The organism is Shimia sp. R11_0, from assembly GCF_017744035.1.
GTDB classification, from domain to species: domain Bacteria; phylum Pseudomonadota; class Alphaproteobacteria; order Rhodobacterales; family Rhodobacteraceae; genus Shimia; species Shimia marina.
Genome location: NZ_JAGHQY010000002.1, coordinates 454,506 through 507,127 on the forward strand (window position 1 = coordinate 454,506; position 52,622 = coordinate 507,127).

Annotated in this window: 46 protein-coding genes and 1 tRNA gene (1 of these 47 only partly in view); 27 read left to right on the top strand and 20 right to left on the bottom strand. The window is 53.2% G+C overall.

The features are described 5' to 3' along the window. From J7382_RS06715 to J7382_RS06725, 3 genes are all read right to left on the bottom strand, one after another. Positions 1 to 4,330, bottom strand: partial view of an FG-GAP-like repeat-containing protein gene (locus J7382_RS06715; protein WP_209068186.1) — the 5' portion only. 863 nt of this gene lie to the left of the window's left edge; the window shows 4,330 of its 5,193 coding nt (coding positions 1-4,330); its start codon is at positions 4,328 to 4,330; its stop codon lies off the left edge, out of view. Positions 4,331 to 4,336: 6 nt separating this feature from the next. Next, complete coding sequence (locus tag J7382_RS06720) at positions 4,337 to 4,741, bottom strand: toxin-activating lysine-acyltransferase (RefSeq protein ID WP_348540012.1); 405 nt, start codon at positions 4,739 to 4,741, stop codon at positions 4,337 to 4,339. Positions 4,742 to 4,918: 177 nt separating this feature from the next. Next, the gene (locus tag J7382_RS06725) at positions 4,919 to 6,667 is read right to left on the bottom strand and encodes a hypothetical protein (protein WP_209068188.1); all 1,749 of its coding nucleotides are present in this window, start codon (positions 6,665 to 6,667) and stop codon (positions 4,919 to 4,921) included. 1,783 nt (positions 6,668 to 8,450) lie between these two features. Here J7382_RS06725 and J7382_RS06730 point away from each other — a divergent pair. Continuing rightward, positions 8,451 to 9,428, top strand: a complete 978-nt coding sequence (locus tag J7382_RS06730; protein ID WP_209068189.1) for an IS110 family transposase — start codon at positions 8,451 to 8,453, stop codon at positions 9,426 to 9,428. 775 nt (positions 9,429 to 10,203) lie between these two features. Continuing rightward, complete coding sequence (locus J7382_RS06735) at positions 10,204 to 11,295, top strand: hypothetical protein (protein ID WP_209068190.1); 1,092 nt, start codon at positions 10,204 to 10,206, stop codon at positions 11,293 to 11,295. Between the two features lie 29 nt (positions 11,296 to 11,324). On the opposite strand, the gene J7382_RS06740 is transcribed toward J7382_RS06735, so the two are convergent. Both J7382_RS06740 and J7382_RS06745 read right to left on the bottom strand, forming a co-directional pair. Beyond that, positions 11,325 to 12,515, bottom strand: coding sequence for a hypothetical protein (locus tag J7382_RS06740; protein WP_209068191.1), 1,191 nt, complete (start codon positions 12,513 to 12,515; stop codon positions 11,325 to 11,327). 17 nt (positions 12,516 to 12,532) lie between these two features. Next, a complete protein-coding gene (locus tag J7382_RS06745) occupies positions 12,533 to 12,895 on the bottom strand; it encodes a hypothetical protein (protein ID WP_209068193.1) in 363 nt (120 codons plus the stop codon). 239 nt (positions 12,896 to 13,134) lie between these two features. Here J7382_RS06745 and J7382_RS06750 point away from each other — a divergent pair, with 239 nt between their 5' ends. Further along, positions 13,135 to 14,025 carry a hypothetical protein gene (locus tag J7382_RS06750; protein ID WP_209068194.1) on the top strand — a complete coding sequence of 297 codons (891 nt, stop codon included), beginning with the start codon at positions 13,135 to 13,137 and terminating at the stop codon, positions 14,023 to 14,025. Here J7382_RS06750 and J7382_RS06755 read toward each other — a convergent pair. Then, positions 14,010 to 14,777, bottom strand: coding sequence for a hypothetical protein (locus J7382_RS06755; RefSeq protein WP_209068196.1), 768 nt, complete (start codon positions 14,775 to 14,777; stop codon positions 14,010 to 14,012). The genes J7382_RS06750 and J7382_RS06755 overlap by 16 nt on opposite strands. Positions 14,778 to 15,024: 247 nt before the next feature. Between J7382_RS06755 and J7382_RS06760 the strand changes: the two genes are divergently transcribed. From J7382_RS06760 to J7382_RS06790, 7 genes are all read left to right on the top strand, one after another. Then, entirely contained in the window at positions 15,025 to 15,321 is a 297-nt protein-coding gene (locus tag J7382_RS06760; RefSeq protein ID WP_209068198.1) for a hypothetical protein, read from the top strand. Further along, positions 15,309 to 16,865 carry a recombinase family protein gene (locus J7382_RS06765; RefSeq protein WP_209068200.1) on the top strand — a complete coding sequence of 519 codons (1,557 nt, stop codon included), beginning with the start codon at positions 15,309 to 15,311 and terminating at the stop codon, positions 16,863 to 16,865. Before J7382_RS06760 ends, J7382_RS06765 begins: the two co-directional genes overlap by 13 nt. 199 nt (positions 16,866 to 17,064) lie before the next feature. After that, entirely contained in the window at positions 17,065 to 18,237 is a 1,173-nt protein-coding gene (locus J7382_RS06770; protein ID WP_280638086.1) for an integrase family protein, read from the top strand. Next, positions 18,234 to 18,953, top strand: coding sequence for a hypothetical protein (locus J7382_RS06775; RefSeq protein ID WP_209068204.1), 720 nt, complete (start codon positions 18,234 to 18,236; stop codon positions 18,951 to 18,953). Before J7382_RS06770 ends, J7382_RS06775 begins: the two co-directional genes overlap by 4 nt. A gap of 164 nt (positions 18,954 to 19,117) precedes the next feature. Continuing rightward, on the top strand, positions 19,118 to 19,306 hold the full coding sequence (locus tag J7382_RS06780; RefSeq protein WP_209068206.1) for an AlpA family phage regulatory protein: 189 nt from the start codon (positions 19,118 to 19,120) through the stop codon (positions 19,304 to 19,306). After that, complete coding sequence (locus J7382_RS06785) at positions 19,306 to 20,172, top strand: hypothetical protein (RefSeq protein WP_209068208.1); 867 nt, start codon at positions 19,306 to 19,308, stop codon at positions 20,170 to 20,172. Before J7382_RS06780 ends, J7382_RS06785 begins: the two co-directional genes overlap by 1 nt. 123 nt (positions 20,173 to 20,295) lie before the next feature. Further along, positions 20,296 to 23,001 (top strand): DUF5906 domain-containing protein, encoded by a 2,706-nt coding sequence (locus J7382_RS06790; RefSeq protein ID WP_209068210.1) that lies wholly within the window; start codon positions 20,296 to 20,298, stop codon positions 22,999 to 23,001. Between the two features lie 50 nt (positions 23,002 to 23,051). Here J7382_RS06790 and J7382_RS06795 read toward each other — a convergent pair whose 3' ends face one another. Next, complete coding sequence (locus J7382_RS06795; protein ID WP_209068211.1) at positions 23,052 to 23,387, bottom strand: hypothetical protein; 336 nt, start codon at positions 23,385 to 23,387, stop codon at positions 23,052 to 23,054. Then, complete coding sequence (locus J7382_RS06800) at positions 23,375 to 24,013, bottom strand: hypothetical protein (RefSeq protein ID WP_209068214.1); 639 nt, start codon at positions 24,011 to 24,013, stop codon at positions 23,375 to 23,377. Before J7382_RS06800 ends, J7382_RS06795 begins: the two co-directional genes overlap by 13 nt. A 38-nt stretch (positions 24,014 to 24,051) precedes the next feature. Here J7382_RS06800 and J7382_RS06805 point away from each other — a divergent pair, with 38 nt between their 5' ends. The 4 genes from J7382_RS06805 (at position 24,052) to J7382_RS06820 (ending at position 29,845) form a co-directional block, all read left to right on the top strand. Next, a complete protein-coding gene (locus tag J7382_RS06805; RefSeq protein ID WP_209068216.1) occupies positions 24,052 to 24,546 on the top strand; it encodes a hypothetical protein in 495 nt (164 codons plus the stop codon). Positions 24,547 to 24,900: 354 nt separating this feature from the next. Then, complete coding sequence (locus J7382_RS06810) at positions 24,901 to 28,173, top strand: hypothetical protein (RefSeq protein WP_209068218.1); 3,273 nt, start codon at positions 24,901 to 24,903, stop codon at positions 28,171 to 28,173. Continuing rightward, positions 28,170 to 28,631, top strand: a complete 462-nt coding sequence (locus J7382_RS06815) for a hypothetical protein (RefSeq protein ID WP_209068220.1) — start codon at positions 28,170 to 28,172, stop codon at positions 28,629 to 28,631. Before J7382_RS06810 ends, J7382_RS06815 begins: the two co-directional genes overlap by 4 nt. Then, positions 28,628 to 29,845, top strand: coding sequence for a hypothetical protein (locus J7382_RS06820; RefSeq protein ID WP_209068222.1), 1,218 nt, complete (start codon positions 28,628 to 28,630; stop codon positions 29,843 to 29,845). The genes J7382_RS06815 and J7382_RS06820 overlap by 4 nt, the downstream gene beginning before the upstream one ends. Before the next feature lie 639 nt (positions 29,846 to 30,484). On the opposite strand, the gene J7382_RS06825 is transcribed toward J7382_RS06820, so the two are convergent. Together J7382_RS06825 and J7382_RS06830 are read right to left on the bottom strand one after the other, a co-directional pair. Next, positions 30,485 to 30,560 (bottom strand) — tRNA-Thr (locus J7382_RS06825). A gap of 48 nt (positions 30,561 to 30,608) precedes the next feature. After that, positions 30,609 to 32,291, bottom strand: coding sequence for an iron ABC transporter permease (locus tag J7382_RS06830; RefSeq protein WP_209068224.1), 1,683 nt, complete (start codon positions 32,289 to 32,291; stop codon positions 30,609 to 30,611). Positions 32,292 to 32,377: 86 nt separating this feature from the next. On the opposite strand from J7382_RS06830, the gene J7382_RS06835 reads away from it, so the two are divergent. Beyond that, complete coding sequence (locus J7382_RS06835) at positions 32,378 to 33,253, top strand: hypothetical protein (RefSeq protein WP_209068226.1); 876 nt, start codon at positions 32,378 to 32,380, stop codon at positions 33,251 to 33,253. 86 nt (positions 33,254 to 33,339) lie between these two features. Here J7382_RS06835 and J7382_RS06840 read toward each other — a convergent pair whose 3' ends face one another. Further along, complete coding sequence (locus J7382_RS06840) at positions 33,340 to 33,603, bottom strand: DUF2312 domain-containing protein (protein WP_209068228.1); 264 nt, start codon at positions 33,601 to 33,603, stop codon at positions 33,340 to 33,342. Positions 33,604 to 33,844: 241 nt separating this feature from the next. Here J7382_RS06840 and J7382_RS06845 point away from each other — a divergent pair, with 241 nt between their 5' ends. Beyond that, on the top strand, positions 33,845 to 34,060 hold the full coding sequence (locus tag J7382_RS06845; protein ID WP_058239941.1) for a hypothetical protein: 216 nt from the start codon (positions 33,845 to 33,847) through the stop codon (positions 34,058 to 34,060). Positions 34,061 to 34,068: 8 nt separating this feature from the next. Here J7382_RS06845 and J7382_RS06850 read toward each other — a convergent pair whose 3' ends face one another. From J7382_RS06850 to J7382_RS06860, 3 genes are all read right to left on the bottom strand, one after another. After that, a complete protein-coding gene (locus tag J7382_RS06850; protein WP_209068229.1) occupies positions 34,069 to 36,138 on the bottom strand; it encodes an enoyl-CoA hydratase-related protein in 2,070 nt (689 codons plus the stop codon). A gap of 141 nt (positions 36,139 to 36,279) precedes the next feature. After that, complete coding sequence (locus J7382_RS06855) at positions 36,280 to 36,495, bottom strand: hypothetical protein (RefSeq protein WP_209068230.1); 216 nt, start codon at positions 36,493 to 36,495, stop codon at positions 36,280 to 36,282. A gap of 39 nt (positions 36,496 to 36,534) precedes the next feature. After that, a complete protein-coding gene (locus tag J7382_RS06860) occupies positions 36,535 to 36,864 on the bottom strand; it encodes a TraR/DksA C4-type zinc finger protein (protein ID WP_058239944.1) in 330 nt (109 codons plus the stop codon). 207 nt (positions 36,865 to 37,071) lie between these two features. Here J7382_RS06860 and J7382_RS06865 point away from each other — a divergent pair, with 207 nt between their 5' ends. From J7382_RS06865 to J7382_RS06885, 5 genes are all read left to right on the top strand, one after another. After that, on the top strand, positions 37,072 to 37,935 hold the full coding sequence (locus tag J7382_RS06865) for an MBL fold metallo-hydrolase (protein ID WP_058239945.1): 864 nt from the start codon (positions 37,072 to 37,074) through the stop codon (positions 37,933 to 37,935). 47 nt (positions 37,936 to 37,982) lie between these two features. Further along, entirely contained in the window at positions 37,983 to 38,408 is a 426-nt protein-coding gene (locus J7382_RS06870) for a YeeE/YedE thiosulfate transporter family protein (protein WP_144432560.1), read from the top strand. After that, positions 38,408 to 38,842 carry a DUF6691 family protein gene (locus J7382_RS06875; RefSeq protein ID WP_209068231.1) on the top strand — a complete coding sequence of 145 codons (435 nt, stop codon included), beginning with the start codon at positions 38,408 to 38,410 and terminating at the stop codon, positions 38,840 to 38,842. Before J7382_RS06870 ends, J7382_RS06875 begins: the two co-directional genes overlap by 1 nt. A gap of 9 nt (positions 38,843 to 38,851) precedes the next feature. Next, the gene (locus J7382_RS06880) at positions 38,852 to 39,280 is read left to right on the top strand and encodes a TIGR01244 family sulfur transferase (protein WP_209068232.1); all 429 of its coding nucleotides are present in this window, start codon (positions 38,852 to 38,854) and stop codon (positions 39,278 to 39,280) included. 83 nt (positions 39,281 to 39,363) lie between these two features. After that, complete coding sequence (locus tag J7382_RS06885) at positions 39,364 to 40,107, top strand: metallophosphoesterase family protein (protein WP_209068233.1); 744 nt, start codon at positions 39,364 to 39,366, stop codon at positions 40,105 to 40,107. A 60-nt stretch (positions 40,108 to 40,167) separates the two neighbouring features. Here J7382_RS06885 and J7382_RS06890 read toward each other — a convergent pair whose 3' ends face one another. The 6 genes from J7382_RS06890 to J7382_RS06915 all read right to left on the bottom strand — a co-directional run bounded on the left by J7382_RS06890 (position 40,168) and on the right by J7382_RS06915 (position 46,841). Further along, the gene (locus J7382_RS06890; protein ID WP_209068234.1) at positions 40,168 to 40,647 is read right to left on the bottom strand and encodes a DUF2867 domain-containing protein; all 480 of its coding nucleotides are present in this window, start codon (positions 40,645 to 40,647) and stop codon (positions 40,168 to 40,170) included. 80 nt (positions 40,648 to 40,727) lie between these two features. Next, entirely contained in the window at positions 40,728 to 42,050 is a 1,323-nt protein-coding gene (locus J7382_RS06895; RefSeq protein ID WP_209068235.1) for a FliM/FliN family flagellar motor C-terminal domain-containing protein, read from the bottom strand. Between the two features lie 99 nt (positions 42,051 to 42,149). Then, positions 42,150 to 44,840, bottom strand: a complete 2,691-nt coding sequence (locus J7382_RS06900) for an ATP-binding protein (RefSeq protein WP_209068237.1) — start codon at positions 44,838 to 44,840, stop codon at positions 42,150 to 42,152. Then, positions 44,840 to 45,124, bottom strand: a complete 285-nt coding sequence (locus J7382_RS06905; RefSeq protein ID WP_209068239.1) for a hypothetical protein — start codon at positions 45,122 to 45,124, stop codon at positions 44,840 to 44,842. Before J7382_RS06905 ends, J7382_RS06900 begins: the two co-directional genes overlap by 1 nt. Next, positions 45,121 to 45,489 carry a response regulator gene (locus tag J7382_RS06910; RefSeq protein ID WP_058239953.1) on the bottom strand — a complete coding sequence of 123 codons (369 nt, stop codon included), beginning with the start codon at positions 45,487 to 45,489 and terminating at the stop codon, positions 45,121 to 45,123. Before J7382_RS06910 ends, J7382_RS06905 begins: the two co-directional genes overlap by 4 nt. A gap of 152 nt (positions 45,490 to 45,641) precedes the next feature. Next, positions 45,642 to 46,841, bottom strand: coding sequence for an XRE family transcriptional regulator (locus J7382_RS06915; RefSeq protein ID WP_209068240.1), 1,200 nt, complete (start codon positions 46,839 to 46,841; stop codon positions 45,642 to 45,644). Positions 46,842 to 47,057: 216 nt separating this feature from the next. On the opposite strand from J7382_RS06915, the gene J7382_RS06920 reads away from it, so the two are divergent. From J7382_RS06920 to J7382_RS06945, 6 genes are all read left to right on the top strand, one after another. Further along, positions 47,058 to 48,410 carry a substrate-binding protein gene (locus J7382_RS06920; protein ID WP_209068241.1) on the top strand — a complete coding sequence of 451 codons (1,353 nt, stop codon included), beginning with the start codon at positions 47,058 to 47,060 and terminating at the stop codon, positions 48,408 to 48,410. An 89-nt stretch (positions 48,411 to 48,499) separates the two neighbouring features. Beyond that, complete coding sequence (locus J7382_RS06925) at positions 48,500 to 49,531, top strand: branched-chain amino acid ABC transporter permease (protein ID WP_209068242.1); 1,032 nt, start codon at positions 48,500 to 48,502, stop codon at positions 49,529 to 49,531. A 3-nt stretch (positions 49,532 to 49,534) separates the two neighbouring features. Continuing rightward, entirely contained in the window at positions 49,535 to 50,734 is a 1,200-nt protein-coding gene (locus J7382_RS06930; RefSeq protein ID WP_209068243.1) for a branched-chain amino acid ABC transporter permease, read from the top strand. 12 nt (positions 50,735 to 50,746) lie between these two features. Beyond that, entirely contained in the window at positions 50,747 to 51,502 is a 756-nt protein-coding gene (locus J7382_RS06935; protein ID WP_209068245.1) for an ABC transporter ATP-binding protein, read from the top strand. An 89-nt stretch (positions 51,503 to 51,591) separates the two neighbouring features. Then, the gene (locus J7382_RS06940) at positions 51,592 to 52,347 is read left to right on the top strand and encodes an ABC transporter ATP-binding protein (protein ID WP_209068246.1); all 756 of its coding nucleotides are present in this window, start codon (positions 51,592 to 51,594) and stop codon (positions 52,345 to 52,347) included. Between the two features lie 90 nt (positions 52,348 to 52,437). Next, on the top strand, positions 52,438 to 52,622 hold a 185-nt coding region (locus J7382_RS06945), incomplete at its 3' end, for an acetyl-coenzyme A synthetase N-terminal domain-containing protein (RefSeq protein WP_209068247.1).

Below are 52,622 nucleotides of genomic sequence, written 5' to 3' on the forward strand. Positions count from 1 at the left end.
TCAAGCCACCATCATTGTTGTCATAGACAGCAACAATATCATCACGGCCGTCACCGTTGAAGTCACCGGTCATCCACTTCTGCGTGTCCCAGAACGCCCAAGTGTTGTCGGGGCTCCAATTCGCTGCATTTACAAAAGCGTTCGTACCAGACACATAAGTGCGAAGTGTAAGCTCATCATTGTTGTTGGAATAGACTGCAAGCAAATCATCCTGACCATCCCCATCGAAGTCGCCACTGAGCCATTCTTGGCTGTCCCAGAAACCCCAAGTGTTGTCGGGCGACCAGTTATCCACGCTTGCGAATTCGTTGCCTTCAGATAAGTAGGCCCTCATAGTAAGACCGCCACCGCTATTCCCATACACAGCTGCTAGGTCACCCAACCCATCTCCATCAAAGTCTCCAGAAACCCACTTCTGCCGGTCCCAGAATGACCAAGTGTTGTCGGGCGACCAATCGTCCGCATTTTCGAAATTTCCCCCGGTGTTCTCACCGGAGTAGATTATATCATTTCCGGCACCGCCATGAATGGAGTCGCTGCCAGCACCGCCAAAGATGATGTCATCACCAGATCCAGAATTTATAATGTCCTCTTTTGCGGTGCCTTTAAACTCTATCTCTCCAGTTGGAGTGATTGCCACGGAGTTTAGTGAACTGCCATCCGCAAACTCCAAACGATTGATCTGTTTGCCTTTATTCGCAAAATCAACCGTGTGCGTATCACCCCCCACATCATTGTAAGTGAAGCGCAGGTACTCACTATCCTCTGGGCCAACCAGACTGACAGTCACGTCTGCCAAATTCAAATCTTCAAATCGGAAAGTATCCACACCACCGTCTATAGGTTCGCCCCAAGATGTGATACGAACGTTGCCTGCAGCAGAGTAGTATCTGTAGAAATCATCACCGGTTCCTCCAGCAAGATACTGCGTTCCAGGCGCGTCGGTATTGGCAACAAGCGTGTCATTTCCAGCATACCCCCGCAGATAGTAACTATTCGCCTCATTTGGGCTATAAATAACATCGACGTTTTCGGAGCCGTCAAGAAGCAATCGCCCACCAGAACCGAATTCTACCTGCGCAAAGTGGCTTCCGTCTGCAAACTCAAAAGAGTTGATTTGCTCACCCTTATTTGCCCATTGAATCTTGTGTTCCGTACCACCTTCGTCGGTAAATGCGGCTTGTAGAAATTCACCGTCGGCGGCCGTCCCGCTATCAACGAGACTAAAGGTGACTTCCGCCAAGTTGACATCTGCGAAACGGAAAACATCCTGACCCTCATTAGCTCCTTCGCCGTTGGCAGTTACCCGTACATCTCCGGCGGAGGCATAATAAATATAGGTATCATTGCCGGCTTGGCCGCTCATATAGTTCCAACCACCACCTTCAGCTGCAGCAGCGGAAACAAGCGTATCGTTTCCTGTCCCACCCTGAATAGAATAACGGCCGTTCCAGAGCCCTCCAACTGAGATGACATCACCCTCGGTATCATCACCAGTGAACACCAACATTCCATTTCCGTCTCTGGTTACATCACCAAACGAACTGGTTCCACCGTAACCAATCGCAATAAAATTATCCCACCCGACAATTGACGCGCTACCTTCCCGTCCATCTTGGGTCTCCCAAGTGAGAACTTTTGCACCATCTACATCGGAAAACGTCACCTGATCTTTTGTAACACCAAAGAGGTGAAACGAACTCCCGCCAGTTCCTTGGTCCTCAATTTGATTGTCACCAACAGCATCAATCGCATAGTGATTTTCGCCGCTACCGCCCAAGAGGGTATCATCTCCCAACCCGGCGATCAGATGGTCATTACCTTCGCCACCAGAAAGCATATCGCTTCCTGCACCACCGAACAGTCGATCGCTGCCAAGCCCACCGTCAAGACTGTCATCGCCCAGGCCACCAACCAAACTATCGTCACCGGTATTACCGAAAAGTGTGTCGTTTCCTGAGTATCCATACACAGTATCGTTGTTCTCATTGCCAGTGATATGGTCATCCCCACTGGAAGCAACAAAACGGTTGCTGATCTCATCTCCGCTAGCTTGGTAGTCTCGCATCAAACCAAGGCGTTCAGCTTCAAGGAATGTGACCGCCCACCCTTGTGCATAAGCGCTGTTTGGCCCAGCGGCGGCTATTGCGGCATCATATGCCACCTGATCAGCGAGGTATTGTTCATACTCTTGCGCGATTTGCATATTGTACTGCAGCTGTGAGTACAATTCCTGATCTGTCAGAACAGAAATTCCACTGTCCGCGACAGCTTGGACGAGTTCGTCTTTGCTTGAGAAATTAAAACCTTCCTGCTCCACGCGTAACATCATGGCACGTAGGTAGAGCGCATCGCCCAGTTCGTCGACGGCCGCATCTTTGGAAGGTAATAGTAGATTTTTATTTCGGCTCGAAGAAGATAACCTGTCAGTGATCCGAGCCACCATTGCGGCATCTGAAACAGCTGTGAGCTGGAGATCTGAATAAATTCCATTCAGCGCTTCCAAAACTGAACTTGCTATGTCGTCTTGTGAACCGGCTGGCCAATCCTCGACCAATTGTTGAAGTTCTTCGTTTGTGGTCCCAAGCGTCGCCTCAGGGTTGACTTCTGTATAAACCCATTTCTTTTTAACTTTGATCCCGAGAAACTTTTTCCAATAAGAATAGGAACCGAAATGCACGATGTCGTCGACAAAATCGGCGTCGATTTTGGCAGCATCAATCACATCAATGAACTTGAGATCTCCGTCATTGATTTCAAGCTTTTGTACCGTATCAACAACGCGCGACTGCATCGCCACATCAAGCGCCTCAAAATTGCGACTAGATCCATTTTGAATAAGATCTTCATAGTGTCCAAACACAAGCCGAAGCTCATCACCCAACTCAGCAAAATTGTTTGACTGCGATTGCGATTGCGTAATCACTCCATTCATAAACTCGACGTAGGACTCGGCCATTCTTTGGCCGGTTTCAAGGTTGCCGCCATCATCACTCCAAGAGGTGCCGACCTCAAACAAACCTGTGTCTTTGTTGAAAACAACGTTGGTGAAGGCCTCTGGGTTCTTTTCGAAGAGTTGGTCAAAAATGCGCCCAACAATCACTGAAACGATCGCCACAACCGGGTTAATAGCGGCAAGCGCTTGGGTGGCAAATGTAGCTTGGGCGGCAAAATTCCCTAAATTTAAGGCTGTGGAAATAGCCCCGTTGATGGAAGATAAAACGCCACTAAAGAAAGTGTTCAGCGCAAGAGTGGTTAGACCTGATGCAAGCTGCCCTTCCACGGTTTCAATTTCCGGTAAGAGCCTCCGGAACCCTATGGACAACGCCTGTGTACCAATTGCGCCGATACTGAACACTTCCTTGAAGTCGAAATCGTCAAGGCCTTTAAGATCCTCAAGTGCGCCACCAAAAATCTTATTCGTTTCATCTACGCCCCAAACGTCCACCAAGAAGGTTTCAAAGGCTTCATCAACAATGTAGTTGATCCCTTCACCCGCCATACGCGTGAACAGCTCATCTCCAATGCCGTCTCCGATCATGCCGCCGAAGACTTCCGCCATGATCCAACCTGTAAGCTGTGCGCCGGTATAGTCGGCAGCATTGCTGACCAGATCACCGGCAATGTCCTTAAACGTATGACTTACCACGCCAACGGTACTACCACCAACATCCACGTCATCATCTGGCATGGCAATTTGGCTGTGAATCTGCCCTCCGGCAAATTCAAAGATATTTTCAACAAATGTCCCTAGTATGGTGTTCGTCGCGATCTGTTCAAACGGAGTGGCGTCGTCACCCATAATGGCCGTCGTCAAAAACGGGGTAATCAACGTGCCAACGTTTTCACCAAACTGCGCTCCAGTCAGTATGACAGGAGGTTGCTTGATGACTTTATCTCCGGATCGCACGATCTCCACCTGCACCAACCGACCATGCTTATCGGTGTAGGTTTCGATTATCTTGAGAACTTCCTCGCCGTTTTCATTTTCAACCTTATAACGAGTGGTTCCGGCTTTGTATCCGTTTCTCTCTGTGACGATCTCAACGTAGTCAAGCTCATTGTTGTCGTCCAAATCCCGCAAGGTAGACCAATCGATACCAGCCCATTCTTCGGGTGTTAAAAAGGAAAGAACACTTTCATTGTGAACTCGAACTCCATCGGCAACATAATTATGGTGCTCTCTGACTTCGAAGTTGTAGACACGATGCGAAGATGTTCCAACAGCATGCGTTGGCGCTACATCCTGGTTGGTTTCCAGAGAAATCTTTGATTGAAACAACGACGGGCTAAACGCGCGCATAGGGGCGCTGACAGGCAAAGCAGACATTGGAAATTACTCTTCTGGAGAATTGTTTTGGGCTTCCGCCACTTGCGAAAGGAAACCTTCGACGAATAGTTTTTCGTCTGCGAAGGGGCTGATACAATCGATCACAACGACATGTGGTCCTGAGCGCCAATCTTCGAGACCCAAATCCAACGCCCCCCCCTCCACACGCGCCTTCACCTCATCAGAGGCATACGCCCATACGATTGCCGCAATGGGCTGTTTCTCTTTCATAAACACACGAACCTGACGGAACATCAACGGAGCCGAAAGATGGCTTTCGAGAATTGAAATGGGCCTATCTCTATGCTTTGCTGACATGGTCATCAGCCAAGTCACTTGCCCCATCACCTTGGAAAACTCTTCTGAGCTCGGCACATCACGAGCAGCGGTCTTTTCGTTCAATTTGTTCACGGCTTCATCTCCGGATGTCGTCGCGCAATAGTGTCTTTGCGCAGGCAGCAACCATCGTGCCCGGAAGAGCACTGTCACCACCGTTGGATTTTGGGATGTCCGCCTTCTGATTTTGGCGGAGGATGTCTCAGAGACTTTCTGCCATCTGAGTTAGACTGGGCCTACGCAAAGCCCCGATCAGTCAGTCTCTTTTGTTCTCAGGCTCTTTAGCGTGAGAGGTTCATTGCGTGGCATACCGTCATAGTCGGCACCGGCAAGCGGTTTCACAGGCCCACCATCAAGCACGGTTGGCGCAGAAAGGCGTGGCCCTTGGCTTTCCCATTCAGCAGCTTTGTAAATCTCTACAAGCGAGGTTCCCGAACAGGCCAAAACGAAGTCTTCGGGCTTGGGCAAAACATCGCCAAATTCCCAATGGAACGGCATCGCGACGCCATCTTCCAATCGGATCAATTCGTCCTCACCAACCATACCACCTGCGGCTGCAATCAAATCCGCCACACAATAGTCCGCGTAGCCTTCATCGTTGCGCACAATGAACCGTGTCCCCAGACGGATACGGCCTTGGTCTATGACCTCAACTGCGCCGTTTGATGTAAGTGTCCCGGTGATCGCTTTCACAAACCCATCCAGCGGTCCATCCACAGGTGCATTGGTGGCTGCGCGAAGTTGCACACCGTCTTGTTGCTCTACCACCCCGTCGTCACGCAAGATGTCGATGAGGGTCTCATACTTGCTGACCCGCTTGCTGTCAGGGCGGTAGTAGACGTGACCTGGGGTGACGCGGGTACCATGAAAATTCAGCAGAATTTTCGCGTCGTTGGTCATGGTGCGGGGAACATAGCCCGGAACCAGATTGCCATTTTTGTCGTGTGATACGACCCAATCTCCGACTTCGATCAACTCTATCGGCTTCTTCCAGATTTTGGCACGCACCTCGTCTTGATCGTATTGCTTGCACGGATTTTTCGGATCAGGCGCGAATTCAGGTTCAAGCGGCCACATGTCGATGGGAACCTCGGGACCAAAGCACAACTTCTTAAGAGTTTCCAATAATTGAACAACCGTTGGCATGGAGTAGCCCTCTTTTGCCAACCTGGAGAGCATGTCTTGAATGCTGACGCTTCCGCCCGTGCCTTCACGAATCGGGGGAAGCCCCATATCCTCACGAACGCCATTCATATACTCAATCACTTGGGTTTCTTCGTTAATTAACCCGCCATGTATGAATGTATGAGCAAATTCATGCCCTAAGCGCTCCTCAATAGTCATTTCCCGAATAATGATAGAATCATTTCTCAAATAGTTTAGGCTTTCAAATGCAGCAGGGCTCTCCTCCCAAGAAAAATAAAATTGGCTATCAGGAAAGTCTTCGAAAGCAACACCTGCTGCACTTGCTCCACTAGATTGGTATGCCCATTTGAAATACGTATCGTATAATTCACCCAGTCCCAAATTCGGCAATTGCGACCAGGTGTCGTATCCATCGATGTATTGACCATTATTTTGCCAAAAAGCGTCAGAGTCAGGGAAAAATTCCACTGGATCAATGAATCCTACGTCGTTTAATCGGTTGATGAAATCGGCGTCGCTCATAGGATCGCCCAAACGGTACGTCCATCCATCCGGAACGCCTGCACCTAAAATGGTCGCTGAAACATCAAAATTCACCCCAAGATAAATTGTCCCGTCTATTAGGATATTGTAACCGGGGGCGCTATCTGTAATGCCACCGGGGGAGACATTTTGCACGCCGGGCAGCTCAGCAGCAGAAACGGATGTCACTACAATAGATTGTGACATTGGCGAGGCAACGTAAGTGTCCAATGAGCTTCGAAATGTTGGTGATTTATCGTAGAGATACTGATAAGCAGCTTGTAGCTCCGAGGCGTTAGGCCCCTCAAAAGTAATGTTATCTAATGCGCCCATGGCCAATCCTCCTGTCCGATAGGACATGTTTCTGTCGCCTCTTCATGATACTGGTAGCTTCTACCATCCCATGCATAGCCGATATTTCCCGACTGTGTAGAAATGCAAAAAATCCGACGGACGGATACTGCACCATCCACCATGTCCCCAGTTAGGCGCTCATAAAAGAATATGTGACCATCACTGATCTCAGAGTGCTCCAAAGCGCCATTATGTATTAAGTTCACCAAACCGATTTTGTCTGATATCTCAAAAAAATTGAGCTTCACAGGCCCGTTTGATACTGTTCTACAAGGTACTTCTTGAACACTTGGAATTGGAGGCTCACAGGCTCTCTCGTGAGCATCTTGGAGATTCACGGGCCAGAAAATATAATTGTTTGGAACATTGTGATCCGCAATTATTTTCGTGCTGATGAAAGCCATCAGCACGAAAATCAGTAGCGAGAAAGTCACGTTTCTACTGAACATTGAGGATATCAAACAGTGAAATACATCCTTATATATATTAGGCATGACTTGCGCCAATCTCACGTGGCGGCAGAGCCCAAAGTCTAAGACCTATTTTCTTACCCGAGCAACCAAAATGGTCGTTTTTGTCACTCTCAATCTCCGCACAAGTGATCGAGGTGTTAGCTGTTCCAAAACCCGAGACAAAACGTATAGGGTTTTGGAAGGTTTTTGAACTCGGACCGCGTTTCCTGATATCGAGATGTATCATCTTTCCTGCATTGGACCCAACACTGATATCGACGCCACCAGTCCCACTCTTTGAGGCGATCATTTGTCGCTTCAGTCCAGCAACTATCTCAAGCATTGCAGCATACCTTTCGGCAAAATAGCGTTCGTAACATCCAAGCAAAATCCTACAACACGCGGGCCAACAAAGTGGCCACCAATATTCATAACCGAGACTTCGCAATTTTCATGGGGAAAGGCATTTTGCCTAGTGCATGACGCTCAATGTCGCCGTAAGTAAACTTACTCACAGTGAGAGGCCGAAATCAATATTTAGATTGTTTTTTTCAGATTACATCACAACCACCTGAAAAATCGATCGATTTCACCAAATTTGCCTCAGAAAACAGGCAGGCCGAAGCTATATGAACACTATATGAACAAAGGGAGCTTTTCGTTCCGGCACCTCGACTCACTCAGGTTCTTAGCAAGTGGGCAGTTGGTCCCGAGGCTTATGAGGGAACGGCTTGAGCCATTGCGGCCCGCGAGCCGTCATACACGCCTCCCTTGCTTACTGTTGATATTGATCAATGCAGGTCAGGGTCTAACCACAAGCCCTGCCCTCCTCGAAATGGTGACGGGTTAGCCCTACCTACGGCACGGATCAAACGCGCACGTTTTGTCGGGTTCAGCTTCGATAAGCTGGCGGCATTCAAGCGGCGGACGGTTGATCAGGGTTTTCAGGGGCAGGAACGCCCTTGATGTCGATGGGTGCAGGGAGAGCGAAATCTCACCTGCGAGGGATCAAACACCGATATGTTTGCATGGTCGTGACTGGCTCAATGCCAATCTCGACCATCAGCTTTGGGGGATAAAACGGGGGAGCGCAGCAGCCCCCTTTTCAAGATTGTGTGGTACTACCACACACATCTTGCCAAACTCATTAATGGATCAGTTATTGCAAAGTTGATCCGGCTGGCGGTGTCAAAGGGTATCACCAGCGTATGATTTGGGTCGAACACATCTTGGGTCAATTTGGACCGCTCGCAAGCTGGATCGGATCATACAATTTTTATTGATCTGAACAGATGAAGGAGAATCTATAGATGTCTCGATGGCAAGAAAAGATAGTAGAAAAAAGCGCCGACACATTCGTCGGTATTGATGTAAGCAAACATAAATTAGACATTTGCATCCTGCCCCATGGGCTGGTGTCACAAGTGGAAAATTCAGTAAAAGCCATTCGCGGGCTTATTCGCGAATTCCACAAACATGGCGTTCAATTGATCGCCATGGAAGCAACGGGAAAGTACCATCGATTGGCACATTCTATGCTGCATGAGGCGGGACTGAGCGTGACAATCGTTAATCCTTTTCGATCTCGGCAATTTGCGGATAGCCTTGGAAAGTTGGCAAAGAGCGACGTGATCGACGCTGAGGCCTTAGCTCGGTTTGCACAACGCATGGAACCTGAGATAACGGTTCCAGCAGAAAAAACATTACAAGAATTACACGATCTGCATATTGCTCGGCGTCAGGTCTGCGATGAAGTGGCAGATTTAAAACGCCAACTTCAAACAACAGACCACCCGATTGCCAAGCGCCAGATCAAGGCGCGAATGTCACTTGGGATGTGCCACAAGGAAGCGTTGGAAGTTGCGATTTTTGACCTGATCAAATCCACTCCCGATCTGCGAAGCAAGTTCGAAATCTTGACTTCCGTTCCAAATATCGGAAAAATTACCGCAGCAATTATGCTTGCCGACCTGTCCGAGCTAGGAGAAGCCAACGCTAAAGAAATAGCCTCTCTGGCAGGCGTTGCGCCGATGAATTGGGACAGTGGCACAAAGTCAGGAAAACGCATTATCAGAGGCGGTAGACGCACCGTCCGCAACGCTCTGTACATGTGCGCGGTAAGTGCGATCAGCCGATCTGATCCATTCGGCCAATCCTACCGCAGACTTATTCAGCGAGGCAAAAATCCAAAGGTCGCCCTCACCGCAGTCATGAGAAAATTGGTCGTTGTGGCAAACACCTTGATTTCTGAAAACCGCCATTGGCAACCAAATCGAATAGCCGCTTGAGAAATTAAATTTCTTGATGAATTTAGCACGTAGCGACAAAAATATGTTATTGTTAACAGCACCCTACCTGCTTTCAGGACGAGATGGCGTGAGACGTGCGGGGGATAGCAATGCCAAATTTGAACCCCGTTAGGGTGCAATTCGCTTCTTAATGACCAATATCTATCTTGTGGACGGCAAGATGGAGAGAAGCCATGTCTTTTTCGAAGGCCTTCAACAAATCAGCAAGTTGGAGAAAGATTTTTCGTTTTCCTAAAAATGTTCGACCTAACCGTGTGAAAATGATTCAAACCCCATCCAGAACAGATATTTTTCACACATCAAAAGGCGACTCCGATCACGGTCATTCTGTAATCAACCGTGGCGAACTTGACTATTCTCGGACCCAAGGTGGCAACGTCGTAAAGGACAAACCTAGGAAAAAATCGGGTGGAACCTGCCCTAACTGCGGACGGCCCAGAGGATAGTAATCTCTCAAAAAGTATGTAGGCCAAGGCGAGTGGAGCCTCCACATAGCTCAAGCGAGGATTGGCCTACATACATACTTTGTTGTGGACAACTAAATCGACAAATTGATTTTCACACAGATGCTCGCAGCACGACTTAGTGCTGTAGCGGTGAACCTTAAGCCAAGAGATGATCAAGGTATTCGTAGCGTAAAGGTGTCAACTGACCTTGCACCCAGCACCTATGTACAACCTTCAAATGGCTCACGACTTTCATCAAGAATCCTGTACTCTGAGCTTTGAAAAAACGAGCAGAACCCTGGAAATTTATGCCCCCTGACTTTTCAAAAAAGACTGTAGATACCATCGCAAAGAGAGCTGGTTTTAGGTGCTCCAACCCAGACTGCGGCGTCGCCACCGTAGGGCCGAACTCGCAATCAGACAAAGCGACAACCATTGGAGAAGCTGCGCACATTTCCGGTGCGCGGCCTAACGCTCCACGTTTCGACGAGGCCAAGACCGACACAGTTAGATCTGCAATTACCAACGGTATTTGGTTATGCCGAAACTGCCACAAAATGATAGATGCCGATGCGGACAGATACTCAATTGAACTTCTTCTCATTTGGAGGGAGCGCCACGAGAAGAAGATACTTCGTGAGCTAGGAACAGAAACTGACCGTATTCAAGCAGAACTAGATAGAGAAAGAATCGAGCAGTTTTCCCAGTACCCCGCTATCATCAGACGTATCGCCATAGACAAACCCGACGGATGGGAGTTCACATTAACAGCAGAACTCTTCCGACATCTTACAAAACAGGACTTCCAAAAACTAAAAGATTTGGAAAACGGTATGTACAACACCATAGGTGAGCACGTTTACGACGAGTCCGCCCTTGAATGGCTAAACCAACGCATTAGAGAAATGTCGACAATGGTTGAACCAGCAGAAAAGTTGCTCGATCGTCTCTCAAACAGTTGGGGAATGCCCGGTGAACCTGGAAACATAGATGAAATACATCATACCTGTGTCTTACTTCAGCGATGGATACACCAGATTGTAGAGTACGAGGAACGCGTTCATGCAGCTTTGGTATCGGATGACTACATGGAGTGCAAAAGCGTTGTAACAGGCATCTTAGCCTTGCAGGCTCTTAAACTAGAAAACATCCCAGAGACATTAGATTCAATGCTTGAAGAGGCAATTAAGCACTCAGAATCGAAACCCAACGAGACGTTGAAACTATCACATGAGATAGTTTTCGAGCTGCCTCAAAATTGGGACAAGCGCGTTAGAGGAGTTATCAAATCTCTAGAAAAGGGAATGGCTCCTCCTCTCCCAGATGACAACACAACAACAATCAGCAGCGCACTAGGCTGGATAGTTCTAGGCATAATTCTGTTTGTTTTGATATTCTAGCTCGAGAATTGCCAGATTTAACTGGCTGCTCACCGATTCACAAATTGTGATCCATCCCACTGAACGCGCGCTTTGGCTCCGCCATGCAGATACAGAGCTATGATAGGGGGGCTTGCGTTGCTGATGCTTTCAACGAGTGCGTCAGCCTCACCAGCAAACTTCAATAAATCACCTCTTCTGAGGAATATGTTTAGCGAGCAAACCTGTGCGCCGCAGTAAATACTTCTCTGAGGCTGTCCAGAACAGACAATACCATCATGGGACAAAATGAGATCGTCACGTCCATCAGCGTCCAAATCACGTACAAAAATGGCGTCGGACAGCATCTTTCCGGTACGACCATCGCAACCCTCTTCGATTGCCTGATCCCGCAACCATTCTGCGGCATTAGACAACTCTGGTGCTTGTGATTCCAATTCAGAAGTGCCACGATCGAAAAAACTACAAATTTCCGGGTCGCTGGTCTTGTAGACAAAAGGATTGCGAGAAATCACTTGGGTAGTCGCGTCCTGGCTAAATGCTATCACTGCATTGTTTGCTGCGAAACCTAACCCACCGTAAAGGTCTGCGAAGTAGTCAAGCGCATCGTCTTCGCTAACTGAGCAAGAACCCTGCGTTTCAGACTGCACCTGTTGTGAGTTTTCCTCTGATGGAATAGAGGCGATTCCAGCAATTTGTTCTTGATACAAACGATCGTAGTTGATGGCTTCTACAGCTAGATAGCGAAGCCTACCATCATCACTCCCTGACTGAACAAATCGTTGCATTAACAAGCGTCGCAGGTCTGCATTGTATTTCGCCAAACCACTCGGTGTGTAAAGATCATAATCTTGTGCAAATGCAGCGACGTCCACTCCTGCATCTAACAAAAGTTGTTCAAAGATTTTGTCGTCAATAACTTCTGGTGTTCCTCCACCAGGGGAAGGATATTCGGCAAAATAGCCAGTTGACGAAGGACTTAGAAAAAAATCTGAAATTGGGCTAAACTTCCCAGGTGTTCCAAGCTTCTTCAAAATTGGCTTTGCAGTTTCCAGAAGAGTCTTGTCACCAAGTTGTTCGAGCAAAAACAATCCAGATTCAGATGCAGCCTTTTTTCCAGCATCCGAATATAATTTTTCTATTGCCGCTTCGATTTCCACCTCCTTAGGATCAAGTGACTGAGCAACAGCCTGATTGAAGATAACTCCTAGAACGCCTGAAAGAATGGAAATTTTTCTCATTTCAGTCACCATCGACTTTACTTTTTACCGCCAGTCATCAAATTATTTTGCCTATCAAATAGATCGAAAACCAGGCGAGAGAGAAGCTTGGATCTATCCGCCTCTGAAAATGGTTCACCACTGAAGCTCTCCATTTCTGTAAGCATTTGATCGGCGTATTCCGCGATAAATTCGCTGCATTGCACCATTGCAATCGGAGTAGCTTGCTGACCGGGTGCGCCATCTAAAAAAACTTTGGTGGAATAAGAATCTACGCAATATTGCGCCTTCAGCATCTTATCGACCACGGCATCACTCTGCGCGCTTGCCGCACTAGTCGCAATGATGTTTGCTGAAACGAAAGAAATAGAAATCAGGTGTTTAACAATCTTTGGCAACATGGCCTTATGCTTTCACAACCATGGTATATTATCAATAGACTTCCGACCACCCAGCAGTGATTTTTAGGTTTTCAGTCATTGCTGGTCGCCAAACCTCGCGCGCCCTGGCGCCCCCAAACGAAGCTGTAACGTTCAGACCTCTATCAACTGAACGATGGTAAAGTACTGTTCGAAGGTCACTGACGGAGGCAAAACTGTTGCGGCACCATAACATAGAACACAGAGAACACTGGCAAGACATGACCGCTGCCATCTCTTCTGTGTATTCAATAGCTTCCGTGATAACCGAACTCGCCGATCTTTCGAACGATCACAGCGTTGCATCGGTCAAACGCCTCGGCAAAGAGTACATGATACGGATATCCGAGACTCTGGATGGTAAGCTCAGCGCTGTTTTTGATGGATTGTTCCGTGATCCCCTGTTGCTAGACTGGCTCCCCCTCTCCTCAGGTCATCGTGGTGCGTTGATCCGACTACTGACCAAAATCAGCCTGGATTTCGCATTCTACCACGAAATCGGTCATATCTTGGCCGGGCATGCAGACAAGTTGGGGGCTTCCAGTCTCGCTTTGGATGAACTTGAGTTCGTCAAACGCAAACGACCATCACTAGCTTCCAAGGTAACACGGCAAGTTTGGGAGTATGAGGCGGATGTAGTGGCCGCTGGTCATATCGCTATGGACGCTGCCCGACTGATCCGAGAACTACAAGCAGATGACGTATCAGCAAATCTACGAGAAATCTTCGGGCCACCTCAGATTGCGGTCGAACAAGTCAGCTCGCTGACCATCATCGCTTGTTACACCCTCTTCAGACACTTGAGAGAAACAGCCATAGAGCTGGACATGGAAAGTTACCACCCCGACCCGCTTGTGCGTGCATTTGTCGTGCGTGATGCTCTGTATTCTGCGCTATCGTCCGAGTTCACGATCAACGATGAGCTTTTCGAAATTCTGCTTGGCGCACGATTTGAAGAGTTCGACCACGCCCTTGAAGAGAATGATATTCGTGCAGGGTTCACCTTAGATGACCGTGGGATCGAGCACGTCAATGTCGAGATGTCCAAACTCGTTCAACATGCCAAATCCTATAGGATTCAGAACCCTGACATGGGCTATGTATCTTGGTGATTTCCGACAAACACCCGTACTGCATAGACCTCCAATCGGTCTAATTGATCTGGCAAGACATCAGCAGAAACTAGGTGGTTCAGGTTCGTAGAGGTGAGAACAACAAAGTGATGCATGCCCGTGTTTTCATCTTCTGAAAGCACATCCACATCACCACCAATGCTGAGGGGAATGTTCTGTTTCCCCGCATTGATGCGACCTATCAGATCTTCGCCATTCTCGGCTAACGGGAATGGATAGTACTTGCCCTGATAACCTTGGAACGCTGCGGCAAAGCCTGAGCTTGCAGCATCGAGTTCAAAATAGAACTCCTCCCCCAGCTTCACCGACACATCAGCTTTCGGCTTTTGCCTTCTCCGCTTCACGAGGTCCAAGCCTTGATCTGCAAAAATTACGCGCAACCTGCCTTTGTGAGCAGCCTTGTCAAAAAATGCCTCAACGTCGCGGATAAGTCGCTGCGGAAACAAGTCCGCATCCTGTTTTTGTGCAAAGTCATAGTGATGCTCAGCCAAATAGTCGTAGATCGTCTGGCATTTCTCCCGCGCCAGTTTGCCATTGCGAATATTGGCCAAATCACCCCATTCAGGATCGCCAGTGATGCCCAAGGCTTTGTTCAAGAACCGCTCAAGCGTCAAAGGCGTGGTCGAGGCAACGGATTTCGCAACCTTGTAAAGGGCTTTACGTTGCTCTGTTGTTGCCTGTGACCAGTTTATTGGCATGTCTGCAAAACCCCATGAATTCAATATCCACATTCATATGTACTCAAGCCTTGTTTTCCAACAGCGCAGAATACCCCCAATTACCCGCCCATTACCCGAGATAGCCATTGGTCTGCCATGCTAGTGACAGGTTAAGCGCTTAGGATCATTGACAAATTATCCTTGCGTGATCGCGGGAGCTGTGTTTATTTGTTCTATATGTGTTCTCACTGCGTGCCGAACAAACTGAGCAGTAAGAGACACAGATTTCCCCACTATTTATTTGACGAAAGGAGCGTGCATGACCTGTCCGCCAAAACACACTGATGCCTTGGCATCACCCCGCCCCAGCCTGAGCATCGACTGGGAACTCTATGCGGCAATGCTGGAAGACAGCGACATGCCGCTTGAGCAACAAAAAGAGCTTATCGAAACCCTCTGGTCCATTGTCGTGACCTTTGTTGATCTGGGGTTTGACCTAAACCCTGTCCAGCAAATCTGTGGAGAAGCAGAAGACCCTCGCCAAGAGGAGGTGCTGGATGTGGTATCCTTATTCAACGCCCATGCTGGCAGAAAGGAACAACAATGGCAGGAGTAACAAAACCAACCAAAGCAGTGATCTACACCCGTGTATCGGGTGCCAAACAGGTGCGCGAAGGTGATGGCCTCGCTTCACAGGAAAACCGTTGTCGGGAATATGCCACCTACAAAGACTATGATGTGGTTGAGGTCTTCTCTGATGACATGTCGGGCAAGTTTGAACGCCGTCCTGCGATGGATCGCATGCTGGCCTTCCTGCGTCTGCATCCCCAAAACAGCGTTGTGGTAATCATTGATGATATCAGTCGCTTTGCCCGCAATGTGCAGGCGCATATCAAGCTCAGAGAAACACTCTCAGAGGCTGGAGGACTTCTTGAAAGCCCCTCCATCGAATTTGGTGAAGACAGTGACTCACGCTTAGTGGAGCACATGCTGGCCTCTGTGGCGCAGCATCAGCGCGAGAAGAATGCAGAGCAAACCCACAACCGCATGAAGGGCCGCATGATGAACGGCTACTCGGTGTTCTCAGCCCCTATCGGTTACAGCTACAAAAAGACCAAAGGGCACGGCAAGATCTTGGTGCGCGATGAGCCAGTTGCCTCCATCATTCAGGAAGGATTGGAAGGCTATGCCTCTGGTCGTTTTGCATCACAGGTGGAGGTGAAGCGTTTCTTTGAGAGCCAGCCAGCCTTTCCCAAAGACTTGCCCAATGGGCAAATTCGCCAACAGAAAGTCAGCGATATTCTCAAGCGGGTTATTTACGCAGGATATGTAGAGCATGAACCTTGGGGCGTCACACGCCGCAAGGGACATCATGAGCCGATTATCTCGCTGTCAACCTATCAACAAATACAGGACCGCAAGAACACCCGCGCCATCGCGCCAGCAAAACAAAACATCCGCGAAGATTTCCCGCTGCGTGGTGCATTGAATTGTGCATGCTGTGATCAGCCTATGACTTCTTGCTGGTCACGTAGCGCCACAGGCAAGCGCTATCCTTACTACTGGTGCCAAGATCGCAATTGTGCGGAGTACCGTAAGAACATTCGCGCTGAGAAAGTGGATGAAGGGTTTGAGGCTTTGCTCAAACGCCTGACGCCCTCACAAAACCTGCTCAAGATTGTAACCTCAATGCTTTCTGATGCTTGGGATCAGCGTGCGGTTCAAACAAGCAGCGGCAAAGATCAGATAAGGCGCGACATCGCCAAGCTCGACAAGCAACAAGATTCTCTGTTGGAAAAGCTGGTTGAAGCCAACAATCCCAAAGTGGTGGCCGCCTATGAAACCAAGATTGCGACATTGGAAGATGAGAGGCTTTTACTGACCGACAAACTCGGCCAAAACAGTAAACCGAAGTATTCGAAGGCAGATATTTTCGAACTTTTGAGAGATTTCCTCTCAAACCCTTGGAAAATATGGGAGAGTGGCAATCTGACCTTACGCAAAAACGTGCTCAGAATGGCGTTCATAGAGCCATTAGCCTATAACCGTAAAAGCGGATTTCGAACTCCGCAAACGTCTGTAATCTTTGAGTTTTTAGCGGATTTCACATCAAAATGTGAAATGGTGCCCCCACACGGACTCGAACCGCGGACCTACTGATTACAAATCACAAATCCTAAGCATTGCATCCCGTTCCGAGGCGTTGTGACTAGTGTCACCTAGTGCGTTGATTATCTGTCTTTTTCCTTGTCTGACACATTGCAGCGCCTTACGATTCATTACGAGCAAAGACGTCGCATGATGTGTAATTTTGTCTGCTATATGTCTGATAGCAGATACCGGAGAGGATGGTGGCCTAATGTCCCGAGTGAGATTGACGGATCGGTCAGTGGCGGCCTTGAAGCCCAAGGAAAAACGTTACGATGTGTCCGATAGCCTGCGGGTGGGCCTACGGGTGCGGGTGGCACCAAGTGGTTTAAAAACTTGGGTTTTCGAAAAGCGCATCCGAGGTGGCCCACTTCGCAGCCACACACTCGGACGTTTTCCTGTTATCAGCCTGTCCGAAGCACGCGAAAAAGCATTGGGCCTTGAGAAAGAGGCCATGGAGGGAATTGACCGAAAGGCGGAGGCTGAAAAACGCAAATCTGTTTTGGAAGTCTTGGACGACTACGAACAGAAGCACTTGGTTCAGCTAAGAACAGGCAAAGAACGGCGACGGCAATTGGACAACGCCCTTGAGAAGCACTTTCGAAAGCCGATCTCTTCGCTCGAACGGCGTGAGCTACAAGCATTCATTGACGGCGTCGCAGACAGCGGAGCCAAAGTACTCGCCAACCGGTATAAGGCTGCTTTAAGCGCATTTACCGGCTTTGCTTGGCGCAGGGGTTACACCGAGCAGAACGTTGGCGCAGGGCTTTCTAACGCCACCCGTGAGCGCCCCCGAGACCGGGTGTTGTCGCTGAAGGAAGTTCGCGCAATCTACGAAGCTTCAGAGTTCCTGTCCCCACTGTGGAAACCTCTAATTCGCTTGCTGATCCTTACAGCCCAAAGGCGCAGTGACATTACCGGTTTACGGGAGGGGGAAGTCGACTTTGAAAAGCGTCGAATTGATCTACCCTCTGTTCGCACAAAGAATGGCAAACCGCACATAGTGCATTTATCCGATCCCGCGCTTCAAATTGTGTCGAGTATCGAACCCAACAACGGCCTCTATTTTAGCACCACTGGCAAAACGCCTGTGTCTGGTTTTTCGAAGGTGAAAAAGCAACTTGACTGTTTATTACCGGACGAAATGGAACCTTGGACGCTGCACGATCTACGGACCGCTTTTGCGACCACTATGGCTGAAACAGGAGCGTCAGAGGGGGTCGTCGACCGCATCCTAAACCACGCAGCCAGCGGATCAGCAGCCAGTGCCGTTGCACGGGTCTACAACCAGTCGCAGCAATTGAAGCCGCGCGCCGTCGTCCTCGACAATTGGGCCGCACTAGTGACACAGGATTCCGCAGACGTGGTGAGGATTGCTTCTTGATCCAGCCAAACGCCGAAACCGTGCGAGAGGCAGAACAAATGGTGCGGTCGCACCTCGCCAATCTAGCAGGACGAGATGCCGAAGCTCTAACGCCGCTGTCTGAGCGCCAACCATTTGGAGCGCACATCCACTTGAAGCGCGGCTCACCCGACGTTGACGCTCTGTTCACGGAGATTGGCTTTCCTTACGCCACTGACCGAGAACGAACCTTTCGTGCATTCATTGAAATGCCAGATTGGGAGCAAGAGAGATGCCTTACACAATTGGTTCAGCATTCGAAGAAACACGCGCAGTTTCACGACATGACAATGTGGCTCTATCACGAAGTTGCGCTGAGTGGCAGACTGACACAACCTTTCATGTCCGCCCTATTTCGTGAAGCAGTAGAGATGGATAGGCCCGATGAACCGCGCGGCTCGGAAGCTGGCCGGAATGCGCTTATCCTAAACCTAATTGAGGTTCTTACCTCCGAGTTTGAGTTGCCTGCAGTCGCCAACAGAGTGACAATCGATGAAAACACTCGGCGTGGCGTTTTGAACAATGACGCTTGCGGCATCGTCGTCCGGGTACTCAATGACGAGTTCCCTACTCTCTTCAACAAAATCCGCGGCTGTCAGCAGCCCGCATTAAACCTATCTCATGGTGGAGTGCGGAACGTTTGGGAGCGGTATCGCAAACTGTCTAGGCAAATGGCTAGAGATGCGTCGACCCTCTAACTCCCCCAAATGTGCCAGTGTTTGTTGAGGGCTCTCGAAAAGCACATTGCCGACGCTGCATACCTCCTAAACCTGTCCCTCATTTAACTTCATGCACTTGAGGAACGCACTGTAATCAAGCAGCCTTTATCGTTGTTTCATGCAATCAGCCGAGGGCTAAGGACATGACACAACACAAACTCTTGCGAGCGAAAGATGTGGCCGAAATGACTGGCCTATCTGTCTCGACTTTCTATGCACAAATTCGACGGGGCGCGTTTCCGAAACCGCTGAAGACGAGCGCCAACACGGTAGCGTGGCGACTGTCAGATATCGTCGGTTGGATAGATTCACTCGAAGAGGCCGCGCGGTGATGTCCAACATAACTTTACAAGTCCGCCAAGCTCTAACCGAAGAGAAACCCCACACCAGCAAGAGCATCGCGCAATTGATCGCAGGCGTCTTGGCCGAAGCGGAACGACTTACCGTCGCTGTAACGACGGACAAGCTTGTCATGAATGACATTGCAGCGACAGAAAGGGATCAAACAGCGGCCCAACAGCGCCTGGGTGTATCGGAAGTCTTACTCGAACGCCTTACCGCAGCAGTCCCGCGTTTGCGCGAACTGCAGTCCCAGATCACGTTGAGAGAGCGCGATGAGCGTCAGAAAACTCGCTATGATCGGTTGGTGAAGCGGCGCAGCGTTGTCGGCAAGCAATTGGCAGAGTTCCTTGATTGCCTGCCCGCGTTCGCTACCGCGCTACATGAGGCGGTTCAGCTTCGTGAGGAAGCTAGAGCATTCAATGAGCGCCCTACTCCGGGAACTCCAGTGAACCCAATGGACGACATGGTGAGCGACTACCTGTTCCTTGCGCCGCTTGTAACCGATGCCGTCTTGCAGAGAACTCGCCTAGTCGGTTCGGATGGCAAAATCCTATTCGCGCCAATCGATTCCGCTGTCCGCGCACCTCTTCCTAAAGTGACGCCTTCCACCGAGACAGATGGTTTGGCGGATTTGAAGGAACGTCTCAGATACGAGCGGGATATGCAGACGCATGTTGGCCAGCGTCTGCAGCACTTTCAGCACCAAGCTACAATTCGAGGAGTTAGCTTGGAGCACGTAGCTGCTTCGCAAGGCGTCGGTGAGGACCAACTGGAGCGATTTCAAAAAATCGCGGACGGTAAGATGGTCGAAGCCGCTGAGCACGCACTTTCAAGCGTGCAAAACCCGACCACCTGACAATACATCAGGCAGTCGAACCCAAAAATCCTTTCCGACAGAACGGCTTAACCTTCGGCGTGGTTTGAAATCAGACACATGCCGGACATTCCGCCAGTTTTGCCAAGTCTTAGAGGCAGCAGAATGGTCAGTCTTCCGGTTCCTTTCGATGCGTTGTCGGTCAGTCCAATTGACCCCACGGATCAAGAATTCGGTGTTGGGTCTGCGACTGCCGACCAGCTGGCAACCGGCCGCTACAAATTCGTTCCTTTGGAGATGCGAGCGGCCCGTTCTTGGATGGTAGCGCGGGGGAAGATCCCGCACCGCGTCATGCCGAACTCTCTTCAACGAGGAAAAGTTATCGTAACCGCATTGGCAAAGGGTCAAGGTCACAACAATCCTGAAATGCACTGCTCTTTCGAGCAGGCGATGCAAGCCATCAACGACGACTCATCCCTTGAGTTGGGTTTTGCGCTTGGAACTGGCAACGACTTTGCCTGTGTCGATTTAGACGACATTGGCAAGGTGGTTCCAGAATTTCAGGAAGCAGCAGCCGAGCAACAGCGGCTGATCCGCGAACGCTTTGTTGCGGCCACCTACAGCGAAATCTCGCGTTCTGGGAAGGGGTGGCACTTCATTGGCCGTTGCACCAATTCACCAACCACAAAGGCCAGCGCCAAGCATCCTGAGTACCACATTGACCTTCTGTTTCGCTCCTTCCTTGTCGTCACCGGAAATCACCACTCCGGAACGATGGAGGTTAGTGACATATCGTCAGAACTGCGATCACTTGTGCGCTGGATCAACGGGAGTGACAGCGAGGACAAGGCCTTCGATCTACCCACTGTGGGTGCGATCACTCCCGCCAATTGTGATGAAAACACTTTACGCGCTCGCCTAGGCGGCAATTGGAAGCATGGGGAGGCTTATCGCGACGGTCGCTTGGCGCATGACTGGTCACTAGCGTTTTCGGCGATTCTGAACTCCGCAGCCGAAATCACCACGGATGCCGAAATGGTCCGGCGCGTCGTCGAGCAAAGCGGGTTGGTCCAACTGGCAGAGGACAAGGGCAACGAAACCCGCCTCGCCAAATTCAATCGGCTTTGGTCAGTGGAATGGCACAAGGCCCTAGAGCGAACTGAACTGACGCGGCGGGCCAATCAGACAGCGTTAGCGGCAACTAAGCCTTTGGTTCTGGATGATCTTTGGAACCAAAGCGCATACGTGCAGTTCGTGGTTCAAGAACGGGCGACACTAATGATTACGGAAGGGTTGATTGGTGGCGCGACGGCTGAAGAAATTGCTCCGTTGTTCAGGTATTTGCGCCCTGAAAAGAGAAACCGCCTGCAGGACGAGTTGCGCCGGGTGGACGAAGTGTTCGCACAGACCATTTCAGATGCTGCATTGCTGGCCCTTTCCGATACAGATACCGAGGTTGCCGACCTAAACTCATTTATCAATCAAGCGGTCGCGGACGAAGCAAAAATCGACCGGAAGCAAAGATTTAAGCAGTACAATCAACAGTTTTACATTGTCGAAAACTACGGCGGCACGGCCAAGGTGTTCCGAGATGAGTTTCATCCCGTTTCAGGTACACAGGTCTATTGGTCCATAAACGCATTTTGCGAAGCCAAGAACAGCGACAAAATCCTGAACGGCTGGGAACTGACCAAGAACGAAAAAGTACCTCGGCTGGGTTCTGCCGCGCGTTCGTGGGTGCAGTCGGACAAGTCGCGCCGGTATGTCTCACAGGAACTGCGTTTCGAGACGACTCAGCGCGAAATCACTGTGGCCACCGGCAAGGTTCTGAACTTATTTCAGGGTTGGTCCATAGCGCCTATCGAAGGCGATTGGTCGAACATCCGCTATCTGGCTCATGACATTCTATGTTCCGGCTTTGAGCAGGCTTCGGAATACTTGCTGAACTACGTAGCGCATATGGTCCAAAGACCACAGCAACTACCCGGCACAGCCGTCATCTTGCAGAGTGAGGAACAGGGAACGGGTAAATCCACGTTTCTCAGTCTCCTACGTCAGATGCTCGGGGCAAGGTACTGCTCGGTAACTTCCGATGCCAATACCCTTGTCGGACAGTTCAACGTCTCAGCCATGAACAAGGTTCTGCTCCACTTTGAGGAAGCCATCGCTCCGAACGACCGGGGTGCAGAAAGCCGGATCAAGGCGCTCATCACCAACGAGACACTGACGTATAACGCAAAGGGGATCGCGGCAATCGAGGCTCGCAACTTCGCCCGGGTATTCCTGACATCCAACGCCCGACAGGTTGCCCACCTTTCTCGCTTCGACCGCCGCTGGTTCGTTCTGAATGTATCAGCTAGGCATGCCAACGATACGCGCTTCTGGGAACGGGCACAGAGCGCGTATGCTGGGGAAATCGCAGCCTTCATGCATGCGATGCGAACGCGCGACATATCCGGGTTTCGGCCGGGCGAGATCCCTCAAACTTCGGCGAAAGATACACAAAAGATGGAGTCGGTTGTTGGTACAGACCTCGTTTTGCGGGATCTTCTTGAGGCGGGGCGCCTACCTCCATGTTCGCAAAATGTCGGAGGTGTCTGGGAAGTTCGAGTATCGGCATTGACCGAGTATTTCAAAGAACATGGGATACGCGTTGGGTACAGGCACCCGCAGCCGGGGAGAGTACTAAAACCGGTTGCGCTCGGGCCTGCCAGTACTCGCCGTCTAAGCTCAGGCGGCCACGCATCAAGGTCGCAACGCGTCATATCCCTTCCGCCCTTGCAGGTCGCTCGACAGCAATTTCTCGACTACCTGAACATTGCGGCGAACGATTGGGGAGACACCGGCGATACAGATTGGGTGCTGGATTAAGCCCCCCTATAGGTGGGGGGGCGGGGGCAGTCTGTCTCGGGCGTCTCAATTTACACTTGAGGGGAAAAATCCGAAGAAGATTGGGCCGGTTCAAACCCGTTCTCGAAAACTAGTGCTTCCTCGGTTGCCAATGAAAGAGCCTCCGAAACCGCGCCAAGCACGATTTGCAAGTGCCCAACGGTCACCGGTTGAGGCAGGTCTCTGCACATCCGAAGCACGGCGTTTACGCGATGCGAAAACTCTCCGGCAACAACCCAATCCCCTGATTTTCGCAGCACAAACACACGCGCCTCTATCGGCGTTCGCCAGCTTTCAAACATCCGCCGTGCAGCCACAGTCATTCGGGGCTCGTTCGCATCAAAATCCAACTTGATCAACTCATCCATGTCGGGTTCCTGTCATAGATACCAAGGTGCTCAATCATGGTGTAGCCACCGCTTGGACTGTGGAAATTGGTCACGCGCTTCGAATGAATGAGTTGGTTTGTGCCGATGAATCCCGCTACAGCGGTGCGCAAAGCGGCCTTGAGGTGTTCGTCAGAGCCGTCCGCACCCATTTCCTTGCGGACCTGCTTGAACGCTGCGTTGACCACTGTGGACACCTTCACAGCCTTCTTCTGCGCCATCAGAGCATCAAAAGCGTGACAAGCATAATAGTCCGTAGGAACAGCCGCCCAGTAGTCGACAGTCTGCATCGAAGCGCCCAAATCCGGTGTCCACAGGTAGTGGTGAAACTTAGGTCCCTTTTCTCGCCCATCAAAAACGTAGATCAACGCGTGGTCCAAACCGTGGTCATTTGGATGCGCTGAGCAGTATCGGCGCATGGCTGCTATTGCGTCCAGAAAATCCACAGCCGAATAGAACATCTCACCATGAAGCAAATTGGACTGCGGCATCCCTGGGACCTGTGCCGGACCATACCATTGGATACCCCCGAACATGACCCGCATGCGCTCAGCGTGTTCAAGAAGCGTTTTGAACTGGGTTTCATCTACAGGGACGTGATCGAGCATTTCCGCCTACCTTTCAATAATCAATTTATCACCATATCATGTTGTTTAAAAACGGTATTTTGGGAAACTACACGACCAAAGAGATTGTTCTGACTGCTGCACATCCGTATTATGGAGACGCAATGAAAAGGCTGTGCGTCATGGACGAGGAAAGCGAAGAACGGATCATTCAAGCCCTGACTCTCAGGGCGCAAGGCGGGGACTCTGATGCCGCCCGTATCCTTTTTAACGAGAAGGCAAAACGGGTGCGCCCGGTGCGCTTTCGCGAATGCCAAACGCTCGAAGAACTCAAGCTTGAATTTGAAAACTACATGGGTATGCCGGACATCACCCGCGCTGAGTCAGAGCACGCCACCAAAGCTTTCGACAGGCTATTCAAGCTAATCACGACCCGCGACGAGCAGAAACACCGCCTTGAAAACGATCTGGCGCTCGGTGCGGGGCTGATCTTCGTGCCACTGACTGACACTGCTCAGTGGGAAGCGCTGGCAGAGCAGTCACAGAGGGATTTAAAGGCATTTGCTCGGAACTGAGGCGTCTTTCAGGCGAGCAAATGTTTCGTGACTAGTTTACCTCGAACATTGTGAATTTAAAAAATCATTACGGGTGTCAATGCAGCACAGTTTCGACTACGAACAACAGGTGATATCCTAAATTTGGCTGCAGGAATCCGCCCCTACACCGCGCAGCGTGGCCATCTGTCGTGGAGAAGGAAGCTTCGTCAGCCTGGCCTTGTCGGACAACAAAAACGAAATCGCCTTGAAACAGTTGAAAGTTGAACCGAAATCTGCTGAATACAACCCATGGCGAAGGCAACGAATTCTGATGAGGTCCGAATTATAGGTCGTGCCTCGTTGAAGATTTGACGAAAAGTTAGGGATTTAGACATGCCTCGCAAAAAGAAGACAGCTGGCTCGCGGCAAACAGATCTCAAGAACATTGTTAGAGGTTCAACGGGAGCGTCATTTTCAATCGAGGCTCTCAAATACTCCCTAAACATAGATGAAATCAGAAGCTTATCTTCTTGGCTTAGAAGAACGCATAGCCTTTCGCCTTACTTCAGACATCTCCTCCCAAGGAAACCGTCAAGAATTGGCGGATTGACGCTTGGTAGCACACAAGGTGTAAGTGAAGAACTCCTGTGGGCGCTGGGTATCCTCGAAGCAGAACAACCTTCTCTGAAAGAGTACATCAATTGTCGTCGTCGTCTAGATAGTACCTTTGAAGACGGAGACTACGAAAAAGCGATTACGCAACTAAAATCGATCGTCAAAGCTGCAGGTTGGTCTCACCATGCACTGGGCACAATGTGCTATCTCATTGGACAAACCCAGGGCTTAGAAGCTCAAAAAGATTGGATTGAGGAACAAGTTTTTTCGCAGACTATTTCCCCAGTAGTGTTTTTTGCCTACTGGCTTGGAGTCAGAACCGAGCCTGGCGCAGAAGCCGGCGTGTATGAAAACTCTCTCAACACCTACATTAAAGGCATTGGTAACGCCGAAGAAGAAATATTCTTGCAGCATGTTTTGCTCGGAAAGGCTGCTCCCCCTGACTTAGAAGCGACACTAATTCGGCAACTGCACAACCAGTCATTGGTGGACCTATATGAAGGGTTAGTCGTTCAGGCGATGGCTGCCGCGTCTGACTTCAGAGGTACGTCGGCAATTTACTTCGCAAACTTTCTTCCACTAATGCAGGAGATGGGCGACTCACGTGCTCTAAGAATAGCAGCTGCGATGGGGGATCGAGAGGCCTTTGAAGCAATTCGCGCGGATACAGACACTTGGTCGCCGTCGCAGGAAATTAACTTCGCACGAGGATTGTCAATCGCACCTTCTCAACCAGCCCCTGAGAGATTTAGCAGCTTGGTTCGTTCAATCGGTAACATTGGTGGCAATGAAAGAGAACTTAGGGCGTCGCTTGGTCAACATACCTATGCGTCATTGTGGACAAGGCTAGGCCAATTTTCTGGAACGGCACATAGATTAAGGTTGGCAACCACTATCGAAGAGGCGTTGCTGCAGTACCGGTTTCGTTTCTTACATGATGAAGGGATAGATGCATTCCTCTTCGGTGTGTTGCATCCAGCGCTTGTTTCAGAACGCCTCAACGAATGGCCGTCGCGGGACAATCCCGAAAATGACGTAATGTTTGAACTCGGGAAAGCCTTGGTGGATCGTGATTTTTTTGCGATCAGAGAAAAATGTACAGCTATAAGACAACTAGGTAGTTTCGAAGATGCTGAACTTTTGCGAATCGAGATTATTACATACCTGGAAGAGGGCAGTTACTTACCGCTGATCAAGCGGCTACATCCTCTTATTTCGGCTTCAGATGAAGTAATCCCGTTGCTTCCATACTCAAAAATTGCGGATTGCTTCAATGACAATGTAATTTCAGAGCTTGGGAAGCATCCTGAAACCGCAGCACTACTTGCTCGGATTGTGCCCTTTACGGGCGAGCAGACAAGGTCTCAATTGATCTTTGCGATCGAAGAATTCTTGACGACCGTTGGATGTGACCGGGCTTCCCAGCTCTCTGCAGATGTCTTTCGATCGTATCCCGCCGCAAAGGATTTGGTGCTGTTAGGTTGCCAGATGGAAACACTGGCGCTCTCTCTTAACTTCGCCGATGGAAAGGAAATGCAAGAAGAACGCATTCTCCAGCTTCAGATCTTGGGAAGCATCGACGAGGATTTGAAAGAGCGATGCAACTCCGAGGTTGAGAAGATAGTTCGGTCACAAGAAATAACAAACGCGATCGACAAGCTAAAAACAGGAAAAATCGATTGTGACGAGGACAAAATCCTCGGTTGGGCACGAGAGAGCCTAAAGGGAAAATTTGATAGATTTAGGTCGTTTGTCGATGCTGGTATTTTGCCGACGACACCGGGTTTGGCAAAGGAATTGCTTGTGGCCATCCGTGAGGGAGCGACTTCTAGCCCTGTATTCGAAGTCCCATCCAACGAAGCCACAGCGATAGTACAGGAAATAGTCAACGAACTGATCGCAGCCTATAGTTTTGATCCTGTATATGGATTGAACAGCTATCTTAGCCTTCGCGTTCGGCACGGAACCATTTCCGGACAATTACGCCGCTCGTGGACAGAGGAACGCTTGCTGACCACAGCTGACAGCAACGGTCAGGGATATGAGTTCAACGAACACTGGTTTGAAATTCTTCGGGACAAAATAGCCGTCGACCAAGCCGCATTAGTTGCCGAGGCTTTAGCTGAGTTTTCAAGAGAGTTCGACCTTGCTATTGCCATGCTCACCGACGAGAAAATTCAAATTTTGAGCAAAACAAAGCCCGAGGGTGTAGTTTCAACCGGGTTTGCAGATGTGATAAAACTCAGCTTCTACGACGAAGCTGTTGGTCTAGATGATTTTGAAGACTTCCTTGGAGCTTTTTCTTCATTGTTTTGGTCAAACCTTGAAAATACGCTTGAAGGCACGCGAAAATACCTCAGCACATCATTTCGGGATCAACTAAACGAACTGTTCGACCGGGTTGAACAGAAAATTTCCGCCATTACCTCCGCCACGCGGACACCTCCGCTGTCAGATGCAATTGTTCGCGCCCGATTGTCTACAAACCAATCAATCGATGAAATGCTGGAGTGGTTCCGAGGGTCTAGGCCTGTTGATTCAGACCCGTTTCCGGTACAGGATCTTGCTCAAATTAGCTTAGAAATCGTAAAGCGATTGAACCCAGGGTTTGACCCTGATCTTGAGATCTCCGGTGAAACAGATTTCGTAGCTGTTTCAGCACTCTTCACCTTCACGGATGTGTTTTTTGTCTTGTTTGACAACGCTCAAAAACACTCAGGTTATCTACGACCATCGATCTCAATAAATGTCGAGACTGACGAAGATGAGTTACTTAGGATAGTTGTGTGCAGTGACTGTAAGGACGTTTCTCGAGCGCGTAGTGACGTTGCTAAGGCAAACGAAATGATCTGCTCAGGGGAGTACACACGGGGGTTGTCCGCCGAGGGTGGAACAGGTCTAGCAAAGCTAGCCAAAATAGTTGAGAACTCTAAATCAAAGCGTCCTCTCAGCGTATCTGTGGATGAGGAAGCCAGCCAGTTTGTTGTCGCCATGGAGTTTTCATTCGTCAATCTCGGCGACAAAAGAGCAGTAGGAGAAATCGTCGAATGAAGGTGCTCCTTGTAGAAGATGATGAGAACAAAAAATCAAGAATACTTGAGTTTTATGCAACGCGCTTCCCTGGGGACATTCTCTTGCACGCGGACTCCATGGTTAGCGGTTTACGCGCAGCGCGCGAAGAAATGCCAGACTTTGTAATCCTTGACATGACACTCCCGAATTATCCGATTTCTTCTGGTCAAGGCTACAACCCAATGAGACCCTTTGGCGGAAGGGACTTCCTTAGACAGTTAAGGCGCCTAAACGTTGGGTCAAAAGCTGTTGTGTTAACTCAGTTTGAAACTTTCGGGGCGCCGCCGGAGCAAGTCGATTTAGAAAGCTTGGACAGTGAGCTGCGTAGTAGTTTCCCCGACCTGTTTATTGGATCGATTTATTATCACGCTTCAAAATCGTCCTGGCAGTCAGAGCTAGCCGATACACGAGAACACTTGGAAGGAAAAAGCCAATGAAGGTCCTGATTGTGGACGATGTTCAGACGAAGATCAGAGAGATACTTAAAGTACTTTCTGCTGCGGGCATCCACGAAGAATGGGTCGACACGGCGGGCAGCGTCGTGGGAGCGGCGAAACTTCTAAAAGAGAATGACTACGGATTACTAGTAATTGATCTCGTGTTGCCTTTGCGCCTCTCTGAAGAGCCTGACAAGTCCGGCGGAACCAGACTGCTCAATGAAATCGTTCGAAATTCATCGCTTAAGCGGCCTGAACACATTGTAGGACTGACTGTAAGCGATGAAGCTCTTCAAGAAGCTCAACCAGAGTTTAGTCGAGGCTTGTGGTCGATCGTGAGATACGGAACGGACGTAAGTGAGTGGCGAGAGGCCCTAGTAGAAAAAGCTCGATACCTGCTCGCTAGAGAGAGCTTTGAGCAAGAGGAAGTAGCGCGGGACACTGATGTTTTGTTTGTCTGTGCACTGGCTCGGCCTGAGTTAAGCCAGCTAAAGGTTGCCCTGGGAAACAACTTCGAGGAAGTTTCTGTTAATGGGGACCACACTAGGTACTTCAGAACTTCGATTTCGACACAGCCAAAAGATATTTCCGTTACTGTCTGTTCAGCGCCCTCAATGGGGCTTACCGCCGCCGCTTCTTTGACGACGAAAGCTTGCATGCACTTCAAACCAAAAATAGTTGTGATGACAGGCATTTGCGCCGGGAAGAAGGGGGAAGTGGCACTTGGGCAGTGTATCGTCGCGTCGACTTCGTGGGACTATGGAAGCGGAAAATTCATTGGTTCTGCGGAAGGAGTGCAATTCAAGGCGAACCCTTACCAACTGGCTATTGAGCCAGCCGCTCAGTCGGCCGCAGAAGCTGTCCTGAGCGATCAATCCTTTTTGGATAGCCTCCACGATAGTTTCCAAGGGAATAAGCCTAAGCAACGTCTTGAAGGTATTCTCGCCCCTTTGGCAAGTGGAGCGGCAGTACAAGCAAATAGCGAGTTCTTTGAAAGTGTCGCGCAAAAACAAGTCCGAAAAGTGGCGGGAATTGACATGGAAGCCTTTGCAGTTTCATGGTCCGCAAGAGAAGCAAATGAACCCAAACCAATTTGCATTATTGCAAAGAGCGTCGCAGATTTTGCGGATGAAGAAAAATCGGACGATTTTCAAGACTATTGCTCTTTCACGAGTGGTTCGATTGGGTTCGAAATCGCAAAGCGCCTGATATGATTTGGATGCATGATCGTTTTGCGAAGCGCGCGATGTGACTTATTGCGCAGTCAAAGCGAAAACTCCTCATTGTGAATTCCAAATTTAGCGCAACCAAAAAAGAGATTTGCAAAGACCAGATGAACCTGCATGGCAATAGGCATCGCCTGCGTGTCAATCAAAGCTGTAGCGACAAACACCGATGGCCTGTGGAACTGTCAAAGTTAAGCACCGAAGACCAAGATGAATGCAATGTTACGGATGTCACACAATCCCCCCCTACAATGTTTGTTCATATTCAGGGCCTTACATACACATTATTTTTCTTTCTGTTTTCACACGTAACACTGTGACAATCGTGACAATGAAAGAAATTCAAGGGGTTACGCGTAACGGAACGCTCAAATCAAGTGTGACAGACCGTTACAGCTGAGCATGCCATCTCCATCCGGCATAAGCACGACTCAAACTTCGCGCTTATTGTGGCGACCAAACTGAAGAATCTCAGCGATTTCATCGGGTTGAGGATTGTTTACCAAAGACAGGTGAGCCCCAATTTTTGAAACGCATTTTGTCTGACATATGTCTGACTTACACGCGAACACGCAAGAATTCCTTCGAGGGAATCGTCAGAATACATTGAAAACATTAGTGATTTTATGGTGCCCCCACACGGACTCGAACCGCGGACCTACTGATTACAAATCAGTTGCTCTACCAGCTGAGCTATAGGGGCACTGCGGGACCGTCTAAGGGTTTACTGCGGGAGCTGCAAGAGGTTTTTTCATCGATTTGCACGTGCCAGCAATCCAACCGCCACAAGCCCCACCAAAACAATCAAAACAGCGCCCGGGCTGGCGTCTCCCAGGTTCTCCAGACTGGCTTGTTCATGCACCTGAGTGGCTAGGGTGTCGAAATTGAACGGGCGCAGCAGCATTGTGGCTGGCAGCTCTTTGACACAGTCCACAAACACCAACAAAAGCGCCGAACCGATCGATGCACGCACCAAAGGCGCATAGACCTCCCAGAGCACCTGTCCACGCGACCGCCCCAGTGAGCGCGCTGCCAGCGGCAGACTTGGCGGCACGCGCCCCATGGCCCCATCTGCCGCCCCCTGCGCAATGGCAAAGAATCTCACGCAATAGGCAAGAATCAGGGCGAAAGACGTGCCTGTGAGCAACAATCCTGTCGGCGTGCCTGTGAGGCGCTCAATCAGGTCGGCCAGACCATGGTCGAGCGTGGCCAGAGGAATCAGAATGCCCACGCCCAACACGGCGCCTGGTGCCGCATATCCAATGGTGGTGATGGGCAGCAGAAGCCTGGGCAATGTACGGCCTGACAGGCGCACGCCATAGACCATGAAGACACCTGCCAGCACAGTCACCACGGCGGCGATTCCCCCAACCCGCAGCGTATTGAGCAGGGCCGTGGTCAAAGCGGGATCGTGCCAGCGCTCCATGTTCGACAAAGCATGGTGAAAAATCACAGAAAACGGCAGCACAAACCCGATCAAAAACGGCAAGAGACAGGCTGCAAAAGCCAGGATGTTCCAGATCCCGGTCAACTGCACCCGCTCTGGTGGACGGTTACGTGTGCTCAGACTGAAGAACTGCACTTTGCGCCGGCTGACCTTTTCCATGGTCACCAGAACAATCACCAGCATCAATACCACGCTGGAGATCTGCGCCGCGCCGCCCGCGTTGTTGCTTTCCAGCCAGACGGAGAAAATCCCGGTCGTCAGGGTCTGCACGGCAAAGTAGTCTACCGTGCCAAAATCATTCACGGTTTCCATCATGACAATCGCCGTGCCAGCGGCAATGGCCGGGCGTGCCAGAGGCAGCCCTACGCGCCAGAACCGGGCAAAAGCCCCCGCCCCCAGCGAGCGCGCAACCTCTTCACCTGCACCGGATTGTTCGCGAAAAGCCGCGCGGGCGAGAATGTAGACATAGGGAAACAAAGCGGCAGACAACACAATGATTGCCGCCCCCATGGAACGTATTTCCGGAAACCAATAGTCGCGGCTGCTCTGCCAACCAAAGAGGTTGCGCAATCCCGTCTGCACGGGTCCCGCATATTCCAGAAAATCCACCAGCGCATAGGCCCCCACATAAGCCGGGATCGCCAGCGGCAGCAGCAAAGCCCATTGAATCCAGCGCACGCCAACAAAGTGATAGCGGGTCACAAGCCATGCCGTAACCGCCCCCATGCTGGCCGCCAAAACCCCGACAGATAGCATGAGAACTAGCGTGTTGCGCGTGTAGCGTGGCAATGTCGTCGACATGAGATGCGGCCAGATATTCTCGACCGGGTGAAATGCGATCCAGACCACGGCCGCAATAGGCGCCAAGACAATCAACGCCACACATAATGCGCCAACTGACCATGGGTCGACTTTACTCACCTTTTTAAGGGAACGGGCGGAACTTGGCGGGTGTTTGGCGACAGATTGCACGACGGATTCCTTCATAGCGCCCTTGTGTTGCCTGAATCTGGTTTCACTGTCCAGAAACGAAGCTATACTTACCATAGGCACAATCCCAAAACGAAAAGAACATGCAGATTGTACTACACGCAGGCGCGCATTTTACCGACGACGGGAAATTGCTTGGCAGCTTGGCACAGAACACCGAGCTGATGGCGCAGCACGGCATTGCCCTGCCCCCGCCAAGCACCTACCGCCGCCAGATACGCGATACGCTTGGACAAATGTCCAACGCCATCATGGCGACCGACTATAAAGGCGCTGTGATGGGCGGCATGATTGGGGATGCGACCCCCGATCGCATGGTGCTGTCCAATGACAATTTCTTTGGTGTGCCCCGCCGCGCCATCAAGAACAATCTGCTGTTTCCAACTGCGGGGGATCGTCTGCGCGGCCTCTGTTCGCTGTTTTATGGGGAGGACATTGAAGTCTTCCTCGCGCTGAGAAACCCCGCCACCTTCCTCCCTGCCTTGGTGGACGCCTCTCCCAACCATGCGATTGAGGAGGTCACAGACAATTGTGATCCCACCATGCTGCGCTGGTCCGAATTGATCCTGCGCATCCGAGAAGCAGTGCCGCATGTGCCCATCACGGTCTGGTGCAATGAGGACACGCCGCTCATCTGGGAAGAAGTCATGCGCGAAATGGCCGGGCTGGACCACAATATTCCTATGGCCGGCAGCACGGATCTTTTACGCGAAATCATGAGCAAAGAGGGCATGGCCCGACTTGAGGCGTTTTTGGCGGAACACCAGGGCGTCACCGAAATTCAAAAGCGTCGGGTGATTGCTGCCTTTCTCGATAAATTCGCACTCGAAGATCAAATTGAAGAAGAACTGGATCTACCCGGTTGGACCGCCACAATGGTCGATCAGATCACCGACGCCTATGACGAAGATGTTTTCCAAATCGAGCGCATTCCGGGCGTCACCCTGATCACACCCTGACTGCTCCTTGCCAAGCCTACGCTCACAAAAAAGCGGCCCTGAAGGCCGCTTTGATGCAAGAGGTGCTGTCAGCACCAAAATTCAGATCAGGACATGCCCAGCGCGGATTTATACATGTCAATGACGGCTTCCTGCTCAGCCACGTCATTGGGGTCCTGTTTGCGCTCGCGCAGTATTGTGCGGATCGCCTTCACATCAAAGCCCCGACCCTTCATTTCCGCAAAGACCTCTTTGATCTGTTCGGACACTTCTTTCTTTTCTTCTTCCAAACGCTCAACGCGCTCGATGAACTGCAACAGTTCCTGACCGGTGACGCTGTATTGCGCGTCCGAAGATGTGCCTTCGCTCATGTGTGATCTCCTGATTTGCCTCATAAGCGCACCGCGTTGGGTGCCAAAGTTAGGGCAGCTATAGACCGCAAAGCACGCCTCCATGCAAGGCCCGCCATGCGTTTTGCCAAAGACTGCGCCATTTGCCGCGCGTCGGGCCGCTTGCCTGCGCGCGCTCAATCCGATAGCAGGCCTGCGTCATAGAACCTGTTATACAGCCAGCGGTGCATTGCACAGGGCACAGATGAGAAGGAAACACGACATGCAATGGGTGATCTGGGGTGGCGCGTTTTTGTCCATCGTCGGCCTACTGGGGCTTATGCTGTCCATCGTGAAAGTGGCAAAGGCCCGCAAATCCGGCCTCTCTGACGAAGAGCTGCGTGCCGCCGTTCAGAAAGTTGTGCCACTCAATCTTGGCGCCCTGTTCATGTCGGTCATCGGCCTCATGGTCGTGATGGTGGGCATTTCTCTGTCCTGAGCCCTGCCCTATCCGCTGAGGGCGCCAAAGCCGCGCCCGTTTTTGATCAACGTGTCAAACAGAGGCTCCGGCTGCCAGATGGCGGCGCCATGGATGGCCATTGCCCGCAAATGTCCGCGCAATGCGATCAGCCCATAGCTGTCAGCGGCATGCATCGGCCCACCACGCCAGCGCGGAAATCCAAACCCATGGATCAGCGCCACATCAATATCTGAGGGCTTGCCTGCCACCCCAAGCCGCAAAAGCCGCGCCCCCGCATTGGCCATCGCAGCCAGCAAGCTCCGTTCGATATCCGCACCTGTTATGCCCAGCTTGGCCACAGGTTGCGGATCCTCCCGCAGGACAGCCTCTACCACGCGCAACGTATCTGGATCCTCTGCGCCCATTGGGTGCGCCGCGTCATAACGATACCAGCCCAGACGGCCATCGCGCCCTTCCCGCGCAAGCTTGTAGAGCACCCGGCAGAACCCGGCATCCGCCGCCCGCAATCCCTGCGCGTTCAACCCAATCGCATCCGCCAATTGAAACGGCCCGCGGGCCATGCCCCATTGGCGCATGACACGATCGATCTCATAGGGATTGGCCCCAAGGCGCAAAAGGTCCTCTGCCGCGCGCACGCAGGCCCCCACCACCGTTTGCCCCAAACCACCCGCATGGGCCGCTGTGCGAAGCGGCATATACCCAAGCTTGCTCATGGTCGCAAAACTCGTGGCCACGGCCTCAGCACCAGACGCGCTCCCCACAGCCACTTCACAACTCGCGGTACGCAGGTGCAGGTTCGGAACATAAAGCCCTACAAGGTCCTCCGCCATGCCAATGGCCTGCCCCAACTGATCAAGCTGTGCCGCTGGATCATGCACCGCCAACACGGTACGGTCTTCGACGATGGCATCCAATTGCGTCAGGATCTGACGCGACACTTCTGGCCCAAGCCCTACCGCCTCGATCACCATGTCTGCGTCCTGCAAGGCCACAAGGTCAGGCGACAGTGTCAAAGCGCGCATCACCTCATCGCGCCGCGCGGGTTGCCAATGCCCCTGTGTCACCTGCCGCTCCAACATGCTGGCAATTCGTTTTCCAGCTATCTCCAGCGCAGGGCGGGACTCAGCGCTGACAATTACATGCAGACCAGCCTTCAGCGCCGCGAGGGCAATATCTGCCCCAAGACGTGTACGCCCGGCGACAATTCCCAGTTTTTGCACCTTGCGCGGGGTCACGTTGCGCAGATCTGGGGCACGGCTGGCCCGACGCTCAGCCAGGGCCACATGCTGCAACGCCCGGCACTGCTCCCCCTTCACGATGGCTTCAAACCGCTCTTGTTCAAAGTTCTGCCCAACCTCAAAAGGCAATACAGGTGCCGCTTGCACAGATTCCAAAATCGCCTCTGCAGCCTCCTGCCCCTGTGTCGGGATGCGGCCTTGCCAATGCGTCACAGCTGCGTTGAAAGCCGCATAATCAGCAAAGCCCTCACTCACATCGCGGGTGGGCCGTGGCGGGCGATACTGCGCGATGCAACGCAGCGCAAAAAGAATGGCCGCCTCTCCCACATCTTCCTCAGCGATCTCATCCACCATCCCTGCCATCTCTGGCGCAGCTGCGGGCTTCAAGGCCCCCGACAGGAACAATTCAAGCGTGGTCTGCGCCCCCAACAGGCGTGGTGCTCTCTGGGTGCCGCCCGCCCCCGGCGTCACGCCCAGCGCGACTTCCGGCATGGCAAGCTTGGTCTGGCGATCCACCACACGATAATGACAGGCCAGTGCCAGTTCCACGCCCGCGCCAAGCACAACCCCGGAAAGCGCAGCCACCACAGGTTTGGATGCCAGCTCGATCGCGTCACAAAGCTCCCAGAGCGTGGGCGTCGCAATCGGCTTGCCCAACTCTGAATAGTCCCGTCCCCCAGAGAAGGTCTCACCAACTCCGCGCAGAACAACCGCCCCCACCATCTTATCATCCAACGCATCGGTGAGCGCAGCCAATATCTCCGCCCGCAGCGCGGCTGTGAGAGCGTTTGACGGCGGATTGTTCATCGACAGGATCGCAACCCCACCTTCCACCGTATAGTTCAACAACTGCGACATGCCTCAACCCTGGTCTTCATCTTGGCGCAAGCCTTTGTGAAAACAGAGTTTAGCGGCCTGCGCCAACGGTGCAAGCCTGAGGTTTCTGATCCAAGGTAACGGCGCTTCGTCTTAACATTGCTGAATTCGCGGGGCCGGCTGTCACACTGGCATATTGTCGAAGCTGTCCTCGATTTCCTCGTCCAGCAAATCCAGATCCAGCCGCTTCAACCGAGCGGGCACATGCCCTCCCTGATGTTCAATTTTCACCAAGGTGCGGTGCAGCTGCTGATGAAGCTCATAGCGGTCATCCGCGTCCGAGCTCCGCAACTGCGTTTCAAGCCCCTGCGCATGGGTCAACAGTTCAGTCAAAGTCATTTCAAATTTCCTCCCGAAAAATGTCTTTGGTTACGTCCCTTAGCGCGCCAGTCCCCCTGCACATGCACTGCACAATGGCGCGTCAGGCAGCACATTCAGCCGCGCTTCTGCGATCTCCTCGCCGCATTTCACGCAATCCCCGTAGTCTCCGTCCCTCAGTCGTTGCAGGGCTGCTTGGATCCGGCGGATTTCTTCCTGTCCGCTCTGCCCAAGGCCTTCAAGAACCTCATCCCCTTCATGCTCCACAGCGGCCTCGTCCCAATCTTTGGAATGTGGCGCGTCCAATTCCGCTTCGATCGCATGCAATCTGCGATCCAACTCAGACAGGCGCTTCAACAGCGCCGCTTTGCGAGGGGCATGATCCTTCATAAAAGCCTCCTGAACCCGTATTTATCCGTCAAGCCACTCATGGTCTTTGACGCAGATAACTTGACAGCTCGGGCAAAAAGGCGCCTTGATTCACATCAATCGCCCTGTTTTGCAGCGCGTTTAAGCTTAGGAAAACTCAAATGCAGCGCCCGTGCTTGAAACACATGCGAAATTTAATATATGTCTTTCTCAAATAGAGGAATCGCTATGCAGCCAGACGTAACAGCATTTTTTGACGATGCGACGAACACAATCTCTTTTGTCGTGAAAGACCCTCAAGGGGCCTCCTGTGCGATCATCGACAGCGTGCTGGATTTTGACTACAGCTCCGGACGGACCGATACCAAATCCGCAGATGCGGTGATTGCTTTTGTCAAAGACAACGCCTTGACCGTGGAATGGATTCTGGAAAGTCATGTCCACGCAGATCACCTCTCCGCAGCGCCCTACATTCAGGAACAGGTTGGCGGCAAGATTGGCATCGGCAAGAATATCACCATCGTTCAGGATACCTTTGGCAAAGTCTTCAATGAAGGCACCGAATTTCAGCGCGACGGGAGCCAATTCGACAAACTGTTTGAAGAGGGCGACAGCTTCATGATCGGTCAGCTGCGCGGCGACGTGCTGCACACACCTGGCCATACGCCTGCGTGCATGACCTATGTCATTGGGGATGCGGCCTTTGTCGGAGACACGCTGTTTATGCCCGATTTTGGCACCGCACGCTGCGATTTTCCCGGGGGCTCCTCTGAAACGCTCTTTGCCTCCATCCAGAAAATCCTGTCTCTGCCCGACGAAACCCGCATTTTTGTGGGCCATGACTACAAGGCGCCGGGGCGCGACGACTACGCATGGGAAACCACCGTGGCCGAACAAAAAGCCGCCAATATCCATGTGGGTGCAGGCGCAGACAAAGACAGCTTTGTGGAAATGCGCGACGCCCGCGACGCGACATTGAACATGCCCAAGCTGATCATCCCCTCGCTTCAGGTCAATATGCGCGCCGGACAGATGCCGGAGCCCGACGAAGACGGAGATGTTTTCCTCAAGGTGCCGGTCAACAAAATCTGACACCTGTTAAAGCGCGAACACAAAGGACATAGACCATGTTGAGTTCTATTCCCTCCGACTGGCTCTTCGGGCTGGGCGGCGGACTTCTTATCGGCCTCGGCGGCGCCGTCTTCCTATTGGGCAACGGCCGCATTATGGGGGCCAGCGGCATCATCGGTGGGCTGGTGGATGGCTCCGGCAAAGGCAATCTCGGTGAACGCATCGCCTTTCTGCTGGGTGTCTTTCTTTTGCCCATTCTCATCTACCCACTGTTTGGCGAGGTGGACACCCATGCCTCCGGCAATCTGGCTGTGCTGATTGCTGCGGGTCTGCTGGTGGGCGTCGGCACGCGTATCGCCAATGGTTGCACATCCGGTCACGGCGTCTGTGGCATCTCGCGCCTGTCTTTGCGGGGCATGGTGGCCACGGTCTTCTACATCATGGCTGGCGGCCTCACGGTTGTGCTTTTCCGCCATATTCTGGGAGTGATCTGATGCAGCGTATGATCCTCGCCTTTGTCGCAGGCGGCCTGTTTGGCGCTGGCCTCTTCATTTCCGGCATGACCGACACCACCAAAGTGCAGGGCTGGCTGGACGTCTTTGGCAACTGGGACCCGACGCTGGCTTTCGTGATGGGCGGTGCAATCCTGCCTATGGCGGTCGCATGGCGCGTCACCAAAGGGCGCAGCCCCGTGGTTGGCGGCAGCTTTCCTACCCCGCCAGAACCCAAAATCGGACGCAACCTTGTACTTGGCTCTGTGCTCTTTGGCGCAGGCTGGGGGCTGGCAGGCCTCTGCCCCGGCCCATCCGTGGCCTCCCTCAGCTATGGCGGCTGGCCCCATTGGGTGTTCTTCGTCGCCATGTTGGGCGGCATGGCGCTCGCTCCAATGGCGCGCGCACAGCTAGACAGAGCGGTTCCTGCCGAGTAATCAATCGTCATGGATATTCGTCAGATCACCGACCGCTTCTTCGCCGCGCCTCAAATTGACGCGGCGGATTTCACCGCCCTCGCCGAAGCTGGCTTTGGCCTCGTCATCAACAACCGCCCCGATGGCGAAGTTGGCCCCGACCAGCACAGCGAAACCATGCGCGCCGCTGCCGAGGCCGCTGGCCTGCAATATGTGGTCAACCCTCTGACCATGGAAACCATGACACCGGACCGTCAGACCCTTCAGCGGGACAGCATCGCAGCCTGTGACGGCAAAGTGCTGGCCTACTGCCGCTCTGGCACCCGCTCCACAATCTGCTGGGCTCTGGCCCATGCCGCAGAGATGGAACCGGCAGAAATCATCAATGCCGCCGCACAGGGGGGATATGACATCTCCGGCCTCGCGCCCCATCTGCAAAGCCTGAAATCGGGCAACTGACCTCTCGGGGAAACCCCTGAAAGCCCCAACAGGTCTTGGGGCTTTCTCCCCCGTCAGAGACCACCTCAGAGAGGGACACCCTCATGAAGTTCGCAGTTCTCGCCGACATCCATGGCAACGCGCTTGCCCTGCAAGCTGTCCTGCAAGACATGCAGTCGCAAGGCGTCTCTGAGGCGGTAAATCTGGGGGATTTTTTCAGCGGCCCGCTACAAGCGCGTGACACGGCTGACATGCTGATGGCGCAGGATTTTCCCTCCATCAGAGGCAACCACGACCGCATTCTGATCGAACAGCCCCCAGAGGAGATGGGCCTGTCGGATAGGGCCGCCTTTGATCAACTGTCCCCGCAGCATCTCCAGTGGATCAAGGCCCTGCCTGCCACGCGCACTGTCTTTGAGGAGGTGTTCCTGTGTCATGGTACCCCAAGCTCAGACACCGCCTATTGGCTTGAGCGCGTCGAAGATACGGGCACAGTGCGCGCTGCAAAACTCGCTGAGGTCCTCAAGGAGGCAGAGGAGATTTACGCAAGCCTCATTCTCTGTGGCCATACCCATATTCCCCGTGTGCAGCGCCTGCCTGATGGGCGCACCATCTTAAACCCCGGCAGCGTCGGATGCCCGGCCTATGACGACATCGCACCCGCGCCCCACCATATGCAAACCGGCACGCCCAACGCCTCCTACGCGATCGTTGAAAAACAAAACGGACAGTGGATCACAACCTTCCGCTCCATTCCCTATGCCTCCGATGCCGCAAGCGCCTATGCCGCCCAAAATGGGCGTCACGATTGGGCGCATGCGCTGAAAACAGGTTGGTTTGAGAGTTAATCGGCGCGCGAACACGGCACATACAAATGGTTGGCAGGCCGCTCCTGGATCTGCGCACCCCTAACCGTGTCGTGACAAACGCTTGAACATGCCTCGCACGATCCACCTATGGGCAATGCCAACCGGCACCATGTAGGCCCGGCCAAACCAGTTGTGGACACAGACCGAAGACGTCACCGTCAGAGTGCGCCCCTGAACAGAAATGCAGGTCATCACATCCAGATGTCGGTCCCGCTCGGTCAGCACCAGACATGTGTCATCCACATATTCCACCAGAAAGAAATCCAGATGGTCCCCCACCTGCACGGATTGCGCCGCACGGCCACTGAACCCGCCAATCCGTTTCACACCAAAAAGCGATGACACCGTGTCACGTATTTTGAAGGCCAGGTTTAGGAACGGCTGCGGCTGCTGCATGATCGCATTCCAAGCCGACAACGCCGTCATATCGTGCTGCAGAACAGTGTGCTGCTGATCAAAGTAATGCAATTCAGCAATCGGCGCTAAAACGCGCACGTGAGAGTGATCAAGGGTCAACATGGCTGCACCCTAGCCGCAGCATAGCGGCGCTTAAAGCACCCTCGCTCAGACGCGCCGCGACATAACCGCTCGGCCTGCGCCTATGATCCTGTCATTTCAATATCAGCCAACGCCATCGGATCGCCAATGTCATCCGACCCCAGTTGGATCAAATCGTCCAGATCATCCAGCCCTGTGAAATCTTCACCGCCATCCGCATCAAGCCCGATGCCCAGATCGCCCATTGGCGCCATCTCAGGCAGGTCGCCCCCCATGTCCGGCAAATCTCCGCCCTGATCTGGCAGATCGCCACCCAGATCAGGCAAGCCGCCCGCATCAAGATCGGGCAGACCACCAGCATCCAGATCTGGCAAGTCACCGCCCATGTCAGGCAAACCGCCATCCATATCCGGCAAACCACCCATGGCAGGCATCTCGGCATCCATGCCGCCCATATCCATAGCTCCAAGGTCCATGCCGCCAATCGCCGGCACCTCAGGCGCGCCCATATCCGGCATGGCGGGCGCTTCGGCCTCCGCGGCCGGAGCTGCCAAACTGACGAGCCCCGGCACACAGACCGCTCGCATTCCATCCAGCTGCCCAATGCGCACTTCGGCGATTTCTTCGCCGTTCACAGCTTCAAGCTTGGCCGTGCGCATCGGGTCATCTGGCAATGCAAGGATTTCCCCCACCTGCAGCCCCTGAATGGCCGCGATGGGCATTTTCACTTTTCCAATCACAGCGTTCAGCGTGGTCGTCGCCTGCTTCACATTGCCTTGGAACTTCTCAATATCGGTGGCGTCATCTTCCTCAGGCTCCGCCATGTAAACTTCAATGTCCGGAAAGATCAGCGCCATGGTTCCGGCCTTCTTGCCGCGATCCAGCGACACATCCAGCACAAACATATGATAATCCTGCGCCGTCATCGCCAGCGACAGGGTGCGCGTGTCCATGGTCATCGCACCAAATTTATAATGCTGCAGCCATTTGGGCGGCTCACCCTCTTCGCCCACCATGCGCACATAGCGCATCAACGCGTCTTCCATAAACGGCGTGATCAGCGCCGCATCCACACGGGTCGGCACCCGCTCTGTGACCGGTTTTGCCACAACCTGCCCCAGAGTCTGATGCTCCACCAGACCGGCCAGAACCTGCATATCCACCGCCAAGGCCCCCGGCTCGCCATTCTGACCTTCCAGAATGGCAAGCAAAGAGGTCTCATCCAAGGTGGCCTGCAACGCTCGATGCGGCAGCGTGGTGTGCGACACTTTGGTCACGTCCAACGCCAGCCCCAGCCCCTTTTCAGCGGCCAAAGCCATGCCCAATCGCATGGCCTTGCTTGGCGTCATCGCACGAGCCTGATGCTCGGTGCTGCCATCAACCGCCTTGCGTCTCAGAATGGAATTGCCTTTGGTGTCACCCATGCCTTTTACAGCCCTGTTTTTCAGTCCCTTGGTGACAGATGTGCCCGAATAAGGTTAACAGGCCCTCTACATAACCGCTAAAAGCCGCATGATTTCCGACTATTGTGCAGCCATGGCCATCTGGATTGGCAAGACCACACGGAAGGCCGCGCCGCCCTGCCCCGGCAGATAATCCACCGTGCCGCCCAGCCGGGTCATGATCTCCCGACAAATCGCCAATCCAAGCCCTGCACCGCTGACACGCAGCTCCCCCGTGCGAGAAAACTTTTCAAAAATCACGGCCTGATCTGCCTTGGAAATCCCACTGCCATTGTCGATGAAATCGACCACCAGTTTTTCAGAGTCCCGCCGCACATCAATGCGCAACGCAGGCAGTTCCGCATCGCAATATTTCTGTGCATTGCCAATCAGATTGATGAAAACCTGACTGAGCCGGTCAAGATCCGTATTGAGTGTCACCCGCTCGCGCGCTTTATCGCGTTTGATCTGCAACGCCACCTGCGTGTTGCCTGTCAAGGCACTGGCCAGCGCATGGTCCAACACCTCGGCCAAAACGCCAGTCTGCTCGTTCAGGCTGACCTGCCCATTCTCCAGCACGCTCAAATCCAACAGATCGTCCAGCAACCGGGTCAGTCGGATCGCCTCATCATGTATGATGGAGCTGTATTTGACCTTTTCTGCCTCACTCAGCCGGTCACTGTCGCGCAGAATTTCAGAGAAAGCCCGGATCGAGGTCATCGGCGTGCGCAATTCATGGCTGACCTGACTGAGGAAGGAGTCTTTCTGCTCTGAAATCTGGGTCAGCTTTTCATTGGCTTGCCGCAACTGCCGGGCCGTGCGCGCCTGCTCCTCAGATTTGGCTTCAAGCCGCGAAGAATACTCCATCATCTGCGCGGTCTCATCCGCCACCGCCATTAGGTCTTCCACCGACACAGAGGCCCCACCAACAATCTGGCCTATCATGGCATGGGCCGTGGCCGCCCCAACAGACCCCGCAAGCTCCCGCTCCAGCACCTGAAGAAAATCAGGAGACGGCTCAGGCAACAGCCCGCTGACCCCCTGTCGCTTGGCTTCCCGCTCAAACAGATCCTGCGCCACCCGCGCGCCCATGATCCGCTGCGCCATGACCATCAAATCCTCGCTCTGCGCCAGATTCCCGCTCCAGCTCTGTGGCGTGGTGCTGTGCTCATAGACATTCACAAACTGCGCGCCCTGCAACCGCTCCAGCGGCGACGGGAACCCCACAAGCGAGGCAATGAAGAAACTGACCGTATTGAGCAGGATCGACCAGAAGATGGCATGCACCAGCGGATCCATGCCCGTGATGCCAAAAAACGCCTCCGGCCGCAGCCAGCCCCAGCCAAATGGCCCTTCGATCAGAACGTCTTCGCCGATCAATGTGCCCGTCCCAAAACTGGGCAGCAGCAACGTATAGGCCCAGATCACAAAGCCCACTGTCAAACCGACCAAAGCCCCCGTCCGCGTGGCCCCACGCCAGAAAATCCCCCCCAGCAACACCGGCAGGAACTGCGCCACCCCGGCAAAAGAGATGAGGCCAATCGAGGCCAGCGACGTGCCGCCGCCTGACAACCGAAAATACAGGTATCCCAGAAAGACAACGCCGCCGATGGAAATGCGCCGCGCCAGCAGAACCACATGGCGCACATCGCCCGAAACCGAGGCGCCCCCGCTCTGTGTACTGAGCCAGATCGGCATGACAATATGGTTAGACACCATGGTCGACAGCGCCAAAGCCGCGACAATCACCATAGAGGTGGCGCTGGAAAATCCGCCCAGAAAAGACAACATCGCGAGGGTTTCATTGCCCTGTGCCAAGGGCACGGTCAGAACAAAGAAATCCGGATCACTGCCCGCTGGCAGCGTGCCAAGGCCAACCACGGCGATGGGCACCACAAACAGGCTCATCACCATCAAATACAGCGGAAAGGCCCAGCTTGCAGTGCGCAAATGGTCCTCTTCTTCATTCTCGATCACCATGACCTGGAACATGCGCGGCAGGCACAGAAAGGCCGCTCCTGAGAGGAAAATCAGCGTGGCCCAGCGGTCCCCCCGCATCTGCCACTGCCCAATTTCGCTGGCATCAATCCGCGCGTAGATATCGCCGAGCCCATCGGCAACGCCCCAGACCACAAAAACCCCCACGGCCAAAAGCGCAAACAGCTTCACAATCGCCTCGACGGCAATGGCCATGACCACGCCATGATGGCGTTCATTTGCATCCAGGTTCCGCGTGCCAAACACAATGGTGAAAAGCGCCAGACCACAGGCCACCCAAAGGGCGTTGCTATCCTGCCCGGATCGCGTCAACGTTTCCCCATAAGACTCTGAAAAAACGTCAAAACTCACTGTAACCGATTGAAGTTGAAGCGCGATATAGGGCGTTGTGCCCACCACGGCAAGAATGGTCACCCCAACCGCCAAAGTATTAGATTTCCCGTATCTGGAGGAAATCAGGTCTGCAATAGAGGTGATCCGCTGTGTGCGTCCGATCCTCACAAGCTTGCGCAGCACCCACCACCAGCCCACAACAACCAGCGTCGGACCAATGTAGATCGTCAGGTATTCAAGCCCTGAGCGCGCCGCATACCCCACCGCGCCATAAAACGTCCAAGCGGTACAATAGATCGACAGAGACAAGGTGTAGATCAGGGGATTGCGCAACCAGCCACCGCGCCCACGAATGGCCGCACGTTCTGCCGCAAAAGCTACAAAAAAAAGGAAGGCGACATAGATAAGGCAGACGCCAACAAGGACATTTAACGCGCCCATCAGCGGCCCTTATCCTCCTCAAGAGCATCGCTCTGCTTCATGCGATAGGCGCACCACGCGCCAAACACCACCAGCCCGAACCAAACCAGAAAGATGTAGATGATCGCATCAGATGAAGAAATTGCCTTCACAGCAGAGGCCTCCGCCTCCTCCTGCGTCGGCCACAAAAGAGGGACCGACCAGAGAATGGCCCCAATCACTGGCAGGAACCGTATGGTGTCAATCAAACGCCGCCTGCGATAGCTTTGCCGCTCCAGAAAAGGGCTGTTGTGCCGCGGGCTCACCCCGCGACAAGCTCACGCACAGCGTCAAGCACCTCTGCATTGGAAAATGGCTTTGTCATAAACCGGCTGGCACCCGCTCGCTCCGCAATTTCGCGGTCCTTGACCTGCCCTTTGGCGGTCAGCATCAGCACAGGCAAAGCCTGCGTGCCCTCAGCTCCACGGATTTCGCGCAAAATGTCATAGCCGGTCTTACCCGGCAGCATCACATCCAAAATCACGAGATCCGGCATGGTGTCCTGCACAACGCCAAAGGCATCATGCCCATTGGAATGCGTGGCCACAGACCACCCGTCCCGTGACAGGATGAAACTGATGGCTTCAATGATGTTGGGCTCATCTTCGATGACAAGAACACTTCTGCCCATGCAGCTCCCCTCCCCGAAAGTCCACAAGCGGTGTCACATTCTTAGCGTGCAAGTGCCAAAAGCCAAGCGGTTTTCCTGCCAAACTGCAAGCAATGACAAACTGACACCCACATGATCTTCAAAAACTCTGCCAAGGGCTACATTGTCCCACATCAGTCTTGCGGCACGATCAGCATGAAACTGTGATAGAGCGGCGTCACATTGATCTGAACCTCTCCCACCACCTCTGCGACAGCGTAGCATTCAAAGTGAAGGGCCCCGCGCTCAGTGACAGTGATTGTTTGATGCAAGGGTTGCGTGGGGCGTGACAGGGCTTGAAACAGGGGCCAGGTCGGATCCGCACCTGCAAATCTGGGAATGCCAAACCCATCCACAGATTTGCGCAACATCATGCTACCCGCCCCGTCACACATCACCAATCCCAAAGGCCGCGGCAACAGCACATCAGACAGGGTTGCCAAGCGGCGCAACACCGCCCCGAAGGGCGCGGCACAGGTATTTGCAAGCGCCACCGGATCCACCGGTCCGTCGGTCAGGTGGCGCTGAACGGTATCAAAAGGCAAAAGCCGCGCATCCTGACGCAGACGATCCAACACGACAAAAGCCATAGCGCGCGCGTCTTCCGTGGTGAGCAGCGACTGCGCCGCAATAAAATCACGCAATTGCGCAGCGCTCATTTCAGCCAGGTGATCAAACTGGAAGCCATGCGCAGCCACAAGGGCTTCAACCTCCTCAATCGGCAGCACCATCCCTGTGTCACCTTCACCTGCGGCATCCAGATAGGCCACCAGTTTTTGCGCTCCGTCTGCCAGACGCAAACTCTCTTCATTCAGATTGCGGTGAAACCGATTGCGCCACTCCGGTTCAATTTCCTTTGTATCTGCCAGAATACCCGCCATGGAGCGGATGGCGGTGATGATACTGAGCATTTCATGCATGGATGTGGCCAGATGCGGGTCATGTGTAAGACGATCTGTCAAAGTGGCCACCGTATGCTCAAGACTGCGTTGCCTGCTGTGCAACTGCGCAATCAGGCTGGCCCAGCCCGGAAACCTCCCGGCAAATTCATCGGCGCGCTCAATCTCCGGCATGGCCTGTGTGGCCACTGCCGCCGCTTCCCGCAATGCGCTTAGCAAGGCGGCCTCCGCCCCCTCTGAGAGCAGAGACGGCTCCACCTCCAGCGCATTGGCGATGTCCACCATCAGTTTGCCGCCGATTCTGCGCCGATTGTGTTCAATCAGGTTGAGGTAGCTGCCCGAAATACCTACACGTCGCGCCAGTTCCGCCTGACGTATGCCGGCCATCACCCGCCGCTCCCGGATACGACTGCCCGCAAGGGATTGCTGCGCCATAATCTTTTCCCTCCCAATCAATCACTTTCCGCAGCGCAGAATAAAAAATTTACAAATTGCCGCAGCGTGACGCGAATTACTTTACAAAAAAATACTGTCTTTGAAAGCAGTTGTTGCGAAATTTTCGATCAACTCGCGATACTGATTGAGCACAAATGTGCCTGTGGTGCGGGGAAGAGGAGCCCCAACCCACAATTGACATAACGGGAGGATTATATGTCCAAAAGCAACTTCACACGTCGTGGCTTGCTCAAGACCAGTGCCGTCACAGGTGCAGGTCTGGCTCTGCCAACGATTTTCACGGCTCAGTCCGCGCACGCGTTCACCAATGAACCAACCGGCAGCACCGTGACATTGGGCTTCAACGTACCACAAACCGGCCCTTATGCAGATGAAGGCGCCGACGAGCTGCGCGCCTACCAGCTTGCCGTAGAACACCTCAATGGCGGCGGCGACGGCGGCATGATGAACACCTTCAGCTCCAAAGCGCTGCAGGGCAACGGCATCCTGGGCAAGAAGGTCGAATTCGTCACCGGCGACACGCAGACCAAGTCTGACGCCGCACGCGCCTCCGCAAAATCCATGATTGAAAAAGATGGCGCGATCATGATCACCGGCGGGTCGTCCTCTGGCGTGGCCGTGGCGGTTCAGGCGCTCTGCCAGGAGGCAGGCGTTATCTTCATGGCGGGTCTGACACACTCCAACGACACCACCGGCAAGGACCGCAAGGCCAACGGCTTCCGTCACTTCTTCAACTCCTACATGTCCGGTGCCGCACTCGCGCCTGTTCTGGCGAATGCCTACGGCAAAGATCGTAGAGCCTATCACCTGACAGCAGACTACAACTGGGGCTACACCACCGAAGAAGCGGTGAAAGCCTCTACCGAAGCCATGGGCTGGGAAACTGTGGCGGCGGTCAAAACACCACTCACACAGACGGACTTCTCCTCCTACATCGCGCCAGTTCTGCAATCCGGTGCCGACACGCTGGTTCTGAACCACTATGGCGGCAACATGGTGAACTCGCTGACCAATGCGGTTCAGTTCGGCCTGCGTGACAAGCAGGTGAACGGCAAAGACTTCCAGATCGTTGTTCCACTCTACTCCCGCCTGATGGCGAAGGGTGCAGGCGCCAACGTGAAGGGCATCTTCGGCTCCACCAACTGGCACTGGTCTCTGACCGATGAGGGCTCCAAAGCCTTCGTGAAATCCTTCGGCACCAAATATGGCTTCCCACCATCTCAGGCAGCACACACCACCTATGTGCAAACCCTGCTTTATGCAGATGCCTGTGAGCGCGCAGGCTCCTTTGCCCCATGCGCGGTTGCGGAAGCTCTGGAAGACTATGAGTTCGACGGTCTGGGCAACGGTAAGACACTTTACCGTGGCGCCGATCACCAGTGCTTCAAAGACGTGCTGGTCGTGAAGGGTAAAGAGAACCCAACTTCCGAGTTCGACCTTCTGGAAATCGTCGAAGTGACCCCGGTTGAACAGGTGACCTACGCACCTGATCACCCACAGATGGGCGGCGCAGACGCCACCCTCGGTGCCTGCAACAACGGCGCGTAAGTCTCTGACTTGCAAGTCATTCGGGTGGGCAGAAATGCCCGCCCCCTTACGCCTATCCGGCGTCTTCGGACAACCATAGGGACGGACCGATGGAAGCAATTATCCTTCAAATTCTGAACGGACTGGACAAGGGATCCGCCTATGCGTTGATCGCCCTTGGACTGACCTTGATCTTTGGCACCTTGGGTGTTGTGAACTTCGCGCATGGGGCGCTGTTCATGATCGGTGCCTTCTGCGCTGTCACACTCAGCCGCATTCTTACCCTGTCACACACCATCATCGATGAGACAAAAACCGACTTTCTCGGCAATCCTGCCAAAGTCGAAGTGCCCTATGTGCATGACATTTTTGGAGTTGCCACCGGGGATGCCATCATCGACTGGGCCGTCCCGCTATCGATCCTCTTTGCCGTCCCTGTGATGATGGCGGTGGGCTACATCATGGAACGTGGCCTGATCAAACACTTCTACACGCGCCCGCATGCTGACCAGATTCTGGTGACCTTCGGCCTGGCCATCGTGCTTCAGGAGGTGATCAAATACTTCTACGGTGCCAACCCGATCCCAACCCCGGCCCCGCAGGCTTTCACAGGGTCTTTCGATTTTGGCGCAGCACTTGGGTTTGATCCCAACCTGATCATCTACCCCTACTGGCGCATCATCTACTTTGTATTTGCCGCCGTGATCATCGGCGCTGTCTTTGCCTTCCTGCAATACACCACCTTTGGCATGGTTGTGCGCGCGGGCATGGCCGATCGCGAAACCGTTGGCCTGCTGGGCATCAACATCGACCGACGCTTCACCATCATGTTTGGTCTGGCCGCTGCCGTCGCAGGGCTTGCCGGGGTGATGTACACGCCCATCAACTCGCCAAATTACCACATGGGCATGGACTTCCTCGTCCTCAGCTTCGTTGTGGTGGTTGTGGGCGGCATGGGCTCCCTGCCCGGCGCCGTACTCGCAGGCTTCATGCTGGGTATTCTGGAAAGCTTTGCCTCCATGCGTGAGGTACTGGAGATCCTTCCGGGTCTGAACCAGATCATCATCTACCTCGTCGCCATCATTATTCTGCTGACCCGTCCTCGGGGCCTTATGGGCCGCAAGGGCGTCATGGAGGACTAACTCATGCTCGGTCTCGAAAAGAAAGATTTCCAGCTCCTGCTGGTCGTTGCCGGACTGACTCTCCTGGCCCCCTTCATCCTCAACCCCTTCCCCGAAAGCTCGGGCATGGCGCAATTCAACGCGGGCTACCCCGATTTGATGCAACGCTTTGTGATCTTTGGCATCTTTGCTATCGGTTTTAACATCCTCTTTGGCCTGACCGGCTACCTCAGCTTTGGGCATGCCGCCTTCCTGGGTATCGGCTCTTATGGCGCGATCTGGATGATGAAGCTGATCTCGCTCAATGTGATCCCAGCCATCATCATGGCCATCATCGTGGCGGGCATCTTCGCACTGGCTGTGGGCTTCATCACCCTGCGCCGCTCAGGCATCTACTTCTCGATCCTGACACTTGCCTTTGCACAGATGTCTTACGCTCTGGCCTATTCGGTGCTGACACCGATCACCGGCGGCGAAACCGGATTGCAGATCAAATCCTCCGACAGCCCCCTGTTCTCCAATCTGGAAGAGGGCGAAATTGGCCGGGCCAACCTCTTTGGCATGGACATGCGCGCCAGCTTTGAGCTGAACGTCGGCGATTGGCTCTTCACCTTCAACGCAGGCTACTACATCGCAGCCATTGCAATGCTGGCGAGCTTCTATCTGGCGATCCGCATTTTCCGCTCGCCTTTCGGCATGATGCTGCGCGCGATCAAATCCAACCAGACCCGCATGTCCTACACCGGTCTGAACCCACGCCCTCACACGCTGGCCGCCTTCGTGATCTCCGGCATGTATGCCGGCCTCGCCGGTGGCTTGATGGTGGCGATGGACACACAGGTGGGCCCGGAGCGTATGTTCTGGACAGCCTCTGGTGAGGTGGTTCTGATGACCATCCTGGGCGGTGTTGGTACATTGATTGGCCCGGTTCTTGGCGCAGGCGCGATCAAATACATGGAAAACATCCTGTCCAAGATCAACAAGGACGTTTTGCATGAATGGTTTGCCTTCCTGCCTGATGGGCTCGAAGACCTGCTTGTCACCATCATCTATCCTTTCATCGGCAAAGGCTGGCACCTGACACTTGGCATCCTCTTCATGCTTGTCGTGATCTACCTGCCCGGCGGTCTGGTAGAAGGTGGCCAACGCATCGCACGTGCGCTGCGTGGCAAGAAAGCCAATGACGAAGACGGCCCCAAGGCCTCCACGGAACCCGCAGAATAAGGAGACGGACAGATGGGAATTCTCGAAGTCAAAGACGTAGGTAAGCGGTTTGGTGGCCTTCAGGCTCTGTCAGACGTGAACCTCTCGGTGAAAGAAAACACCGTCCATGCGATCATCGGCCCCAACGGGGCCGGGAAATCCACCCTGCTGAACTGCCTTGTGGGCAAGCTTATTCCAGATACCGGCTCCGTCATGTTTGACGGCCAGTCCGTCCTGGGCCGCACCCCCCATGAGATCAATCAGATGGGCATCTCCCGCGTGTTCCAGACCCCAGAGATCTTTGGTGATCTTTCGGTGATGGAAAACATGATGATCCCCTGTTTTGCCAAACGGGATGGGGCGTTTTCGCTGCAGGCCATTGCCAATATGTTCAGTGAGAAAGACGTGGTGGAACGCGCTGAAAGCATGCTTGAGGACATGAATATGGCCGACAAACGCCATATGCATGCGGCCTCCATGTCGCGCGGCGACAAGCGGCGTCTGGAAATTGGCATGTGTCTGGCACAAGAGCCACGCCTGTTGCTGTTGGATGAACCCACCGCCGGCATGGCGCGGGCCGACACCAACAACACCATCGACCTCCTCAAGCAGATCTCAGATGAGCGCGACATCACCATCGCCATCATCGAACACGATATGCATGTGGTGTTCTCTCTCGCGCAGCGCATCACCGTGCTGGCACAGGGCACGCCGCTGGTGGAGGATGATCCGGAAAACATCAAAGGCCACCCCAAAGTGCGCGAAGCGTATCTTGGTGAAACCGCATAAGGCACATCGACGCGCCCCGGACCTGTTCCGGGGCCTCGCGACAGCAACAAGAGGTCCCGGGTCAGGCCCGGGACGGGGAGACCAGAACCATGAACGTCAAACCCGACTTTTCCAAAGGCCACAATCTGGCCGAAACCGCCCCCGCCTATCTCTCTGTGTGGAACATGGAGAGCTACTATGGCGAGAGCTACATCGTGCAAAACATCAGCTTCAATGTGCACGAAGGCGAGATCCTCGCGCTTCTGGGCCGCAACGGGGCGGGCAAAACCTCGACCCTGCGCTCCATTGCGCGTATGGACAGCCCACAGGTCACCCACGGGGAGATCTGGCTGGATCACAAGCCCCTGCACCTGATGAAAAGCTATGAGGCCGCCGCCGCTGGCATTGGTCTTGTGCCCGAAGACCGCTCCATCATTCCCGGTCTGACCGTCGAAGAGAACATTCAGCTGGCGCAGATCGCCCCACCCATCGGCTGGTCGATTGAACGCCTCTATGAACTCTTCCCGCGTCTGGGAGAGCGTCGCAAGCAGGAAGGCGTGACGCTGTCAGGCGGCGAACAGCAGATGCTGGCCATCGCCCGCGCGTTGTCCCGCGACCTCAAAGTGCTCCTGCTGGATGAACCTTACGAGGGTCTGGCACCGGTGATCGTGGATGAGATCGAGAAAACCCTGCGCATCATCAAGGAACAGGGCATCACCACCATCATCGTCGAACAGAACGCGTTGCGTGCGCTGGAACTGGCAGACCGCGCCGTCATTCTGGACACAGGCTCTGTCGTATTTGATGGTGCCGCCTCTGAGGTGCTTGAGAACGAAGAGCTGCGCGCAGAATATCTAGCAATCTGATGCAACTTATTGGGGGATGAGGCAAAGCCGTGCTTGACCTTACGGCGCATCCCCCTAACCTCGCCTCAAATTTCATCTTCGGGGGGAACCATGTCTGAAAAAACCTATCCACCAAATGCAGTTCTGGCGGAGAACGCCATCATCACAGCCGCCACCTACGAGGAGATGTATGCGTCTTCGCTTGCGGATCCTGAGGCGTTCTGGGGAGAGCATGGCAAGCGCGTGGAGTGGATCAAGCCTTACAGCAAGGTGAAGAACACCTCCTTCGCCCCGGG

Bases quoted from the DNA above. Each gene is read 5' to 3' on its own strand.
- J7382_RS06725 (WP_209068188.1), bottom strand. From the start codon at position 6,667: ATGGGCGCATTAGATAACATTACTTTTGAGGGGCCTAACGCCTCGGAG.
- J7382_RS06730 (WP_209068189.1), top strand. From the start codon at position 8,451: ATGTCTCGATGGCAAGAAAAGATAGTAGAAAAAAGCGCCGACACATTC.
- J7382_RS06735 (WP_209068190.1), top strand. From the start codon at position 10,204: ATGCCCCCTGACTTTTCAAAAAAGACTGTAGATACCATCGCAAAGAGA.
- J7382_RS06740 (WP_209068191.1), bottom strand. From the start codon at position 12,515: ATGAGAAAAATTTCCATTCTTTCAGGCGTTCTAGGAGTTATCTTCAAT.
- J7382_RS06745 (WP_209068193.1), bottom strand. From the start codon at position 12,895: ATGTTGCCAAAGATTGTTAAACACCTGATTTCTATTTCTTTCGTTTCA.
- J7382_RS06750 (WP_209068194.1), top strand. From the start codon at position 13,135: ATGACCGCTGCCATCTCTTCTGTGTATTCAATAGCTTCCGTGATAACC.
- J7382_RS06755 (WP_209068196.1), bottom strand. From the start codon at position 14,777: ATGTGGATATTGAATTCATGGGGTTTTGCAGACATGCCAATAAACTGG.
- J7382_RS06760 (WP_209068198.1), top strand. From the start codon at position 15,025: ATGACCTGTCCGCCAAAACACACTGATGCCTTGGCATCACCCCGCCCC.
- J7382_RS06765 (WP_209068200.1), top strand. From the start codon at position 15,309: ATGGCAGGAGTAACAAAACCAACCAAAGCAGTGATCTACACCCGTGTA.
- J7382_RS06770 (WP_280638086.1), top strand. From the start codon at position 17,065: ATGTCCCGAGTGAGATTGACGGATCGGTCAGTGGCGGCCTTGAAGCCC.
- J7382_RS06780 (WP_209068206.1), top strand. From the start codon at position 19,118: ATGACACAACACAAACTCTTGCGAGCGAAAGATGTGGCCGAAATGACT.
- J7382_RS06785 (WP_209068208.1), top strand. From the start codon at position 19,306: ATGTCCAACATAACTTTACAAGTCCGCCAAGCTCTAACCGAAGAGAAA.
- J7382_RS06790 (WP_209068210.1), top strand. From the start codon at position 20,296: ATGGTCAGTCTTCCGGTTCCTTTCGATGCGTTGTCGGTCAGTCCAATT.
- J7382_RS06795 (WP_209068211.1), bottom strand. From the start codon at position 23,387: ATGGATGAGTTGATCAAGTTGGATTTTGATGCGAACGAGCCCCGAATG.
- J7382_RS06800 (WP_209068214.1), bottom strand. From the start codon at position 24,013: ATGCTCGATCACGTCCCTGTAGATGAAACCCAGTTCAAAACGCTTCTT.
- J7382_RS06805 (WP_209068216.1), top strand. From the start codon at position 24,052: ATGTTGTTTAAAAACGGTATTTTGGGAAACTACACGACCAAAGAGATT.
- J7382_RS06810 (WP_209068218.1), top strand. From the start codon at position 24,901: ATGCCTCGCAAAAAGAAGACAGCTGGCTCGCGGCAAACAGATCTCAAG.
- J7382_RS06815 (WP_209068220.1), top strand. From the start codon at position 28,170: ATGAAGGTGCTCCTTGTAGAAGATGATGAGAACAAAAAATCAAGAATA.
- J7382_RS06820 (WP_209068222.1), top strand. From the start codon at position 28,628: ATGAAGGTCCTGATTGTGGACGATGTTCAGACGAAGATCAGAGAGATA.
- J7382_RS06830 (WP_209068224.1), bottom strand. From the start codon at position 32,291: ATGAAGGAATCCGTCGTGCAATCTGTCGCCAAACACCCGCCAAGTTCC.
- J7382_RS06835 (WP_209068226.1), top strand. From the start codon at position 32,378: ATGCAGATTGTACTACACGCAGGCGCGCATTTTACCGACGACGGGAAA.
- J7382_RS06840 (WP_209068228.1), bottom strand. From the start codon at position 33,603: ATGAGCGAAGGCACATCTTCGGACGCGCAATACAGCGTCACCGGTCAG.
- J7382_RS06845 (WP_058239941.1), top strand. From the start codon at position 33,845: ATGCAATGGGTGATCTGGGGTGGCGCGTTTTTGTCCATCGTCGGCCTA.
- J7382_RS06850 (WP_209068229.1), bottom strand. From the start codon at position 36,138: ATGTCGCAGTTGTTGAACTATACGGTGGAAGGTGGGGTTGCGATCCTG.
- J7382_RS06855 (WP_209068230.1), bottom strand. From the start codon at position 36,495: ATGACTTTGACTGAACTGTTGACCCATGCGCAGGGGCTTGAAACGCAG.
- J7382_RS06860 (WP_058239944.1), bottom strand. From the start codon at position 36,864: ATGAAGGATCATGCCCCTCGCAAAGCGGCGCTGTTGAAGCGCCTGTCT.
- J7382_RS06865 (WP_058239945.1), top strand. From the start codon at position 37,072: ATGCAGCCAGACGTAACAGCATTTTTTGACGATGCGACGAACACAATC.
- J7382_RS06875 (WP_209068231.1), top strand. From the start codon at position 38,408: ATGCAGCGTATGATCCTCGCCTTTGTCGCAGGCGGCCTGTTTGGCGCT.
- J7382_RS06880 (WP_209068232.1), top strand. From the start codon at position 38,852: ATGGATATTCGTCAGATCACCGACCGCTTCTTCGCCGCGCCTCAAATT.
- J7382_RS06885 (WP_209068233.1), top strand. From the start codon at position 39,364: ATGAAGTTCGCAGTTCTCGCCGACATCCATGGCAACGCGCTTGCCCTG.
- J7382_RS06890 (WP_209068234.1), bottom strand. From the start codon at position 40,647: ATGTTGACCCTTGATCACTCTCACGTGCGCGTTTTAGCGCCGATTGCT.
- J7382_RS06895 (WP_209068235.1), bottom strand. From the start codon at position 42,050: ATGGGTGACACCAAAGGCAATTCCATTCTGAGACGCAAGGCGGTTGAT.
- J7382_RS06900 (WP_209068237.1), bottom strand. From the start codon at position 44,840: ATGGGCGCGTTAAATGTCCTTGTTGGCGTCTGCCTTATCTATGTCGCC.
- J7382_RS06910 (WP_058239953.1), bottom strand. From the start codon at position 45,489: ATGGGCAGAAGTGTTCTTGTCATCGAAGATGAGCCCAACATCATTGAA.
- J7382_RS06915 (WP_209068240.1), bottom strand. From the start codon at position 46,841: ATGGCGCAGCAATCCCTTGCGGGCAGTCGTATCCGGGAGCGGCGGGTG.
- J7382_RS06920 (WP_209068241.1), top strand. From the start codon at position 47,058: ATGTCCAAAAGCAACTTCACACGTCGTGGCTTGCTCAAGACCAGTGCC.
- J7382_RS06925 (WP_209068242.1), top strand. From the start codon at position 48,500: ATGGAAGCAATTATCCTTCAAATTCTGAACGGACTGGACAAGGGATCC.
- J7382_RS06930 (WP_209068243.1), top strand. From the start codon at position 49,535: ATGCTCGGTCTCGAAAAGAAAGATTTCCAGCTCCTGCTGGTCGTTGCC.
- J7382_RS06935 (WP_209068245.1), top strand. From the start codon at position 50,747: ATGGGAATTCTCGAAGTCAAAGACGTAGGTAAGCGGTTTGGTGGCCTT.
- J7382_RS06940 (WP_209068246.1), top strand. From the start codon at position 51,592: ATGAACGTCAAACCCGACTTTTCCAAAGGCCACAATCTGGCCGAAACC.